This window comes from Chryseobacterium sp. KMC2 (assembly GCF_016756935.1).
Taxonomy (GTDB): Bacteria; Bacteroidota; Bacteroidia; order Flavobacteriales; family Weeksellaceae; genus Chryseobacterium; species Chryseobacterium rhizosphaerae.
Genome location: NZ_JAESIT010000022.1, coordinates 1 through 57,671, shown reverse-complemented (window position 1 = coordinate 57,671; position 57,671 = coordinate 1). Strand labels below are relative to the sequence as shown.

55 protein-coding genes and 1 tRNA gene (1 of these 56 running past the window's edge) are annotated in these 57,671 nt (G+C 36.0%); 11 read left to right on the top strand and 45 right to left on the bottom strand.

What is annotated here, in order from left to right:
- From JML65_RS20250 to JML65_RS20155, 20 genes are all read right to left on the bottom strand, one after another.
- Positions 1 to 990 carry the 5' portion of a glutaminyl-peptide cyclotransferase gene (locus JML65_RS20250; RefSeq protein ID WP_202271893.1) on the bottom strand. Its footprint begins 36 nt before the window's first position, so 990 of the gene's 1,026 nt are visible here — the first part of the coding sequence; the start codon lies at positions 988 to 990; its stop codon lies beyond the left edge, outside the window.
- An 84-nt stretch (positions 991 to 1,074) separates the two neighbouring features.
- A complete protein-coding gene (locus tag JML65_RS20245; protein WP_047486206.1) occupies positions 1,075 to 2,097 on the bottom strand; it encodes a glutaminyl-peptide cyclotransferase in 1,023 nt (340 codons plus the stop codon).
- Positions 2,098 to 2,132: 35 nt separating this feature from the next.
- Positions 2,133 to 2,516 carry a VOC family protein gene (locus JML65_RS20240; protein ID WP_047486208.1) on the bottom strand — a complete coding sequence of 128 codons (384 nt, stop codon included), beginning with the start codon at positions 2,514 to 2,516 and terminating at the stop codon, positions 2,133 to 2,135.
- On the bottom strand, positions 2,513 to 3,019 hold the full coding sequence (locus JML65_RS20235) for a GNAT family N-acetyltransferase (protein ID WP_047486210.1): 507 nt from the start codon (positions 3,017 to 3,019) through the stop codon (positions 2,513 to 2,515). The genes JML65_RS20240 and JML65_RS20235 overlap by 4 nt, the downstream gene beginning before the upstream one ends.
- 4 nt (positions 3,020 to 3,023) lie before the next feature.
- Entirely contained in the window at positions 3,024 to 3,449 is a 426-nt protein-coding gene (locus JML65_RS20230) for an SRPBCC family protein (RefSeq protein WP_202271879.1), read from the bottom strand.
- Positions 3,450 to 3,502: 53 nt separating this feature from the next.
- Complete coding sequence (locus JML65_RS20225; RefSeq protein WP_202271877.1) at positions 3,503 to 5,113, bottom strand: Na+/H+ antiporter; 1,611 nt, start codon at positions 5,111 to 5,113, stop codon at positions 3,503 to 3,505.
- A gap of 142 nt (positions 5,114 to 5,255) precedes the next feature.
- Positions 5,256 to 6,260 (bottom strand): bestrophin family protein, encoded by a 1,005-nt coding sequence (locus JML65_RS20220; protein WP_047486214.1) that lies wholly within the window; start codon positions 6,258 to 6,260, stop codon positions 5,256 to 5,258.
- Between the two features lie 81 nt (positions 6,261 to 6,341).
- Positions 6,342 to 7,019, bottom strand: a complete 678-nt coding sequence (locus JML65_RS20215; RefSeq protein ID WP_081988917.1) for a DUF2490 domain-containing protein — start codon at positions 7,017 to 7,019, stop codon at positions 6,342 to 6,344.
- Between the two features lie 127 nt (positions 7,020 to 7,146).
- Positions 7,147 to 7,539 carry a DUF1398 domain-containing protein gene (locus tag JML65_RS20210; protein WP_202271875.1) on the bottom strand — a complete coding sequence of 131 codons (393 nt, stop codon included), beginning with the start codon at positions 7,537 to 7,539 and terminating at the stop codon, positions 7,147 to 7,149.
- A 139-nt stretch (positions 7,540 to 7,678) separates the two neighbouring features.
- Positions 7,679 to 8,128 (bottom strand): VOC family protein, encoded by a 450-nt coding sequence (locus JML65_RS20205; protein WP_047486218.1) that lies wholly within the window; start codon positions 8,126 to 8,128, stop codon positions 7,679 to 7,681.
- A gap of 68 nt (positions 8,129 to 8,196) precedes the next feature.
- The gene (locus JML65_RS20200; protein WP_047486220.1) at positions 8,197 to 8,568 is read right to left on the bottom strand and encodes a VOC family protein; all 372 of its coding nucleotides are present in this window, start codon (positions 8,566 to 8,568) and stop codon (positions 8,197 to 8,199) included.
- Positions 8,565 to 8,975 carry a hypothetical protein gene (locus JML65_RS20195; protein WP_202271873.1) on the bottom strand — a complete coding sequence of 137 codons (411 nt, stop codon included), beginning with the start codon at positions 8,973 to 8,975 and terminating at the stop codon, positions 8,565 to 8,567. The genes JML65_RS20200 and JML65_RS20195 overlap by 4 nt, the downstream gene beginning before the upstream one ends.
- Entirely contained in the window at positions 8,972 to 9,442 is a 471-nt protein-coding gene (locus JML65_RS20190) for a hypothetical protein (protein WP_202271871.1), read from the bottom strand. The genes JML65_RS20195 and JML65_RS20190 overlap by 4 nt, the downstream gene beginning before the upstream one ends.
- 9 nt (positions 9,443 to 9,451) lie before the next feature.
- The gene (locus tag JML65_RS20185; RefSeq protein WP_047486225.1) at positions 9,452 to 9,907 is read right to left on the bottom strand and encodes a DUF1569 domain-containing protein; all 456 of its coding nucleotides are present in this window, start codon (positions 9,905 to 9,907) and stop codon (positions 9,452 to 9,454) included.
- A 401-nt stretch (positions 9,908 to 10,308) separates the two neighbouring features.
- A complete protein-coding gene (locus tag JML65_RS20180; RefSeq protein WP_202271869.1) occupies positions 10,309 to 11,517 on the bottom strand; it encodes an ABC transporter permease in 1,209 nt (402 codons plus the stop codon).
- A 71-nt stretch (positions 11,518 to 11,588) separates the two neighbouring features.
- Positions 11,589 to 12,542, bottom strand: a complete 954-nt coding sequence (locus JML65_RS20175; RefSeq protein WP_047486230.1) for an HlyD family secretion protein — start codon at positions 12,540 to 12,542, stop codon at positions 11,589 to 11,591.
- 11 nt (positions 12,543 to 12,553) lie between these two features.
- On the bottom strand, positions 12,554 to 13,972 hold the full coding sequence (locus JML65_RS20170) for a TolC family protein (protein ID WP_202271867.1): 1,419 nt from the start codon (positions 13,970 to 13,972) through the stop codon (positions 12,554 to 12,556).
- Positions 13,973 to 14,358: 386 nt separating this feature from the next.
- The gene (locus tag JML65_RS20165; RefSeq protein WP_202271865.1) at positions 14,359 to 14,850 is read right to left on the bottom strand and encodes a hypothetical protein; all 492 of its coding nucleotides are present in this window, start codon (positions 14,848 to 14,850) and stop codon (positions 14,359 to 14,361) included.
- Between the two features lie 27 nt (positions 14,851 to 14,877).
- Positions 14,878 to 15,069: a hypothetical protein gene (locus JML65_RS20160; protein WP_202271863.1), complete on the bottom strand. Its 192-nt coding sequence runs from the start codon at positions 15,067 to 15,069 to the stop codon at positions 14,878 to 14,880.
- 259 nt (positions 15,070 to 15,328) lie between these two features.
- A complete protein-coding gene (locus tag JML65_RS20155) occupies positions 15,329 to 16,150 on the bottom strand; it encodes a hypothetical protein (RefSeq protein WP_202271861.1) in 822 nt (273 codons plus the stop codon).
- Between the two features lie 721 nt (positions 16,151 to 16,871).
- Here JML65_RS20155 and JML65_RS20150 point away from each other — a divergent pair.
- Positions 16,872 to 17,873, top strand: coding sequence for a helix-turn-helix domain-containing protein (locus tag JML65_RS20150; protein WP_202271859.1), 1,002 nt, complete (start codon positions 16,872 to 16,874; stop codon positions 17,871 to 17,873).
- A 109-nt stretch (positions 17,874 to 17,982) separates the two neighbouring features.
- Here the strand turns inward: JML65_RS20150 and eco are convergent, their stop codons facing one another.
- On the bottom strand, positions 17,983 to 18,471 hold the full coding sequence (gene eco, locus JML65_RS20145) for a serine protease inhibitor ecotin (protein ID WP_202271857.1): 489 nt from the start codon (positions 18,469 to 18,471) through the stop codon (positions 17,983 to 17,985).
- Between the two features lie 44 nt (positions 18,472 to 18,515).
- Positions 18,516 to 24,428 (bottom strand): alpha-2-macroglobulin family protein, encoded by a 5,913-nt coding sequence (locus JML65_RS20140; protein WP_202271855.1) that lies wholly within the window; start codon positions 24,426 to 24,428, stop codon positions 18,516 to 18,518.
- An 18-nt stretch (positions 24,429 to 24,446) separates the two neighbouring features.
- Here JML65_RS20140 and JML65_RS20135 point away from each other — a divergent pair, with 18 nt between their 5' ends.
- The 3 genes from JML65_RS20135 to JML65_RS20125 all read left to right on the top strand — a co-directional run bounded on the left by JML65_RS20135 (position 24,447) and on the right by JML65_RS20125 (position 26,925).
- Entirely contained in the window at positions 24,447 to 25,202 is a 756-nt protein-coding gene (locus JML65_RS20135; protein ID WP_202271853.1) for a hypothetical protein, read from the top strand.
- Between the two features lie 3 nt (positions 25,203 to 25,205).
- Entirely contained in the window at positions 25,206 to 26,285 is a 1,080-nt protein-coding gene (gene recF, locus JML65_RS20130) for a DNA replication/repair protein RecF (protein ID WP_047486237.1), read from the top strand.
- A gap of 343 nt (positions 26,286 to 26,628) precedes the next feature.
- Entirely contained in the window at positions 26,629 to 26,925 is a 297-nt protein-coding gene (locus JML65_RS20125) for a hypothetical protein (protein ID WP_047486238.1), read from the top strand.
- Positions 26,926 to 27,010: 85 nt separating this feature from the next.
- Here the strand turns inward: JML65_RS20125 and JML65_RS20120 are convergent, their stop codons facing one another.
- The 3 genes from JML65_RS20120 to JML65_RS20110 are packed head-to-tail and all read right to left on the bottom strand — an operon-like array spanning position 27,011 to position 30,796.
- On the bottom strand, positions 27,011 to 29,041 hold the full coding sequence (locus JML65_RS20120) for a recombinase (RefSeq protein WP_047486239.1): 2,031 nt from the start codon (positions 29,039 to 29,041) through the stop codon (positions 27,011 to 27,013).
- A gap of 19 nt (positions 29,042 to 29,060) precedes the next feature.
- Positions 29,061 to 29,705 carry a monofunctional biosynthetic peptidoglycan transglycosylase gene (gene mtgA, locus JML65_RS20115; protein ID WP_047486241.1) on the bottom strand — a complete coding sequence of 215 codons (645 nt, stop codon included), beginning with the start codon at positions 29,703 to 29,705 and terminating at the stop codon, positions 29,061 to 29,063.
- Between the two features lie 44 nt (positions 29,706 to 29,749).
- Entirely contained in the window at positions 29,750 to 30,796 is a 1,047-nt protein-coding gene (locus JML65_RS20110; protein ID WP_084087462.1) for an ABC transporter substrate-binding protein, read from the bottom strand.
- A gap of 59 nt (positions 30,797 to 30,855) precedes the next feature.
- Between JML65_RS20110 and JML65_RS20105 the strand changes: the two genes are divergently transcribed.
- Positions 30,856 to 30,929 (top strand) — tRNA-Arg (locus JML65_RS20105).
- Between the two features lie 265 nt (positions 30,930 to 31,194).
- Here the strand turns inward: JML65_RS20105 and JML65_RS20100 are convergent.
- The 15 genes from JML65_RS20100 to JML65_RS20030 form a co-directional block, all read right to left on the bottom strand.
- Positions 31,195 to 31,347 carry a hypothetical protein gene (locus tag JML65_RS20100; RefSeq protein WP_237390948.1) on the bottom strand — a complete coding sequence of 51 codons (153 nt, stop codon included), beginning with the start codon at positions 31,345 to 31,347 and terminating at the stop codon, positions 31,195 to 31,197.
- Positions 31,348 to 31,538: 191 nt separating this feature from the next.
- The gene (locus JML65_RS20095) at positions 31,539 to 32,525 is read right to left on the bottom strand and encodes an alpha/beta hydrolase (RefSeq protein ID WP_045180179.1); all 987 of its coding nucleotides are present in this window, start codon (positions 32,523 to 32,525) and stop codon (positions 31,539 to 31,541) included.
- A 59-nt stretch (positions 32,526 to 32,584) separates the two neighbouring features.
- A complete protein-coding gene (locus JML65_RS20090; protein WP_089737326.1) occupies positions 32,585 to 33,268 on the bottom strand; it encodes a type 1 glutamine amidotransferase domain-containing protein in 684 nt (227 codons plus the stop codon).
- A 125-nt stretch (positions 33,269 to 33,393) separates the two neighbouring features.
- Positions 33,394 to 34,122: a nitroreductase family protein gene (locus JML65_RS20085; protein WP_202271849.1), complete on the bottom strand. Its 729-nt coding sequence runs from the start codon at positions 34,120 to 34,122 to the stop codon at positions 33,394 to 33,396.
- 46 nt (positions 34,123 to 34,168) lie between these two features.
- Positions 34,169 to 35,110 (bottom strand): NAD-dependent epimerase/dehydratase family protein, encoded by a 942-nt coding sequence (locus JML65_RS20080; protein ID WP_045180182.1) that lies wholly within the window; start codon positions 35,108 to 35,110, stop codon positions 34,169 to 34,171.
- 90 nt (positions 35,111 to 35,200) lie between these two features.
- Positions 35,201 to 36,589 (bottom strand): aldehyde dehydrogenase family protein, encoded by a 1,389-nt coding sequence (locus JML65_RS20075; protein WP_317194092.1) that lies wholly within the window; start codon positions 36,587 to 36,589, stop codon positions 35,201 to 35,203.
- A complete protein-coding gene (locus JML65_RS20070; RefSeq protein WP_202271847.1) occupies positions 36,589 to 37,635 on the bottom strand; it encodes an acetoacetate decarboxylase (ADC) in 1,047 nt (348 codons plus the stop codon). Before JML65_RS20070 ends, JML65_RS20075 begins: the two co-directional genes overlap by 1 nt.
- A 13-nt stretch (positions 37,636 to 37,648) precedes the next feature.
- Entirely contained in the window at positions 37,649 to 38,380 is a 732-nt protein-coding gene (locus tag JML65_RS20065) for a type 1 glutamine amidotransferase domain-containing protein (protein WP_202271846.1), read from the bottom strand.
- A 213-nt stretch (positions 38,381 to 38,593) separates the two neighbouring features.
- A complete protein-coding gene (locus tag JML65_RS20060) occupies positions 38,594 to 39,505 on the bottom strand; it encodes a helix-turn-helix domain-containing protein (protein ID WP_074231503.1) in 912 nt (303 codons plus the stop codon).
- Between the two features lie 31 nt (positions 39,506 to 39,536).
- Positions 39,537 to 40,481 (bottom strand): NAD-dependent epimerase/dehydratase family protein, encoded by a 945-nt coding sequence (locus tag JML65_RS20055; protein WP_202271845.1) that lies wholly within the window; start codon positions 40,479 to 40,481, stop codon positions 39,537 to 39,539.
- 29 nt (positions 40,482 to 40,510) lie between these two features.
- Positions 40,511 to 41,581: an acetoacetate decarboxylase (ADC) gene (locus JML65_RS20050; RefSeq protein ID WP_202271844.1), complete on the bottom strand. Its 1,071-nt coding sequence runs from the start codon at positions 41,579 to 41,581 to the stop codon at positions 40,511 to 40,513.
- Positions 41,582 to 42,041: 460 nt separating this feature from the next.
- A complete protein-coding gene (gene gwsS / locus JML65_RS20045) occupies positions 42,042 to 43,190 on the bottom strand; it encodes a grasp-with-spasm system SPASM domain peptide maturase (protein WP_202271843.1) in 1,149 nt (382 codons plus the stop codon).
- 69 nt (positions 43,191 to 43,259) lie between these two features.
- Positions 43,260 to 43,448 (bottom strand): hypothetical protein, encoded by a 189-nt coding sequence (locus JML65_RS20040; RefSeq protein WP_047486253.1) that lies wholly within the window; start codon positions 43,446 to 43,448, stop codon positions 43,260 to 43,262.
- Positions 43,417 to 44,409: a grasp-with-spasm system ATP-grasp peptide maturase gene (gene gwsG / locus JML65_RS20035; RefSeq protein ID WP_202271842.1), complete on the bottom strand. Its 993-nt coding sequence runs from the start codon at positions 44,407 to 44,409 to the stop codon at positions 43,417 to 43,419. Before gwsG ends, JML65_RS20040 begins: the two co-directional genes overlap by 32 nt.
- Before the next feature lie 69 nt (positions 44,410 to 44,478).
- Entirely contained in the window at positions 44,479 to 44,643 is a 165-nt protein-coding gene (locus JML65_RS20030) for a hypothetical protein (protein ID WP_156126017.1), read from the bottom strand.
- A gap of 245 nt (positions 44,644 to 44,888) precedes the next feature.
- On the opposite strand from JML65_RS20030, the gene JML65_RS20025 reads away from it, so the two are divergent.
- Positions 44,889 to 45,161, top strand: coding sequence for a helix-turn-helix transcriptional regulator (locus JML65_RS20025; RefSeq protein ID WP_047486255.1), 273 nt, complete (start codon positions 44,889 to 44,891; stop codon positions 45,159 to 45,161).
- A 371-nt stretch (positions 45,162 to 45,532) separates the two neighbouring features.
- Here the strand turns inward: JML65_RS20025 and JML65_RS23930 are convergent, their stop codons facing one another.
- Positions 45,533 to 45,730: a hypothetical protein gene (locus JML65_RS23930; RefSeq protein ID WP_237390947.1), complete on the bottom strand. Its 198-nt coding sequence runs from the start codon at positions 45,728 to 45,730 to the stop codon at positions 45,533 to 45,535.
- A gap of 220 nt (positions 45,731 to 45,950) precedes the next feature.
- Between JML65_RS23930 and JML65_RS23925 the strand changes: the two genes are divergently transcribed.
- Genes JML65_RS23925 through JML65_RS20010 form a run of 4 tightly spaced genes read left to right on the top strand, consistent with a single transcriptional unit; the run spans position 45,951 to position 49,714 of the window.
- Positions 45,951 to 46,679, top strand: coding sequence for a helix-turn-helix domain-containing protein (locus tag JML65_RS23925; RefSeq protein ID WP_237390946.1), 729 nt, complete (start codon positions 45,951 to 45,953; stop codon positions 46,677 to 46,679).
- Positions 46,591 to 47,697 carry a serine hydrolase domain-containing protein gene (locus JML65_RS23920; protein ID WP_237390945.1) on the top strand — a complete coding sequence of 369 codons (1,107 nt, stop codon included), beginning with the start codon at positions 46,591 to 46,593 and terminating at the stop codon, positions 47,695 to 47,697. The genes JML65_RS23925 and JML65_RS23920 overlap by 89 nt, the downstream gene beginning before the upstream one ends.
- A 23-nt stretch (positions 47,698 to 47,720) precedes the next feature.
- The gene (locus JML65_RS23915; RefSeq protein ID WP_237390944.1) at positions 47,721 to 48,275 is read left to right on the top strand and encodes a tetratricopeptide repeat protein; all 555 of its coding nucleotides are present in this window, start codon (positions 47,721 to 47,723) and stop codon (positions 48,273 to 48,275) included.
- A gap of 5 nt (positions 48,276 to 48,280) precedes the next feature.
- Positions 48,281 to 49,714, top strand: coding sequence for a serine hydrolase domain-containing protein (locus JML65_RS20010; protein ID WP_202271840.1), 1,434 nt, complete (start codon positions 48,281 to 48,283; stop codon positions 49,712 to 49,714).
- Between the two features lie 67 nt (positions 49,715 to 49,781).
- Here the strand turns inward: JML65_RS20010 and JML65_RS20005 are convergent, their stop codons facing one another.
- The 4 genes from JML65_RS20005 to JML65_RS19990 form a co-directional block, all read right to left on the bottom strand.
- Entirely contained in the window at positions 49,782 to 50,300 is a 519-nt protein-coding gene (locus JML65_RS20005; protein ID WP_202271839.1) for a DUF2911 domain-containing protein, read from the bottom strand.
- Positions 50,301 to 50,337: 37 nt separating this feature from the next.
- Positions 50,338 to 52,029 carry a sodium:solute symporter gene (locus JML65_RS20000; RefSeq protein ID WP_202271838.1) on the bottom strand — a complete coding sequence of 564 codons (1,692 nt, stop codon included), beginning with the start codon at positions 52,027 to 52,029 and terminating at the stop codon, positions 50,338 to 50,340.
- Positions 52,030 to 52,129: 100 nt separating this feature from the next.
- Positions 52,130 to 54,634: a PIG-L family deacetylase gene (locus JML65_RS19995; RefSeq protein ID WP_202271837.1), complete on the bottom strand. Its 2,505-nt coding sequence runs from the start codon at positions 54,632 to 54,634 to the stop codon at positions 52,130 to 52,132.
- Positions 54,635 to 55,902: 1,268 nt separating this feature from the next.
- Positions 55,903 to 56,574: a hypothetical protein gene (locus tag JML65_RS19990; protein WP_202271836.1), complete on the bottom strand. Its 672-nt coding sequence runs from the start codon at positions 56,572 to 56,574 to the stop codon at positions 55,903 to 55,905.
- Between the two features lie 149 nt (positions 56,575 to 56,723).
- Here JML65_RS19990 and JML65_RS19985 point away from each other — a divergent pair, with 149 nt between their 5' ends.
- Positions 56,724 to 57,236: an ATP-binding protein gene (locus tag JML65_RS19985; protein ID WP_202271835.1), complete on the top strand. Its 513-nt coding sequence runs from the start codon at positions 56,724 to 56,726 to the stop codon at positions 57,234 to 57,236.
- Positions 57,237 to 57,671 lie beyond the last annotated feature (435 nt).

Below are 57,671 nucleotides of genomic sequence, written 5' to 3'. Positions count from 1 at the left end.
TTTCCCTGTCACCAGCATATTTTCACCTTTAAAAGCAATCCCATTTAAAACATTTTCTTCATTACCCTGATTATTTTCTTTGGTGATTTGGGTGAAATCAAACTTCCCGACAACTTCTCCGGTTCCCGGATTTATTTTCAGAACAACAGGCTTAAACCAGACGTTGGCATAGATAAAACCATGATGATATTCCAGTTCATTTAATTTGTCATACGTCTCCGTATTTCCTGCTACGGAAACTGTTTTCACCACTTTGGAAGGATTATCGGTATCTAAAAAGTAAAGATTCTTTGAACCATCGGTAGCGATAAGGTTTTTCCCATCATAAGTTAATCCCCAGCCTTCTCCGATCACATTGGGTAAAGGAAATTCTGAGAGTTTCTCTAATGTATTTTTATGGTAAACAAAACCAATTTTATTCTGATAGGTCAACTGATAAATTTTATCACCCACAATTGCACAGCCTTCAGAGAAAATATCGGCAGGTTGCTTTTTCACCATCGTCGGTGTTGTGGAGCCCAGTGTATATTTTATCAGCTGGGAAGCTCCCTTTAATCCGTCACTTTCATAAATAGTGTTACCTTCTGCAAGAAATCCTTCCACAAAGAAAGTAGGATCATGCGGATAGTCTGCGAGTATTGTATATGAAAGATTTTGTTCGGGATTTTTGGCAAAAACATTAATGGTTGCATCCTGGTTCAGGGTTTCTCCATTTTTAGTCTTAATCACAAAAACCACTTCATTGTCTCCTAATCCGAAAAACTGAGGGTCTACTACAAGGTTGGCTGTTTCTTTATCTCCAAAGCTGATGCTGATGCTTTCTGCATGATCTGTCACTTCCTTTGGAAGATCCAGCTTATCGCCAAAATGATAGCCTTTTGCCTCCTTTGCATTATTATAATCAGCCAGGGAATCAAGCATTTTTTCATTATTATTACAAGATACCAGCAAAAGAACTGCTGCCAGGCCGGTTAATAAATTTCGTCTTATCATTTTTCAAAAATACTAAATTTTAGTCCTTACATAAAAATAGCGCTCCATGGGAACGCTATTTTTTATACTTTATCTGTGAAATTATTTCACCTGAACTTCATAAATTTTCGGCCAGTTTTTACCGGTTACCAGCATATTATCTCCTTTAAAAGCAATTCCGTTCAATACGTCATCACTTCCTTTGGTATTCTGTTTTGCAATATCTGTAAAATCAAATGTTCCTACCACTTCTCCGGTAGCCGGGTTGATCTTTAGAATGATTGGTTTTTGCCATACATTGGCATAGATAAATCCATTGTGATATTCCAGCTCATTAAGCTGATCATATGCCTGAGAGCTTCCCGCTACAGCAATATACTTAATCAATTTTGAAGGATTAGCCGGATCAAGGAAATATAAAAGCTTGCTTCCGTCTGATGCGATCAGGTTTTTCCCGTCATAGGTTAGTCCCCATCCTTCCCCGAACAAATTAGGGTACGCAAATTCTGAAAGCAGTTTTAAAGAACTCTTATCATAGATATATCCTTTTTTGCTCTGCCATGTCAGCTGATATACTTTATCTCCCACAATAGTACTTCCTTCAGAGAAATCTTCCGGAGCCTGTTTTGTAGAAGCAAGCGGTGTAGTGGTTCCCAGGGTATATTTTAGAATCTGTGAAGATCCGTTCTGCCCGTCACTTTCATAAATTGTATTTCCTTCGATCTGAAAGCCCTGAACAAAATTCTTGGGATCGTGAGGGTATTCTGCGATAATCTGGTAGGAAATATTTTTTTCAGGAGTTTTTGCAAATACATTGATCGTAGCATCCTGATTGAGTACTTCTCCTCCTTTTGTTTTAATATTGAAAGTAACCGCATTATCTCCCAATGTGAAAAATTTCGGGTCCACAACAAGATTTGTGGTTTCTTTATCTCCAAAGCTTATAGTAACACTTTCTGCATTCTCCGTCACCTCTTTTGGAAGTTCAAGTTTATCACCGAAATGATATCCCTTTGCTTCCATTGAATTATTATAGTTGCTTAATGTATTAAGGATCTCCTTATCCTTATTACAAGATGCCAATAATAAAATCGCTGCGAAACCTGCTATTATATTTTTTTTCATTGATATTCTAAATATTTCTCCAAAAATAGCAAATTTTATTCCGTATTGCCAACATTATCCACAGGTTCGCCAAATTGTAATATATAACCGTTATTGTCATAGATTGCAAATTCTCTCATTCCCCAACCAAAAGTTTCTATTTCGTAGCAGATTTCTGCATTTACATTAAGTTCTTCCCAAAGTTCATCCACATTATTTACATTAAAATAAAATGAGCCTGTAAAGCCTATTCCATGGTTTTTCTCATGCTTATTCGGTTGGGAAATCATAATATACACCTCATCTTTACGAAGAGAAGCCCATTGCCATTCATCATTTCTGCCCATTAATGTAAAACCCAGAATATTCATATAAAACCCGATGGTATCATCCATATTTTCTGTCCAAAGGATCGGACGCAGTGCTGTAAATTCTGTCATGATTCCTGTAATTCAAAATTTGTTTTATTGATTTTCATATTAATAGACAGCCATGTTTCACCATCTATATTCACTTCACTTTGGGTTTCCGGATCAATCCCGAAACCTACTTTCCTGTAACATTCAATAGCTCCGTTATTCCAGTCATATACATTAAGTTCAGCAGTTTCTTTATCAAAATGGCTGAACCCGTATTCCAGCAGTTTTTGTACTACTTTTTTGCCATAGCCTTTTCCTCTGTTATTTTCATCCCAAATTAAAATTCTTCCCAACAGAAAAGTATTTTCTTTTAGGCAGATCTGTGCATGACCGATGGCATGATGATCCCCATCCATTATTTTAAATAAGGTTCTGTTTTCATCCAAAAGATCAGCTTCCAACTGTTTTTCAGTTAAAGGAAAATGGTAGGCAGGACCGGCAAACTGAAGAAGCATTCTTTCATCTTTTACTTTTGAAATTAATTCTGAAGCATCTTCAATGGTAAATGGAAACAAGTCAATCATCGTTTTAATTTTCTAAAAATCCTTTTAAACTTTCTCCAATAATCACATTCCAGCCTTCCGTAAAACTTTCTCTTGAAAAACCTTCTCCCAAATCTTTGAAATTGTCAATACCATCATGAACCAATGTAACCACAGTTCCGTTCTGTTCAGAAAACAATTCCCATGTTACCACGGTTTTCAGTGGTGAAAAATCAGGATACGCCCAGGTATATTTCAATATTTGAGAAGGAATAATCTCTAAGATCTCACACTGATGGTGATATTTTTTAGCTTCACCGGGTTCATAAAAATTAAAAACCTTTCCTGCTTCCGGCTCAAAATCTGAGATATTGAAATACCAGGATTTCATTTCGTCTTGATCAGTCAATGCACGCCAGACCTTTTCTGCCGGAGCATTTATTTTGTATTGGACAACGATGGGTGTACTCATATTAGATAAGGTTAAAGTTAAGATTTATGTCTGCTTCAAAGGTTATACAATGATTAGTGTGAAAACCCGGTAATCTTTGCTTCATCAAAATCCAGCTGCATTTCAATAGCTCTCATCACATGGTCATCAAATATTTTTTCCTTCTTCATCCTGTGAAGTTCATTTCTCTGCGCCTGGATCACCTGGCGCAATACATCTTTATTTTCGTTGACTGCCGTCACATAATCACCAGTAGAAGCCATACACTGAGCTTTATCAGCCATCAGCATCATTTCATTTTCAAGCTTATGTTTTTGGTGTCTTACCAAACTGTTTCTCTCCGCAAGATCAGAAAAATCATTATCCAGGGTATGCAGTGCGGTTTCCTTTAGTTTTCGCATCAAAATCACTTCCTGCTTTTCTTCAGGCAATTCACTTCCTGCATCTTTTATATTCAGCAGTTTCAGAATAGGCGATAATAATAATCCCTGTCCCACCAACGTAATTAATATAATAACGAAAGTTACGAATAAAATAATATTCCGGTGCGGGAATGCCTCTCCGTTGGGAAGAAAGGCCGGAATAGAAAGTGCTGCAGCCAATGAAACCACCCCTCTCATGGCGGCAAAACTGATGATAAAAGGTTCCCGCCAATCCGGCTTAGGAGCTTTTAATCTCAATTCTTTTGAACAAAGCCTTGGGAAATACATCAGGGCATAGCTGTAAAGTATTCTTGTTCCGATAATTGCTCCACCAATGACAACGCTATAGAAAATTCCTTCTGAGAATGTATAATCTGTCAACCCTTCTACAACAATCGGCAGCTCAAGGCCAATCAGGATGAAGATGATCGTATTCATTAAAAATATCAGGACACTCCAGACATTTCCGGACTGGATTCGGGAGGTATGGCTCAGGTAGCAATGCGAATTATAGGACATTAACAGACCTCCGGCAACCACCGAAAGGACTCCTGAAAAATGGAAATGCTCCGCTCCTACATACATAATGTAAGGAACAATCAGAGTAATAACGGTGTCTATATTGGAATTGGTAGGTATGATCCTCAGTAAAGCTCCAAACAGAAAACCTATAGCAACTCCCATAGCAATCCCGCCGATGGCCATGGTAAAGAAATCCTGCACGGCATCTCTCCAGATAAACTGCCCTGAAATAACTGCTGCTAAGGCAAATTTAAATACAATTAAACTGGAGGCATCATTGATAAGGCTCTCCCCTTCCAGGATACTGGTTATCTTTTTGGGGATTTTCATGTGCTTCAATACGGAAGTAGCCGCCACTGCATCGGGTGGTGAATTTACTCCTCCCAACAGGAATCCCATAGCGACTGTAAGCCCCGGGATAATAGAGGATGAAAGATAAGCAACCACTATGGATGTTAAAAATACAAGCCCGAAAGCCATAGAAAAGATCTGTTTCCTCCATTTATGAAAATCCTGCCATGAGGTAAACCATGCAGCTTCAAATAAAATAGGAGGCAGAAATATAAGAAAAACAAGATCGGGCTCTATTTCGATACGCGGCATTCCTGGGACAAGGCTTATTAGAAGCCCCGCAATCACAAGAAAAATCGGATAAGCCACTTTCAGCTTTTGCCCAATCATTACTAATATCATTACAGATAACAGTACTGCAATAGATATAATAACATAACTGTGAATCATTTTGATTTAGTTTTTTTAAGTGTTATTTTTTTATTCAGTGGAAAGTTTTCTACCCATCTCTCGGAGTTCTTTACTCCATAAAAAATGGAAAACCTTTTACTCTTTTAAACATCTACCGGGATATATTTAATCCGGAGATTCGCTAGAGTACAATATTATTCTTCGGAAGAATTGCGGGTGGAAGGTCAGATTCATCCAGCATATCTCTCATATCAATTTCAATGGTACGGCTGATCTGAGTAATGGGTACATCATTCGGACTTCCTTCAAAAGGGTTTACAGAGGCTTCCCCTACACTGTCCAAAGTATGGAAACACCAAGTCACCAATAATGAAAATGGAATATTAAACCAGACTGTCCATCCTTCCAGTGTTGTTCCTTCTCCCAATTTATCAAACTCTTTCAGCAATCCGAAAGGAACAAAAACAATGAACAACAGCAAAAGATAGGTGGTAATGGATGAAAAATTCCGTGGATAAGGAAAGTTTTTAATTCTTTCTGCTTTTCCCTGGCTATCTGTAAATTTCACCAGCTGTTGGTTGATCTGCGTCCATTGAAAGTCATTGAGTTCTCCTTTTTCATAAGCTTCAGAAAGTTCTCTGCTTTGGCTGGCCATCAATTGTGTTGCCCTATTCTTTTTGCTTAGAATGTATTGAAGTTCCGTTTCCGAAAGATAGTTTTTCAATTCATCCTCCAGTTTGGAAAGTTTTTCAGGGACATCATATTTCCTTGAATATTCATCAAACTGTACGGTATTCATATTTTCCCAGGCTCTCGGTTCACGAAGCTGAAACCTTAAAGCGGTAAGCCAGGCATAATGACGAAGAAACATCTCTTTTACTTTATGAGGATTTTTTGAAGAGAGTGCATCTCTTAGAATATATCCAAAACTGCGGCTGTCATTAATGATAGCTCCATAAATCTGTCTGGCTTCCCAAAGCCTGCTATAACTTGCATTATTTTTGAATCCTACAATAAAAGCAACTGCCGTTCCCATGATTGCAATAGGTTGCCATGGAACATACAGAAATTTCCATCCCAAAAAATACAATAAGGTGGGAATGGCTGATAATAGGGTTAAAACGTAAATACTGCGCCTTGTCCAAATAATGAACTCAAGTGTTCCAAATCTTTTTCCTGAATGCATATATGCTTTTTTTTTGTGTTAATTAATCTACTTACAATAATGACTTTTTTTCATCGGGCATTCAGCATCATTAGGTCATTGCTAATTTTTCGTAAACGGGATATTATTATAAAAACCGATCTGAATCTGTCCACGGTTTCTGTTTTCCTGAAGCTGGTTCATATACCCTGCTTCTATCCTCATATTCTTATTGATGACATATCCTAAGGCTCCGTAGACTCTGTTTCTATCGAAGACAGGACTGTTGAAGTGGAGGAATATTTCATTATATACTGAGGCATAAAGGGTTTTCGGCAGCATTTCTTTTTGAGTAATCGGTATCGTTACTCCCAGCATATAACGAAATCTCATTCTAAAGTCTTCTTCCAGAAAACGTTCTTCCAAACGGTAACGGTGCTGAAGATTAAAACGTCCAAACTTCTGTTTCGTAATGAACTGCTGAAAAATCCTGTGCTCTATATTTTCTTTTTTCTCTCCGTTTACGTAAGGCTGGCTTAGGATAAAACCATATCCCAATAAAACATTATTGTTATTCTCAGTAAGGTCATATCCAATTCCCGTACGGATTAAAAGCTGCTCCAGATCTCCTATTCCATCAAAGTTTCTGTATTGGATCTCATTATGGAAGTTCAGTTTTTTGCTGATCTTATTATTTCCGAAATACATATACCAGGCTCCAAGGTCACTTTTCTGTGCAAATGTAAATACCGATCCTAATCCTAATATAGTGAATGCCAACTTCGTAAAAACCTTTCTCATATTTATTAATTACTATTATCTATCGTTTTAACAAAATTAATAATTTAAATCAATAATAACAAACAATATTTACATCCGATTTATATTAACCCCCTTTAAATCTGACACTTTCAAATAAGCGGTAAGTTTAGCCCGGAATTCGTTCTACCAGGACTTCATCATTATTTTCACTGAAGTAAACACAGGTCATGGCGTTCAGGTCCATTTTCCAGCCTTCCACTCCATACTTTGCACAGTCATTACAAAACGTCATATAATCAGTTCCTCCCTGCTGATGAAGTTGTAATCTCCTTTTAAAATTTTCAAGGTTTATATTTTCTGAAACGGTGATGTTCTGATATTGGCTTCCGGTTTGTATCGACTGGTGGTCTGTATCGAAATATTCGGTATTTCCATCGGATAAGTAAGTGATATAGTGGGAAACGCCTAACCTTTTTATGGCCTGGATATAGGAAGGGAAATCTGCACCGCTCTTTACCTTTTGATGCTCTATTTTAATGTCTTCAAGTCTGAATTTCATCTATTTAATTTTTAACGAACAGATCGTAAGTCTCTGTCTGTTCAAATTTAAAAATTTTTGGAATGCCAATTATTATCCAATAAAAAACCGGCAGTGTGACTGCCGGTATATTGTTGTATTCAAATACAGAATATAATGTCTATGGATGCTGCTGCATTTTAGCAGGATCGTCATAGTTGACCATCCAGTTGATCCCAAACTGATCACTAAACATTCCAAAATAAGCGCCCCAGAAAGTATCGGCCATTGCCATTGTTACCTGCCCGCCTGTAGAAAGACCGGCGAATAGCTTATCAGCTTCTTCTTTAGATTCTGCATTGATAGAGATGGAAAAATTGTTTCCTGCTTTAAAATTTGAAGCCCAGTCTCCACCGGTATCACTTCCCATCAATACAGTTTCTTTAGAAATAGGAAGTGCCACATGCATGATTTTATCTTTATCTTCCTCAGAGGTTTCTTTTCCCTCCATCGGAGGCATTTCTCCAAAAGTTCCGATATAAGGATATTCCCCTCCGAAAACTGATTTATAGAAATCAAATGCTTCTCTGCAGTTCCCATTGAATGTTAAATAAACGTTTACTGTTGCCATGATTGTTTTTTATAAGTTAAGTTTTAATGAGTTTTTGATTCAGGCTTTTATATTTTCAGTCACAAAAATTACCTGTGCTGATCTATCAGGATCATATTTCCATCCGGATCTTTAAGGTAGATATGTTCCGGACCTGAAGTGGTTTCATCCGCTGGTCTTTCAATCTCTATTCCGTTTTCTTTTAAATGTTTCTGTATGGTACGTACATCATCAAAAGAGTCAAGATTCTGGGCATTTTGGTCCCATCCCGGATTGAAGGTAAGCATATTACCGTCAAACATAGCCTGAAAAAGGCCTATCAGTGTAGATCCGTTTTTCAGAATCAGGTAATTCTGTTCTGTACCTCCCGCCATTGTTGTAAAACCCAGTTTTTCATAGAAATCTTTAGACTTTTGAAGGTCTTTTACACTTAAGCTGATTGAGAACGCTCCTAATTTCATATTTTTTTTGTTTTTAAAGCTAATTGGCTCCCTGCCATTACCAGTATCCAGACCAGTATTCCTAAAACCCAGAACCAGATTGGAGTAGGTAAAGATGTCATCATATAAATGGTGATCAGTAAAAAAATAATCCCGCAGATTATTGCTGCAGTATGTTTTCCGTTGTTAGAAATTTTTGTGGCTGTAAATCCTGAAACAAAGGCAGCTAAAGCATATGCCATAATAATAAAGAACAGAGCCATGAAGGGTGCTTCCCCTACATATTCCTTTAAAGCTTCCATATCATTGGGATCTGTACCTACAGGAGGTGGATATAGCTGATGTCCTATATTCTCAACAATGGCAATGCCGATAGAGCCCACGATAAGTCCTACGACAACAGCCAGTATTTGTCTCAGGATACTCATTGATTTTTCAGATTGGTTTTAAAATCAAGACTACCGTCATAGCTTTTCCAATCCCCCACAAATTCAATATACTGCCCTTCTACCTTTTCTGTTTTCTTATTCCATTTGAAAGTATAAATAAATTTACCTTTAAACAGCCCCGAATGTTTTCCTTTATTTTCTTCTACCCATTCATATTCCCCGAATACCGTTCCTTTTCTCTTGGCATCTTTGTATTTTGTTATGGTAATTTTCCCTTCAAATTTCGCATAGTTGGTATCTACAAGAGAATACCCGGATACAAAATATTCCTGATCATTCTTTTTATTCTGTTCAGAAATATTAATTTTCAGTTTCAGCTCTTTTGCTTTACTTCCTATAACTCCAATGTAAGGTTTACTGTTGTTTAACCAGACATTCGAAATATCAGGCATCTGCCCCAACACAAAATTGGCAGCGAGAATGAAGATTAATAAAAGTTTTTTCATAGCGTATTTTTAAACACCAAACTGTGCTAAGTGGTGATTCAAATGTTTTGCAAACATATTATTCCACTCCTGTGCATTGAGTTTTCCAAAAGAAAAAGATTCTTTACCGTCAAAAGCAGCAGCTCCCAACTGTTGTGTTTTTTGAATAAAACCGATTAATCTGGTTTTTTCTTCTTCAAAGTTTTTTCTTCCTGTAATCAAAAATTGAGGAGCGGTTGGGGAGTCTCTTGGGTAAGCTTTCTCTCCAACAATCTTAGGTTTTAAAAAAGTTTTCAGAATAAATTTTGCAATAGCGCCCGGTTTTTTATGTTTTTCGGGCTCATACACCATCTCATAAGTTACGCTACAGTGAGCCAGCATCTGGTCAACTGTCATTTTCCCCCATAATCCGTGGGTATCTTCAACAAGCTTATGAATTCTATCAATATAGTTCTGAGCATCTTTTGCGTCAAACACGTTTTCCATATTTTCTCTAATTAACTAAAGACAAATATATCAGTTTTTTTGTTTGATTTTTATGATGGGAGAATTTTTTGTTGTGAGATACAGGGTACAGGTTTCAAGCTGCGAGGAGTGGATACAACATGCGAGTTGATGAGTATGAAAATTGGAGGGTCGGGAAATTTTACGGTATACATGTGGATACAGACTAAACCTTATCTCTAATTCCATTATACTGTGTACATCTCCTCTATTGATGAAGTTTTGGCTAAAGCCAATGGAATTTTTTATATACACCAAAACGGGCTAAAGCCCGTTCCTTTTGAATTTTTATATCCGTTGTACCAACGACACAAAAGGTTGATTATCATTAATACATTGTACATCACCCTTTCCCTCACAGATCCCTTTTACTTTTTACCCCATTATTCATTTTCTTCCTCATCAATACTTTCTGCTGCTATTTCCTGAGGTGCTGCTTTTTTAAAAATAAACCAAAGTTTAATCTTTAAAGCAATCCATCCTATAACGGCATATACTACTACAAGAATGCTCAAATGTTTCAGATAAGGGAAAGTAAGCTCTACTGATCCTTTTTGAATCAATAAGATTTTAAATGCCTGTAAAAAGGGGGTTAGCGGAATGATATTAGCAATCATCTGTACAAAGGCAGGCATAGCACTTAAAGGCCAGGTAAATCCACTGATGATAAAGGCAGGTGAAGCAATGACCATCAGGATCTGTGTCGCTTTTAAAGCATCCGGAATCAAGATACTGATAAATACACCCAAAAATGATGCAGAACCCACAAATACCGCAGTAAGGAGGATAAAATTGAGTATTCCTTCTGGCATAGGAACTCTAAAAATCATATGCATAAAGTAATAGATTCCCACAATAAGAATGGATGACACCCATATTGGAATCACTTTGATAAGCATTGTTGGGAATGCCCATTTTTTCATTCTGAGATATTCTTTTACAAAAGACCCTCTTTCAAATTCCGCAGCAAAGCTTACCGCCATTGCCAGCAGTATAACCTGTTGCAGTACGACCGCCAGCATAGCCGGCCACATGAAGATAAGATAGTTCCCGGTAGTATTGAAGAGTGTAATATAATTTGCTTTGAAAGGCTCATATTGCGTGGCGGCCTTTGCCGCCGGCATTCCCGCTTTCTGTAATGCCTTGATGGATGCTCCTGCAGAGAAAGTTCCTATGGTCAGCTGAAGAGCCTTGGAGGCAAAATTAGCGGTAAGCACATTTCCTGTATTGATATAAACATTCAGTTCCGGGTATTTTTTCTGAAGCATATCGCCTTCAAATCTTGAAGGAATAATGACTACCGCTGCCGCTTCATGTCTGATCACCTCATCTTTTATACTCAGCGGTTCCTGAAGGTATTTGATAATTTTAATACTCTTATTATCATCCAGCATTTCCGTCAATTGGTTAGACAAAGGAGTATTATCCCTATCCACCACCAGGACGGGAGTATTTTCAACTTTTCCGCTTTTGTAAACAAACCCCAGCAAGGTTGCATAAAAGACAGGTGCCAAAAAGAACACTGTCCTTAAGGTAGAATTGCCGATAAAAAGCTTGAACTCACGTTTTAAAAGACGGAAAAATTCTTTCATCTATTTATATTTTAAATGACCAGATGGTAATGCTCCAGGAGATTTATCCATCATGCTCCGTTTCATATTATTTATTTCAGGATAACATTTGCATTGACCAAGATACTTTTAGCCTTATTCATATCTTTAGGTTTTACTTTGATCTCATAAATGGCGTCCTGCAGCTGATAGTCAGGATAAGCAGTGGTGATATCTGCATACTTTGTCAGCTGTTTGATGTATACAATACTTCCCTGCAGGTTTTCTTTATTATAAACCACCTGCATATTGACATCCTGCCCTTTTTTATATTTTGAAATGGCACTTTCCGGAATCGTAAACCTGAAAAAAGTACTTTCCGGAATATATCCGTTGAATAGTGCAAAACCAGCTGTCGCCAATTCTCCTGTGTTCAGGCTTATGGTTTCAATCTCCATATTATTGGTAGCGATGATATATCTTTCCGAATAGGCTACATTAGCTTCCTGTAATGCTCCTTTAGCCTGGGAAGCCTGCCCTGCGGCCATTTCTACTTTTTCAAAACGGGTTCCTCTTGTCACATCGTCCAGTTCCGCTACCACGGCATCATACTGGGCTTTTGCTCCCTGAAGTTTTGCATATACTTCATCATGAGCCTGTGGAGACATCAGACTGTCACGGAACATATTATTGGCTCTGCGGTAAGACTTTTGTGCAAAATCATATTGCTCTTTGAGACCTTTGTATTTTGCCTGAAGCTGTCTCAGCTGGTCTGCTGTAGCTCCATTTTTGGCCATTTGCTCCTGGGCTGTTGCAGCACTTACCGCTCCCTGAGCCTGGGCTATTTTTGCGGAAACTTCCGGAACATCAAGCTGCGCAAGGGTATCTCCCTTTTTCACAGTCTGTCCTTCGGAAACATATATTTTTACAATTCTTCCGGTCACTTTCGGAGCAAAAGAGATGACGTCCTTTTTAGTTTTCCCTTCCGGGTCTTTTATTTCATTTTTTTTACCGCAGCTTCCTAACAGAAACAGAGCAGCAAAGAGTACAGCTATATTTTTATGCATCATTTTAATTTTTACGGGATTAAATAAAATTTGGTGATATCCAGCTCCTGGGTAGACCTCATCAGTTCTATCCCCGCTCTTCTCTGGTTGAAAATTGCATTCTGATATTCAAGTTCCACAGATTCCAGATCATTTTCAGCTTCAATAAGTTGTGAAGATTTACTCATCCCATATCGGAATTCTTTTTCAGCCTGTACCAAAGCATTTTTTGCCAACTCTTTTTCTTTCGCCTTCAAAGTAATCTGTGCGGTAGCAATATCATAGTTGGTTTGGTTATTGGCAAGGTTGAGCGTTAATTTTTTTAGCGCATCTTCTTTTTGATTCTGCAGTACTTCTTTTCCCACTTTAGCTGTTTCTTCAGCATGCTTTCCTTCTTTCCCATCAAAAATTTCCCATTTAAAGCCCACTCCAGCCGTAATTAAAGGAAATACATTGATATTATTCGGGCTCCAGTCCAGTTTTCGTCCTTCATATCCTAATAATGGGACAGCAGGCACTACATTTTCAGAAGATTTAATCCGGTTTCCATACAGTCCGATATAATAAGCAGAAGCCATTAGCTGTACTTTGGGAATCATCCAGGTTCTTTCAGATTTTATCTTATAGTCTGCCGCCGTAATTCCATGTTCCAAAGCACGAATTTCCGCCCTTTGGTCTATCCCCTTTTCCGGAGAAAGCAAATCTACGGGAGTCAGGACGGGTTCAATCATTCTTAGTCTTTCTCTATTGATTCCTGTGAAAATATAAAGCTGAGTCAGAAGTAATTCTTTTTTCCCTTCATACTCTACCATTTTCGCATTCAGAGTAGCCTGGGCAAGTTCTATTTTCTTATGATCATAAGGAGTGATCAGACCGTATCCTAAAGCTTTATCTGCTGTTTTTTTATTGATATCAAGCCTTTTTTTACTTTCATCCAGTACTTTTTTAGACTGGTGGATCAATGCCAGCTGGTCATAGGCTCTCGAAATACTGGCTGCCACTTCATCTTTTGTTTTCTCCAGGAGAATATCTTCAGATTTTTTCTTTTCCTCTACCGCTTTCTTCAGGTATTTCACTTTCCCTCCGGAATACAGCAGCATTTTAGCTTCCGCTTTAGCTACTCCCGAAAACCCGGATACGTTAAAATTATTGTTGAAGCTTCCCTCAGGAATATTGATAAAGGGGGCCAGATTAATCTCAGGGGACGTCAGTCTTGCTGTTCCATTCAGATAGCCCACTTTTCCGCTTAGTTCCAAAGTAGGAAGAAAGATATCTTTCAGCTTATGCTCATCAAGGTCGGTAAGTTTATTTTGGGTAATCTGCATTTTCAGGTTCGAGTCCCGAACCATTGCACTGTCTAAAAGTTCTTTAAAATCCGGTGCAGACTGTGCCCAGCCAAAAGCAGGAAAAGCAAAAAAACCAAACGTAAAAATCAATAAATTGTTTTTCATGGTTTATGTTTATAACAAATATAATGCAAAAAATGTTAAGAGTCTCACAAATAAGTTAAAGAAAATAACGAATTTAAGCTAAGTTTAAAATAAGTTTAACCTCAATCATTTATTTATCAAAGACCTGTCAAAATCGTTTAATTTTAATTTGAATTGTGTTTTATTGTAAAAAAAATTTAATCCTATCGTGTATCGGAATAGAGAAACATCCTAAATTTAATACAAAATCAGGTTTGAAAAATTTCTAATTTATTGATCATTTAAATAACCGATTGATAAAAGCAAGTTTCTTTTTATAGCAGAAGTGCCCTGATATTTTTATCAGGGCACCTCATTGTCCTATTCTGTAAAGCTTACTTTACTATTATTCTATTTTGTATCTGACATTAGAATATTTCAGCTGCCAATGAATACATTTCATCGCCTCCATCATTACCAGGACCCACTGCAATTGGATTCCCATATCCACAGATCCCATATAAGTTCATCGCAAAATCTTTAGGGCTTTTCACGGCTCTTATTTCATTGGAATAAAGCAGATAATAATACCCCCACTGATTATTCCAGGATGCAATATCTGTATTCTGCCATTGATCAAAATCAGCCGCAGTAAATAATAAATTCACTCCCCTACTATTATGGGTAACAGGCCCATGCCAGTGTGAGTAACTGGTGATCGTTACCTCTGTCACCGGCTGATTAATTAATCTTATCTGAAGTCTGTTATTTCCAGTCAGCGCATTATTTCCTGATGCTGTAGACCCTCCTACAATGGCAAATCGCACCATTAAATTTAATTCAGGAATAACGAGATCCGGTTTAGAATAGACACCGGCACTACTCATAGAATTCCGGCCCCGGTATTTCGATTTGTACACGGTACTTCCTTGATTATTGTTATTATCCTAACCGCTCGTTGCTTTTGACCATTGAGGTGCTGCAGGTGTTCCAATATTAACATAGATTCCTGCACTCATAGGTGCAGTCCCTGTATGATATACCACCAAACCTGTAGCAGGACTCGGAATAGTTACTCCATCTGTTGCAGAAGTAAGAGAAAGTCTGGTAGGTAAAAGCCCCTTATTGGAGGATTCCAAATGCAAAATTGCCGAAGGATCCGGACAAGTTATATTAAAAGATTAAATTATGATCTGTCACGATGGTAAAATGTATCTAACTTATTCAAAATTGTCTCTTTTATAAAGCCACGAAGTATTCTGATAGCAGACAATCAGTCAACACAGCAATTCCCCATATACCAGAAATGCTCTGATATAATATCAGAGCATTTCCTTCCTTGATTATAAAAAAAAGTAAACAAAACTACTCGTTTACTACCCCATTTTCTGTTTAATGTTAGAATACCTCAGCAGCCAGGGAATACATTTCATCACTTCCATCATTTTGGGGACCAGCTGCGATAGAGTTTCCATATCCGCAAATCCCATATAAGTTCATGGCAAAATCTTTAGGGCTTTTCACCGCTCTTACCTCGCTTGAATAAAGCAGGTAATAGTATCCCCATTGGTTGTTCCAAGCTTCAGCATCTGTATTCTGCCACTGATCAAAATTAGCAGAAGTAAATGATAAATTCACTCCCCTGCTATTATGGGTAACCGGCCCATGCCAATGTGAATAGCTGGTAATCGTTACATCTGTCGCCGGCTGATTAATTAACCTTACCTGAAGTCTATTACTTCCAGTCAATGCATTACTTCCTGATGTGGTAGATCCTCCTACAATTGCAAATCGAACCATTAAATTCAGTTCAGGAATAATAAGATCCGGTTTTGAATAAACGCCTGCTGAATTGGCAGCATTCCTACCACGATACTTCGCCTTGTACACATTACTTCCATGCGTATCTGAATTATCCTGTCCTCCTCCAGCTGATTTTGTCCATTGTGGTGCAGCAGGTGTACCAATGTTAACATAAATTCCTGCTCCCATAGAACCCGTTCCTTTGTGGTATACCACTAACCCCGTTGCCGGTTTAGGAATGGTTACTCCATCTGTAGGTGACGTAAGTGTAAGTCTGGTAGGTAAAAAACCTTTATTGGGTGATTCCAGATGTAATATTGCAGAAAGATCCGGTGTACTGGTGTTTATTCCTACCTGAGCATTAAGAAAGCTTAGGCCGAAAATGGCACTCATTGCTAGTATTTTTTTCCTTTTCATTTGATAATTGTGTTTTAAAAAGTCATTTTTTTCGTTATGTGTTTATTCTAATAATTGTAATAAAAATAAGAGGGGCTCATCGTTGTGTTTTTAGAATCAATTTTTTTTCATTTTTATTTATCACCCCTCTTTTTCTGTAAATATTCAGTACGTCTTTTACTCTGTGTACCTCTTATTGATATAAAATTTCTTTTAGAAGATTGTGATTTAAAAAGAGTGAGAAAATTGTTACAAAATAATTTTGAATAATTACTCACCCTACAAGCATCAAATCAAATAAAAAAAATAATGTTTCATATATAACTCTATGATCCAAATAATAGTTGCAACCTCTTTTTCGGCTCTCTGATCTTTAGTTTTAAGAATATTTCATTCTATAAAAAAGAAATCATTTACATCAAAAAATCACTTTATGTGTAATTTATTTGTTAGATAAGCTCTGTTGAAAAAAAACATATGAAATCATGTAAAAAATTCATTTTTCATACCAATAAGTCATTCAACTATCGTGTTTTTTTATAATTTTACATTGCAAACTTAACGGTACAGCAAGTAAAATGATAAGCAAAACAAAAAAAGATGAACACATAACAAAAAAAATAACAAAACACTGAAAATGAATGAATTAAATTTAAATTTTATATTTTCATACATGAAAATAATCTCCATAATCGCATATGAGTTTATAAAAAACAACTTCTAACTATAATGATATTGTATTATGGAAAACATTAAAGAGAAATTACAGGGGTTAGAATATTCATTTGCCAAAAAGCTCATATTTTTGCTCTTACTGAAACAGATTATCATTGTATTTTCTGATCTTTATTTTGTGGGTACCCGCTACTTATTTTATGATGTGGTTTTAATATTAACCGTTACGCCTTGCTATGTATTCACATTGGTTTCGGAAAATTATAATTTTCAAAAAGTGGGTAAGTTCGCAGTGGGCTATTTAATGCTTTTAAATATCATTTTCAGTATATTATACTACAAGGACTTTCCAAGTGTCATTTCGTATATTTTTATGTTCCCTATAGCCCTGACATTTTATTATAGCATCCGGAAGTCTATTTACATCTCAACACTTTTCTTTCTAACGATCCCTTTCAGCCTGTTATACAACTATTATTTTGTTGATAACGTGGACAAAAGTGATTCTTTGTACTATACCTTCTCAAATACGTACACAGTCGTCTGTGCATTTATCTTATTCTGTGTTTGCTTCTACTATCTTATACAGATTCAAAAACTAAAAGCCGTTTTAGTTTTTTTGGAAGAAAATTCTGTCACGATCGATCCGTTCCCCGGGCTGGAAAGGAAAGAAAAAATCAGGTTTGTTCAGGAAAGTTTTTTGGAAGATACAGACCTTCCTATTCCATTTTATGAAGATTTATTTTCAAAAATTGAAGAGCATATGAAATCTCAAAAACCGTGGAGAAACCCGGACTACAACCTGAAACAACTCGCTAAGGATGTAAATTCCAATACCCAATATGTTTCTTCAGCAATCAACAGCTGCTCCAGAAATAACTTCAAATCTTATTTGAATGACTTCAGACTGAATGCCTTTATCACCCTTATTAATAATAAAAATGAAGAATTTTCATTAGAAGATGCATACCTGACTATTGGTTTCTACAACAGATCAACTTTTAACAGGGTTTTTAAGTCTAAATTTCAAATGACCCCTCAAGAGTACCTCAGCAGTCAATCCAACTAATTGTATGGGGGTATTGCCTTTATAAAATCGGCAGCATTCCAGACATCTTACAACAAAAAAACTCCCCACATTACTGTGAGGAGTTTTTATTTATAATAAGCTAGCTGATTTAGTTCTGAACTGCTTTTTTCATCGCAGCATCCGGACGTAAAACTCTGTAACGTACTTCAAAATCTTTAGGAACATAGAATACAATTGGTAATTTACTGTTGTATCTCATTGTTTCCGGCTTAAGCGTTACAAACTTCTTGGTAAGCTTCTGCCCCGGACAAGCCATTAATGTCCCTCCGGTTTCTCCTTTGGATTCTACTTCATAATAGTTGTATCCCCATCCCTGAAGGTCGTGGTCTTTCATTTCTCCCATCATGAAGTACTTATTACAGTCCAACATTTTTTCAGCCCCTACAAAAACCTCAACTTTTAAGTCGCTTTCATTTTTTGCTACCGGCAACTGAATATATACTTGTTTATATCCTTCTTTAGCTTTTGGGAACATTTCAATCTGTAGTTTTTCAAACTTTTCAGCTTTCTTTTGTGCGAAAGCATTTACCCCAGCCATCAATATCAATCCTGTAATTAAAGTTTTTGAAAATTTCATTTTATTTGGTTTTAAAATTCTAATTACTTCCATATAGCCAAAAATTATTCCAAAATCTGAACAGCCGTTCCTTTTGTATGGGCATTCATCTGTGGAGCATAATAATTCTGCATGGTAGTAATCCCGTTAGAGAACTTTCCGGATGCATTAGCCACTACGTCATATTCAAAAACATACTTCCCTTTCGGCATGTACTGGATATAAAAATTGGTAGAGGCATCTTTTGCTGACTGGTAATAGCCCAGATTATTTTTCCACTGATATCCTGACAGAGCATCGATAGGCTCAAAGCCTGCAGCACGCATATCTTTAATATGAATAAATTCCATAGCTCTGTCCGTATTCAGAATCATTCTTACCGTCACCTTATCTCCTACTTTTAAAGGAGTTTCAGGTGAAATTTTCTGAAGCTCTTCTCCGTTTACTGTTTTTACTTTTTTATACAGCTCTTTGGTTACGGAAATATAGTTTTCTGAAGATTTAATTTTATCAAGATCTTCATAATACTGCCAGAATAATCCTCCCTGAACAATTCCAGGACCAGGTTTGGTAACCGTCACACTAGCCAGGTTTTTATCTATTGCATCTGTTTTTACCGTTGATTTCACGTAGCCTGTTGCCTGAGTTTGTGGAACCAGTTCTTTTCCACCCCAAACAATGGTTGCTTTATCGCTTTCTGCACCGGTCCATGATTTTCCTGAATTTAACAGGGTGAAGATCACTTCTGAAGTTCCCCTTGAACTTCCCCATGAATTCACTTCTTTTTGAGTCACCAGCCAGATCTTCATTTCTTCAATCAATTTCTGATCATTAGGTTTTAGCTTATTGAAAGCCTCCAATGCTCCTGCATGGTTCACTACTTTTGAACTGAACCAGCCCCAGTCGTTTAGGTTCTGTTTCCAGTATACCCCTTGTGTTTTTGTATCTGTAGAGGTTTCTTTAAGATAAGTCATTAATTTATCCGATACATCTTTCAAACCATAGTCATTCATCAATAATGCTGCACGGTGAAGTCCGAAGAATGTAAAGTCTGTAATTTTTGCTGTCTTTGCTTTCTGTTTTACCAGTGATTTCAATGCAGCTCCTTTACCTTTCAAAGGATATTGTTTTTCCCAGTAGTTTCGGGTATCAAGATAATCCAGAGCCCAGTTATTCCAGATATCTCCATTCTTCAGATCATAATACTTGCTGATCTCATTATCAACATACTGAATCAGGTTGGCCACCAGATCCTTCTGTTCTGAAGTTTGATAATCTTTCACATTATCTTTTACCCATGCATTGATTTTTCCTAAGTTTTTAAGAATGTATAATGAAGTTCCGTACGAACTTGGATATCCTGCGTACCATGAGAATCCACCATCAGGATTCTGTAGCTTTTTGAAGTCATCCCAGTCCTGGTTAATAGAGTTTTTCATGGTATTGGCATCAAACAATAATGCCAGCTTCTGCATCTGCTCCCCTTCATTTTTACTTTCCAATACCCAAGGTGTTTCTTCCAATAACAATTGTTTCAGCTCCTGATTTTTTTCAAGATTGGAGTTTAATAATCCTTTGTTCTGATATTCTTCAAAAATAGTTTTCATTTTCGGATTGGCCTTGAAGATTTCAGAAGCCACTACATCCGCAAACCACTTATTGAAGATTACATCTGCAGAGCTGTTTGAGTCATTTTTCAAACTAGGAAGAGCAAACATAATTTCCCAGATCGGATTGGTAGTCAGTTCCAATGTATTGGAAACATTAGACGCCGTTGCGGACGTATTATTTTTAAGGTTATCCAGTACAAATGTTTTTGTTTCGCCTTCTTTTACAAAAACCGGAACAGCATCTGTCACCAGCATTCTGTTTGGCAATATTGCGATGGCCTGCTGTTCTCCGTCAGAATACGCTCCTGCTTTTGCCACGACCTTCAAAATAACAGAAGATATATTATCCGGAACTTTTAATTTCCATGTCAATGCCCCGTTTCCGTTTTCAGCCAGATCAAAATTCTGTGTTCCTGATACCACTCCAAATTTTGAAGAGATATTTTCATTGGTAAACGCATCTAAAATCTGCAGCTCCGCGGAACCATTCAGTTTTTTATCCGTTAGGTTAGATAATTTTGACTGTAAATTCAACTCATCCCCTTCTCTTAAAAATCTAGGATAATTTGGAGTAACAGAAAATTCTTTCTGTGTGACTACTTCTTTTTCCAGGGTAGCAGTTCTGGCATCTTTGGTATGTGCTAGGAACATCAGTTTCCATTTCGTAAGGGCTTCCGGAGAGGTAAACTCAAAGTTTACATTTCCTTCGGCATCAGTTTTAAGATCAGGATAGAAAAATGCGGTTTCGTTCAGGTTCTGACGAACAGGAACTTTATCCAAGCTTTCTTCTTTAGTCAAGTCGGGTGGAGAAGCATCTACTTTCGGAGCTTTTACCGGTTCCGGAACCACATTTTGAATAACTTCTAATCGTTGTTCCGCACTTGCCTTTCTCATCACGGCACTATTTTTGGCACCGGCAGCTCTTGGTGGTGGCGGTGGTGAATAAGCGCCTCCCACAGCATCTGAAGCTTCCATTTCAACCATACTGTTATAATATGCTTCCTGATCAAACCAATTAAACTGTGGAACTTCCACATATTTTCCATTGAAATATCTCAGCCTATTCTGATAACTTTTCTGTTGCAGGTAGTTTCTGACATCATAAGACGTAAGAACGCTAAAAGGTACATACAGTTTATTCCAGCTAAAAGCATTAGCCGCAAACTGATCCAGAGACATATCATACATATTGGCTAAGACCTCAGCATTTACTTTCTCTTTATCATTTCCGGTTACTTTTACCGTCCATTTTTCTTTTGCATTAGGTTCCAGCTTATCTCTGAAAGTTACGGTTTCAATTTTTAAAGGCTGTTCGGAATCTTTTATTTTCAAAGCTACAGTCTGGGTATTTACATCATTGAATGCAACCACCTGGAACTGGATATTCAACTGTGAAACTCCTTTATCTTTTGGGATATCAGCAGTATACTCTAATACTCCTTTTCTAAGCTGGTGAGTTTCTGAAACTGTTTTTCCTGATCCATCCTGAACAAAGACATTGACCCATGCATCAGGAACTGCAGAATATACATATATCTTTACTTTCTCACCTCTTGATACTTCATCTTTCGGAGCTATAACGGTCAGAAATGTTTTTTGTACCGGCTTCAAGGAGGTTTTGTCCCAAACACTGAAATATTGAGAAGATTTTATAGTGTCTTTTCCTTCAATATTGAAGAGTTCCAACTGATAATCTCCTGCCTCAAGCTTTCCTAAATCTAACTGAGTTGAAAGCTGAGCATTATCAGTTGATGCAGACTGTTGTTTTTCAATCAGTACTTTTTCGGTTTTCCAGTTTTTAATTTCATCGTTTTTATTAAACAGATCATGGGGAAATTTGCTGATAAATTCTTCTTTTGAATATTTCGGAAGGTTCTGTATTTCAGCTTTAAAATTATCCCTGAAAATCCTGTCTGGTGTGCTAAGTTTAGCTAACTTAACCTGGTATGATTTTTTAAGATTCTGTTCGTTATAATTTTTTGTTTCTGCTTTCAGGCTTACATTTTCACCAGTGAATGTATTTTGAATATTATCCGCTTTAATGTAATGAGAAACTGAAGCTACTTTCAGCTGGGTATTGGCAGACTGCGTTTCCCCATTGATGTCTGTCACTGAAGCATTGATCTCGTAATTATCAATCTGTATGCCCTCCAGTTTTTCATCTTTTTTAAGATCCAAACGAATGACAAATTCTCCTTTTTCATTCGTTTTAGCCTCTCCAAGGATAGAATTTTCATTGGTATCATTCTGTGGGTACCATGAGAAATACCTCCATCTGATATTATGTTTTTTGATTTCGTAATGCACCGTGGTATTGCTTAAAGCAACTCCCGAAAACATCAGTGCTTTTCCTTTCAGGTCTATGATCTGTCCGTATTTGTACTCATCTTTTACAGGATCGAAGGTAACTTCAAACTTAGGTCTTTTATACTCTTCAACCCTGATATCTTTATATCCCTGGGTTTCGCCGTCTGTTCTCAGGTAAAAAGTACCGTTCAGTTTACCTTTTGGAAGAATAAAGCTTCCATGATAAGATCCAAATTCGTTGGTGGTAAAGTCTTGTGAGGAAACATCCTGGCTATTGGTATCCACCAGCGTTATTTTCTGTTTCAATCCTGAAAGTACGGATTCCACTTCTTTTTCCAGCTTCGTATTGACTACTTTGAAATATACCGTCTGACCGGGTCTGTATATCGCTCTGTCTGTAAAGATCTGCGCCGTAGTACGGGATTGTTTGTTTGGATTATAGTCTTCCACATTTCCTCTGTTTCCATATACCTGCATGATCTGGAAATCATTAGTCTTAGGCTGTTGGATCAGGAAGGTTCTGTAATATTCATTGCTTGCAGTAGAAGGAAATTTAAAAACCCCTTTTTCATTGGTTTTCCCCTCTACTTTATTTAATGTTTTATTCGCTATAAATTCATAAAACACAAGATTTTCATTAGCAGCAGGCTGTCCATTTCCACTATTCACCAATTTCAATTCGTTGGAAAGCGGATTTCGGTCTGTTTTATTCTGATAGATAATTTTGTTCCCGGACACCAGGAAGTAAAGATTCTGTTTAGCATCTATATTTTTTAAGTCTGCTCCAGCTACGGAATACTCCACGACATACACCCCTGATGGAAGAGGCTTAATCTCCAGTGAAGTTTTGTGAAGCTGATAATCTTTAGGATCCGGAAGCTGATATGTTTCTTTTCTTACCAGATTCTTTTTAACCTTCTCAAATGCATTGCCGTATGAGCTCTGAATATACTGAAGCAGTGAAGTGAAGTTATCTTTTACTTCATAAATGTTCAAAGAAAACTCATCTACATTTTTATACTCTGCCATAAAGTGAATAGGCAGGTTGTTTTGGGTCTGCTGCTCATATTTAATGTTCAGCAATGGGTTGACAATTTGATTTTCCTTATTCTTAATATTCTCCAGAAACGGAGATTTTGGATATTCGCTTTTAGCCTGTGCAGCAACGGCTATGGCTTCTTTCGATTTTTTCTTGGCGATCAGTTCACTCATGATATCTTCCATGATAATCACTTTATAATCTCCTTCTACATTGGATTTCATAAGTCCCTGAAGCTGTTCCAGTTTATCTTTGCATTGATTGAAATTACAGTTTTCAACCAATTTTTCTTTCATAAAGTATAACTTTGAGTTCCCTTCATTCTGTGCAATCAGTTCATCAAAGACTGCATTGATTGATATACGGTTTTCTGCAAGTTCATTCTTTGTGAATATATTGTTTTCAGACAGAAAAGAGATCTTCTTCAACGCATACCAATCAAATAACGTAGGAAAATAAGCTATATTTTTAACCCCTGAAAAAACCTCTTTGTACTTTATTAAAGAAATCTTTTTCATTTCTGCCTTCTGCTGATCAAGTTCCTGATAAGCTTTGGTTAAATAATTTTTAAAATCCAGCTTGCTCCAGGTCTCAATTTGTAAAAGATCCTGGGAATTGATATTGGTTCTTCCGTCTATTTTCCAGGAGTTTTGATTATAATAATCCAGAAAAAAACTATTCAGCAGAACTTTGTACACCAACTTCTCTTCACCCTTCAGTTTTTCCTCTGTTTTCTGAAGTTTTCCAAAGAATTTTGAAGCGGCATCATTCTGATCGTCATCTACCGTTTGGTTTACAATACTGAATTCTGCCTTTAAAGAACGGATCAGCTGGAGTGCATTATTTTCTTTCATTGCCTGGTTTTGTATGTCTAAAATAATGGGAAGATTAGATTTGTAAGCTCCCTTCTTGCTGTTTTCAACAATTTTTTTCCACTGGGCATCATAATATTTTTGCGCAAAAGCCGGTGAAAAGCACAGCATTAGAAGCAAAAGCATAAATATCTTGGAAAATCTTTTCATAAATATTAATTTTGATAAATGAACATTTTAAAAATACTGAAAAAAACCGTCATAGACAGTCAAATTTATGTCTCTTTAATGGGAACTCTTTTTGCAGTATTTTTCATGAAAGAGCAAAACACATTCCGTTTACCTACAATTCTGTTAATTTTCATCACGTATTTCAGTGGATATCTGTACACTAAGTATCAATATACTAAGCATTTTCTCAAAATACTGGTTTTAAATGCTGTAGCCGGGATAGTCTGTGCTTTTTTAATCATTCATAATCACAATGAAGTAAGACTTCTGAAATGGTTTATTATCGTCGTACTTGGATTGCTCTACAACAGCTTTTTTCTGGATGTATATATCCGGAAAATCCCGTTACTGAAAGTTTTTTATGTAGGATTAGTCTGGGCATTGGTCAACTGCTGGCTTACCCTTCCTGAATTTGATATTCCTATTTTTCTGATCAGTTTTTTCTTTATCACAGCATTGGTTCTTCCTTTCGATATCCGGGATATGAACAGTGACACGGTAAAAACATTTCCAATGCTGATAGGGGTCCAGAATACAAAATATATCGCTTACGCTCTGGTATTTATCAGCACCCTTCTCGGAATTTTTCATCTTAAGCCTCTATACGCCGCTGCATTTTTCTTATCCGGCATCTTTACTTATATCTTCATCTATTTCGCTGATAATAAAAGAGATGACGCTTATTTTTCATTTGGAGTGGAAACCTGTTCTGCACTTCCTTTTTTATTTTTACTAATAATGGAGTATTTTTGACGAATGATTATCAAGAAACTCTCTCTTTACAATTTCAAAAACCATTCAGAAAAGAAGTTTGAATTTTCTCCACAGATTAACTGTTTCGTTGGAAATAACGGTGCGGGAAAGACTAATATTCTGGATGCCCTGCACTATTTATCGGTAGGTAAAAGTTTTTTGGGAAACACCGACCTCAATAATATTAAAAGAGAAGAAGATTTTTTCACCATTGACGCTGAAGTACTGAATGAAGACAGCGAAGATATCATTAGAATCACCCAGCCTAAAGAATCTAAAAAGGTGATCAAAAAAAATGATAAAAGCTACGACAGAATGGCCGATCATATCGGGTATCTTCCGAGTGTAATGATCTCTCCTTATGACTCCAACCTTATCTCGGATTCAGGGGAAAGCAGACGGAAGTTTCTGGATTCTATGATCTCTCAAACGGATTCTGAATACCTTTTTGATCTGATCCAATATCAGAAAACCATCCAGCAAAGAAATGCATTGCTAAAATATTTTGCTAAAAACAGAGTATGGGACAAGGATTCACTCGAAATTTATGATGCCCCTATTACCCAGTTCGGAACCAAGATTTTTAAGAAAAGAAAAGAGTTTGTAGAACAGTTGAATCCTATTGTACAGAATTTCTATCAGATTATTTCAGGAGGAAAAGAAACTGTATCGGTGATCTATGAATCTCATTTATTAGAAAAGTCTTTTGAAGAACTGCTAAAAGAGAGTATCGAAAGAGACCGGATGCTTACCTACACTTCAAAAGGTATTCATAAAGATGATCTTCTTTTTGAAATGGACCATGTTTTAATCAAAAAAATTGGTTCCCAGGGTCAGCAGAAGTCTTTTCTGATTTCTTTAAAACTAGCGCAGATGAGTCTGGTAAAAGAGCTCACCCATAAAACACCGATCCTTCTTTTGGATGATATTTTTGATAAGCTTGATGACACCAGGGTTTCCCAGTTGATTGAACTTGTTAATAAGGAAAGCTTCGGACAGATCTTTATTACCGATACCCACAGGGAACGTACGGAAAGTGTAGTAAAGAAAATTAACGAGGAAAGTATAATTTTTGAAATATAGTGGGATGCGAGATGCGAGATATGGGGTGCGAGGGTGAATTGCAGGGTTAAAAAATGAGATATGAAACATTCGGTATATTTTTTTGTCTTAACTTATTAAGCAAATGACACAAATGATATGAGCTACAGGAATCTGGACATTTACAAAATTGCAATGGATTTATTTTTATTTCCTCAGAGTTTGAAAAATTAAGAAATGAATATAATATACTAGGTGGAAAAATTAATGTATATAAAAAATGGGGTCAAAGACAACTGGAATGAAAATAAATGAGGGAAACAACTTTAAACACGGCTATTAATCTAAACCAAAAAGCTCGAAACACGAAACCCGCATCCCGACTATGAAAAATAAGAAAAAACGTGAATATCAATCGTCTGAACTTGTAAAATCTTTTGCCAGAATCTATGGTTTTGAGGACAAACTGGTGGCCTTTGAAATCAAAGATTTTCTGGAAGATTATCTTGATGCCAGCCTCTTTAATGAAATCAGAAGTGTGAATATTGAAAAAGGATGCATCATTATTAAAATTGACTCTCCCTTATTGAAAAACGATTTTAAAATGCGTAAAAGCTTTTATCTGAAAAAATTTCAGGACAAATTCGGAACAGATAAATTGAATGACCTTCAGATCCTATAATTCTTTTTAAGAAGAGAAGATAAACTCATAAAAAAATGCTACCTGAGGTAGCATTTTTTTTATTATTTCTATATCCTGAAACAGTTTAGTGTTCTTCAGATTTATTAGAGATTGTATTACTCATGAGGTCATCTGCCTTTTTATCTAACCCTGAGCTTAATGGCAGGAAGAATTTCAGCGGATGTTTAGCGAAATACCTGAATATTTCTTTATAGATCTCACTGACCTGCCCGAAGTTCATTTTTCTTGACCTGAAAGCCAGGAACATCGATAAACTAAAACTCACCAGGAAGTTGAAGAATCCGATCAGGAATACGGTAAAGAAAGACATCCAGAAAGTATAAGAATCTACTGAAAAATCTTTCCCGTAAAGTCCTAACGCAAAGTTTCCGGCAGCAAAGGTAATGTGTCTGATATCAAGGTCCAGTCCGAAGAACATTCCTACCGGAGCGGTTGCCCCAAGGAATACACCAAACCAGAAATTGGAGACAATTCCGGGCCAGTTTTTAGCATAATATTTTGATAGTCCTTTCGCAAATTTCTTTCCAAAAAAACTTCTGATAGACAAATTCTTGGCAATTCTTTCGGGGATCTGATAAAATACAGAGTTGTTTCCTATATTCCCTGAGATGATTCCTGAAATAAAAAGATAGAAACCGGCAATACTTGCATGCAGAATTGCTTTCGATTTGAAAGGATCGAGGTCTTTTAACAGCTTATCAGATCTGTCAACAGCAAGATTTTGGGAGAAAAAGACATCCAACCCATAAATAATGGCAAGGGCAATTGGAAAAGCCAGCAGTACATTTCCTACGAAGGCAATGAACTGGCTTCTGAATAATTTTGATACCAGATGGGCAAATTCCGCATTGTGTCTTTTACTGTTTCCTTCTTCAGACAGTACTTTTGTCATGGTAGCCGCCGTCATTGCAGGCTGTTTGGTAGCCAACGTAAATCCCATCAGGTAAATCATTACAAACCCCATCGCGTAGTTCATAGAGTACAGGAAAGCATGCGAAAAGTCACTTCCCGGGATATACCCGTACAGCATTTTCAATACGCAAAGTGCTCCTACAATGATTCCACCACCACTCGCTTTATAGAACATAGTCATATATTCTTTACGGGTAGAGGTAATATAATGGGTTCCAGCTTCCGCTGTGTGGTTGGTAATAAGATGGGAAATCAGCCTGGTACTGTCGTTGATCAGGTCTGCTATATTATTTTTATGGGATTTATAGTTCAGGATATTAAAGATCAGCTGCTTGGATTTGATCATCACATCTTCGTCTGTGTCGATAACAAGCAATTGTACAATTTCATAAATCCTTTCCGTCTGCTGACGGATCTTCAGCAATGATTGATTGATCTTTCCTGAAATACCATATTTAGCCGAATTTTTAAAGGCTATGTTTACAAATTCCAGGCATTGTTCTGTATAGATCTTGATCTGTTTATAGCGGCTGTCCTTGGAATGCAGCTGTAAATCAGGATCTGTTGTAAGGTCTTCCGCTAACGCCTCAAGCTCATTCTGAAGGGCAAGAAACGGATTATCCAGATTCCTGTACTGTGGGGCCATTCTTACCACTTCCACTTCCATAGCCATCCCTGTAACCCTCCAGGAAAGGATATTCATAGAGAAAATAAGTTCCTTTTTAATGTTGGGTTTGATTATAAAATCAGAGGCACCTAACATTACCAAAAACTCATCCATCTCATTTTCAGGAAGGTTGTGCATGTATCTCAGATCAGTTTTAGGCCTCAGACTGACATTATCAATCATATACCACACCGTTTTTTCATTTTCTACGGGAGGTAAAACCTTATTCAGGATCCTTTTTTTAAGCTCCGGAAAGAAAGCGTTTTCAGAAAGAATATTGGCTTCCGTCAGGGACAAATTGAAAGGCCTGCCTTTAAAAATATTGTGTATATAATTTTTAAAATTTTCAGCAAAATGCGGATTGCTTCTGAGAAAGTTGAGCACATCAGTAAAGTCCGCCTTTTTAATACTCTCTAAAAACTCTGCAAACGGTTCTAAAGAAAGGGTTTCATTCTTAAAAGAAAAGTATTTTTTAAGAACTGACTCAAAATTTGTGCTGGAATTAAAGAATTTCATTAGTACAAAGATACTGATACTATTTCAAACTCACATTCCTCATCTGTCTCATGATCCAATTATGTTTCTTTCTTAAATAAGGGGACGGGTTTTTAGGATCATATTTTTTGGGATTTGGCAATACCGCAGCAATCCAGGCTGCATCTGAAGCGCTTAAATCTTTGGATGGTTTTCCAAAATAATACTGAGCGGCAGCTTCTACCCCAAATACTCCCTGTCCCATTTCAATAGAGTTCAGGTATCTTTCAAGGATAATATCTTTGCTCCATACTTTTTCAATGATAAAAGTATACACGGCTTCCAATCCTTTTCTCACCCAGCTTCTGCCCTGCCAAAGAAAAACATTTTTTGCCGTCTGCTGGGAAATGGTGCTCCCTCCTCTTATTTTTTTGCCCTGTTCATTATGCTTCATTGCTTTTTCAATCGCTGTATAATCGAATCCGTTATGATCAAAAAATTTCTGATCTTCGGAAGCTATTACGGCTTTTTTCACATTATTTCCCATTTCATCATAGGAAATATAATCTCTGTGTAACTTTCCGTACTCAAAAATCCCTCCTATCTGGGTAATGGTAATAGGCGGATTGAAAAATCTGCCCCAAATGATAAAAACTACATTCAGAACAAGAACGATGAAAATCAGCTGTTTAATTTTTTTCCACATAAGTTATCGTAAAAGGAAGTGCAAAAATAAGCAAATAGTCTGAGTTAGTGCAACTCTTTCATATAGGTTAGCTGATAATCCGGCAGAAGTTCAGGATGGAAGATTTTAATGCAATCTTTAAGGATAAGATCTGCTCTTACTACTCCACTTTCAAAGAAATCATTGGCTTTCTGTTTTTCCTTTCCGGCAATGGTATATACTTTTCCTTTATTGAATACATCCAGTTTTCCATAGAAAGCATTCATTTTCAGCATTTCTTTTTTGGAAGCATGGCTTCCGGCATTCACCCAGTACTGTACGCCGTCTGTTTTTGCATATACTTCCTCAAAGCTCATCGTTAAAGCCTTTTCATCCTTATTATCTTTTAAGATATAGGAAGCATTGGCATCAGCAATATAATGGGCAACAGAAGTATTCCCCCCGGGAAGGTACCAAACATTGCCATACATTTCATTGGCTAGGACCACAGGTTTTTCTTTTGCCTTTAATGCCAGCTGTTTCAGCTCATTATAGTTTTTTTCAACTTCCTGGTATTTGGCTTCCGCTTCTTTTTCTTTTCCTAGAAATTCTCCGAAAAGTTTTATATAGGCTGTTTTTTCCAGGGGCTGCTGTTCCATATATTCATCCAGAAATATCACCTGAATTCCATTACTTTTCAGCAGTTCATAGGTATTATCGAAACTTGCAATATGATTGGTAAAAATAGCATCCGGTTTCATGGAAATAATCTTCTCCACATCATATTTCTGCTCGCTTCCCACATTTTGGATCTTTCCTTCTTTAAGCAGGTTCAGAATCTTTTCCGAATAAATATACTCCGGGCTCGACACTCCAATGATTAAATTTTCTGCTCCAAGTGCTGAAATATAGCCCGCCATACTTGCATTCAGCAGGATTATTTTCTTAAAAGGAGTTTGATTTTTATTAAAATTATAGGTGAAATTTCCCGATTTCAGCTCCAGAGCCCCATCATGTTCCTTAAATTGGGTACGACTGGAGATAGAAGTCCAATCTGAGGACGAAATTTTTGGTTCTCTTTTACAGGCAATTAGCGAAAAAACCGTGAATAGGAGTAAAATTCTTTGTTTCATCTTTCAAAGAAAAGAAAAAAGTGCTATATTTGCAAACCCTTAAACAACAAGGTAACAACGGCCTCGTGGCGCAACTGAATAGCGCATCTGATTACGGCTCAGAAGGTTACAGGTTTGAATCCTGTCGAGGTCACAAACGACAATATGCGCAAATTTAAGACAATTTGCGCATATTTATTTATACATACCTCATATTCAATTAGTTAACTTTGATCAAATTAAGACTTTCATTACAAAAACACTATTTCAAAAATATCTTAATTGATTCCACACAAAAACGAAATGTGATTGAAAATCAACAAATTATATTTAAATTAATAAAAGTTTAAAAATTTTATCTGCGATGACCTAACAGGATTCGAACACCAAAAATTCACAAAAAAACCACATATTTTTCGCTAAATAGTTTTCAATTGTTGTTCAAATGCAAACAAGGAAATTTCCTTTAGAAAATGATTTATCTTCTCATCATTACCTAAAGCTTCTCCCAATCTTGCCCCAGATTTTTCTAATTTTATTCCAAATATTATTTTTATAAATTCCGGTAACATAAACATATTCAAAGTATTTTCATCAATAATTACTTTCTCAAAAAAAATAATCTTGCCAATCTTTGTTTAGTTAAACTATTCTTGATTTTTGAGATGTATTGTGTCTATTTAAAGATAAAGAAGGCGAATGTAATTATTCATCCGCCTTCGAAATATAAGTCTAGAAAATAATATTTAAAAAATCTGACTAATTAAGCTTTTCCAAATAAAGCTTTTTTAAGTGCTAATGCACCCTGTTCGGAAGAAAACTTTATTGCTTCTATATGATCCAGCGGGTTTAATAATCCATAATCATGGATAAATCCGTTATAAGTCTGAATAGTTGTTGGTACACCTGCTTCATCGAGCTTTCTGGCATATGCTAATCCTTCGTCAAAAAGTATATCATTCTCCGCCAATTGTACTAATGCTGGTGGCAATCCTTTTAACTGCTCTAAAGAAGCGTTGAAAGGTGTTGCATAATACTCTTTTCTTGTTTCGAGATCGGGTAAATAGTTATCCCACATCCATTTCATCAATGGGGCAGTCAGGAATCTTCCTTCGCCATATTTTTGCCAAGATTCACGTGTAAAATCAGCGTCCGCTACAGGCCACAATAATAATTGAAATTTTATCTCCGGGCCACCTTTATCCTTAGCCATATGACAAAGTACCGCCGTCATATTCCCACCTACGCTATTTCCGGCAGCAGCCATATTTTTACCGTCTACTCCGATTTCAGCGCCATTTTCTGACACCCATTTTGTGGCAGCATAGATCTGATTGATCGCTACAGGGTATTGAGCTTCCGGAGATGGTGTATAGTCAGTAAAAACAGCAGCAGCTCCGCTATTCACAACCAAATCTCTAACCAGTCTTCTATGAGTAGGATAATCACCCAATATCCAACCTCCACCATGCGTAAACATAAATACCGGAAGGTTTTCCGAAGTTGAGTTTGCAGGTTTAACAATATGAATATTTACCGTAATACCATCCTGTGTAATTTCTCTTTCTGTCTCAATGATCCCTGAGTAATCCACCTCTACAGATTTTTGGGCATCCACTAACACCTGTCTTGCCTGCTGGGGTGTCAAGGTTTCCAAGGGACTCCCCCCACTGTTATTCAATGCATTTAGAAATTCTCTGATCCCCGAAAGGATTTGCGGATCGTTTTCCGCTTTAATGTTTGATGCCATAATTAAAATTTTAATGATTAATTATAAATTTATTTGGCTTATACAAGCCTGAAAGTATATTATTTATCAAGTTCTTTAGCAACAACTTGTGCCATTTCTTTTGAACTGAAGGGGTTTTGTCCTGTAATCAGGTTCCCATCCACTATAACATTGGACGTCATGGGAATACATGCTTTTTTCAGATCTGCACCACGTTCAACAATTGAAGCTTCAAGATTAAAAGGAACCTCCCTTTTTCTTCTGGCGATGGTCTCCTCGAACCAATCAAACCCAGTCATTGATTTTCCCGTAATCAGATAAGTTCCGTCTGAAAGCTTTACATTAATCAATCCTCCCACTCCGTGGCAAATAGCAGCAACCATTTTTCCACTTTCGTACTGCTTTCTGATTATATTTTGTATAATAATATCATCGGGGAAATCATACATGGTCGCATGACCACCTGCGAGATATACACAATCAAAATCTTCATTTTGAACTTCCAGCAAATTCCTTGATTGATTGAGGTCGTTCATAAAAGCAGTGTTTTCGTAATATGATCTTGAAATCTTGTCCAATACAAGAGGTTTTAAGCTCTCGGGGTCAATGGGAACGTGTCCTCCTTTAGGACTTGCTATAGTGACCACCCATCCTTTTTCTTTTGCTGTGTGGTAGATATGGGTAAGCTCACTCAACCATAGACCGGTTTCTAAACCACTTTTATAATGTCCGGTATTGGTTACAACCAGAAGGATTTTTTTCATTTTATATTTTTTTTCTGTCATTTAAAGTTACTGATAAATGAATGGACATCAGTAACCAAATCATGGAAGATTGTAACCGAATCTCTGCTAGAAAAAAATGATGGATGTAGAACCGCATTCCTTAGTTATCTCTTTATATATATTTCGTTAAACGGAACCCTACAGCGTTCACCCCAAATTCCTTCATTCCCTTTTCTTATTCCACAGGAGACGACCATATTAACTTCTGCTCCGCTAGGTAGGCCCAATACTTTTTTTAATACCTTGCTATCAAAACCTTCCAATGGACAGGTATCATATCCTTCATTTGCCATGGCAATCATAAAAGTCTGAGCTGCCAACGCACAGGATTTATGAACCACCACTCGCATATCATTCTCAGACACCTCTCTTGTAATGGTTCTGAACACCCCTATAGTTCCTGTCAATAATTTTCTAAAACTTCCCAATAAGCCAAAGAAACGTCCATATAATAAGGGCATGATCTTCCCATAATATAATTCTCTGTCCTTGATCCGTTTTTCCTGCCGCTCAACAGGACTATTGCGTCTGATGTTTCCTTTTTCAAAATTCAGTACAAATTTTGCCCTTTTGCGAAACAGATCACGCCTTGTGACAAAAACCACGATCTGCGCTGCTGTTGAAGTGGCAGTCTGATCCAGACAAGCTCTGGAAACCTTAGATAACAGATCAGTATCTGTGATGTGATGAAACTCCCAAAGCTGCATATTGGAACTACTTGGAGCTAAAGCTGCCAATTGAAGGCATGCTCTGATTTTTTCATCCTCTAGAGCTTTTCCCCGATCATAGACACGTACAGATCGTCTAAAGTCCATTACTTCTGATAAATTCATATCAATTATAGTTTTTACAATATGATCAAAATATCCTGACAAGAAATTAAAGTTTCTTGTCTCTAAACTGCTCCTTCTTAATTTGTGCTATTCCTTCTCTATAGGTAGTGACCTGAAATTCAGGAAAACGTTTTTTGAATTTTGTATCATCAAAAAGATTATCATACGAATATCTCGGAAGCAATTCCAATAGTTCTTTAACCTTAGGATTGAACCACGAACCTATCTTGAAAAGAAACTTTGGAACTACGTTATGTTTAAGCTTCTTGCCATAGATCCCGGATGCTATTTCTATAAACTCTTTATATGTCGGATGACTTTTGTCAACCGGCAGGTGCCATGTCTGACCGTAAGCATCAGGGGTATTTCCAATTAGCGCTGTGGCACGGCTTGCATCCGGTGTCCAGATCAGGCTTCGTTTTTTACTGTCACTTAGAGGAACTTTTAAGGTTTTCCCTTCTTTTATGTTATTAAATACTAAGGTGTTGGTAATACTCTGAGTTTTACCTGGACCATAAAACTCAGGTGCCCTACAGATTACCGCTTCTAGTGCTCCTGACTCAATTTCTTTCAACACCATATCTGCCATCTTTCTTCTTACCTTTGCTTTTCTTCCAAGCGGACTAAAAGGAGTATTTTCAGTAAGGTTCCTATCATCCTGTGGATACATATAAGTATTATCAAAGAATACCAGTTTAGTTCCATTGATTTTACAGGCATCAATCACATTTCTGAGAATCAATGGAAACTGTTGCTCCCATAAATCTGAACTGATCGGCAATCCAAGTGTAAAATACGCAATTTCACTCCCTTTTACAGCTTCAATGGCCTTCTCTTTTATGGATAGATCAGCTGAAAAAACCTCATCGGTATCATTCACTTTGGTAGCTTCACGACTCACGATCCTGATTTCAGAGGTAAAATTTCTTTTTAACTCTTTTGCCAGTTCCTCACCAATCTGTCCGTTGGCACCTAATATTGTTTGCATTTTTTTCTCTTTTAAATTTATAGTACAAAATTCGGCCATATCAGCCACAAAAAAGTATCCCAATCCATGGAGGTTGTAACATAATCTCTGTTACATCACCTTTTTTATCCAGTGCATTTTTTTATCGGTATAGGGCGGATATTTCAGATCGGGCTCGCCCCAGGTAGCTTTGTCTATAACTGATTTTTGGTGAGAAAATGCAAGGAAACCGTATTCGCCGTGATAACTTCCGATTCCCGAATTCCCAATGCCGCCAAAAGGGAGATAATGGTTGGTAATATGCATCAAAGTATCGTTGATGACACCACCGCCGAAAGAAACCAGATGGAGAAGTCTTGTTTTTTCTTCTTCATTTTTTGTAAACAGATAGGCTGCTAAAGGTTTTTCTCCTTCAATGATCTTCTGCAAAATCTCATCATAATCGGTATAGCCAATGACCGGAAAAACAGGCCCAAAAATCTCCTCCTGCATTACGGCATCGTCCCAAGTGATATTATCCAAAACCGTAGGTTCGATATATAGAGTTTCTTCATTGGTTTTGCCACCATAGAAAATTTTGTCTTTATCGATAAGCGAAGAAACACGTTCGAAATTCCTTTTATTGATGATGCTGGTGAAATGCTCCGCACCATCTGAATAATTGAATTCCTCCAGCTTTTCTTTTATCAGCTGCAATAATTTCGGCTTCACCGATTCTTCTACCAGAAGATAATCGGGAGCAATGCAGGTCTGTCCACCATTTATAAACTTGCCCCAAACCAAACGCTTTGCAGCGACTTCCAAATCTGCCGTTTTAGTAACGATAGCTGGAGATTTACCGCCTAATTCAAGGACAACCGGAATAAGATTTTTTGCAGCGGCCTCATATACTATTTTTCCCACTTTCGGGCTTCCGGTAAAGAAAATTTTATCCCAGCGGAGTTTCAGAAGTTCGGTTGTTTCAGGAATCCCACCTGCCACCACATACAGATAATTGGATGGAAAATTATGATTAATTAACTCCTCTAGCAGATTCATTGTATTTTCCGGTAGCTCGCTGGGTTTCAGTACGCAGGTATTTCCCGCCGCGATAGCGGTAACCATGGGCAACAACGTGAGCTGTAAAGGATAATTCCATGCACCGATGACCAACGTTACGCCCAATGCATCGTAATAAATATGACTGTTCCCGGGCTGCAAATTCAATGGTGTTTTTACTTTTTTAGGTTTACTGAGCTTATCCAGATTTTTAAGAAAAAAATCGATTTCATTATAAATAAGATTCAGTTCCGTTAAAAATGTATCGAATCTTCCTTTTCGAAAATCTTTATAAATCGCATCGTACATACGATTTTCATTTTTTTTCAGAATGGTTTTCAGCTTTTTCAATGTTTCCTTACGAAAGGTTATATCTTTTGTATGATGTGTATTGAAAAATGCTTTTTGTAATTGAAATATTTTATCAAAATCCATTGCTTTAAATTTTAAGGTTGATTGAATTATTTTTTATCTTCCTGTACCAGTTCAGGCGTATATAATGCTGCCTGAAACTCCGGCTGGTAATCGTACTTAACCAGTTTATTTAAACCTAATGATCTGATAAAAGTTGACAAAGGACCATCAGAAAGATTTAATTGAATATCTTCAGCACTTTTGCTGCTCGCTTTCTTTATGGCACGAACATCAGTATAACCATGTGTTAGCTGACCTTGTTTATTCAGATTGATGAAATTAGAACGCGTAATTTCCGGTGTTGATGCAGAAACATCCAGTTTTTTCCCTGCCATCGAAAAGTCAAAATTCCCTTTTTCATCGTAATAATTAAACGTCAAACTATTACCCTCGTTCGTGTAATTGATAGGAATCAGCCATTTGGGCAAATTGTAACCGTAAACACCTCTCACTCTTGCCAACTCCGTATCTACCGGAAGTTTCAACACGTATCCCCACAGGTTCTTATCATTCAGCTCACCCATCAGCGAAATCAGTCCCCAATTGCTTCTACCCGGTTGTGTGGTTACAATAGAGATGGACAATTCGTTATAAAAATCGTTATCGCAGTAATGGTAAGCGTAAGATGTAATAGCTATCAATCCCTTGCCGGGCGTATAGGAAATTGGTTTTACCAGACCTTTAACCTTTTCCGGAATCAATTCCTTTATTTTTGACATATCCGCCGTGTAAATAGCTGTAATGCTGCTGTTACTGTAATAGAAGTTAGGCGAATAGGTTGTAAAGCCTACTTCTTTTTTTTGTTTTTGAATGGTTTTGAACCAGCTCAGATCAATATCAGGTCTTTCCTCTGCAACGATATCCATAGGCGAATTTGAATGAAATCTGTCAAACAAACCGCCTTTCAGTACAGGCATCTTCTGCCCCGCCAGTTCAATGAGTGTATCCTTATCAGTAGGATTATTGGTTTTTGGTTGTACACTTTCCTTATTTGAAGCTGTATTAACGACAGCTTTACTTAGGAAAAAGCCAGGGGCAAAGAGTAGGATTATAGCGATAATTACTGCGATTGCCAGAATTTTTAATTTTTTCATTTTAAATCGTTTTTTAATGTTGATTATTATCTATGATTTTAGATTGTGCTATTTGTTTATCCAGTTCACGTACCACGACTTTTGCCATTTTTTTAGAACTGAAAGGGTTCTGTCCAGTAATTAAATTTCCATCGACAACAACCTTTGAGGTCATCGGGATAAGTGCTTTTCTGTAATCCGAACCCTGGTTCTTCAAAGTCTCTTCAAGATTGAAAGGCACTTCTTTTTTTCGGCCGGCAAGACCTTCTTCAAACCAGTTATAACCAGTTAGTTTTTTATCTTTGATCAGATAATTTCCATTGGACAATTTTACGTTAAGCAAACCACCGACTCCATGACAAATGGCGGCCACCATTTTTCCACTTTCATATTGATCACCAATAATTTTTTGGAGCATTTTATCATCGGGGAAATCATACATTGTTCCATGTCCGCCTGCCAGATAAACCACATCAAAATTGTCATTTTCCACCTCCTTAAGGCTTCTGCTATTTTTCAACAATTCACGGAAGGAATTGTCATCCCAATATTTTTTAGATATCTTATCCAGGGTAAAAAATTTCAGGCTCTCTGGATCTACAGGAACATCACCACCATTGGGACTTGCAATGGTAACATCATAGCCTTTTTCTTTTGCTGCCTGATAGATATGGGTCACTTCACTTAACCATAGGCCAGTAGGATAATTCCCACTTGCATACATATTGATATTGGTAACAATAATTAATATTTTAATAAGATTCATTGTATAAGTATTTTTATACAACAAAGGTCCAAAACATCCGATGAGTTATTGTAACCTAAATAAGGTAAGTTGTAACAGAATCTCTGTTTTATTGATTTATTTCAAACACCAAACCCAATAAAAAATAAAAAAAGATGGGTTGTAATAATTACCACCCATCTTTTCAATATTTATTAATATTAATGCATTCGTTAAATTAGAGTACTTTTTTCATTAATTAAATGAGGCTCTGAATTCCAGAGGTGAAAAAGTAGTACGGTTTTTAAACAGACGGTGAAATGATTGTGGATGCTCAAACCCTAAATGATAAGCGATTTCTGATACAGACAATTCCGTTGTTGACAATAATTCTTTGGCTTTCTCTATCAATCGGTTCTGAATATGCTGCTGGGTTGTCTTTCCTGTCTGAACTCTGAGCATATCGCTTAAATAGTTGGCACTTAGATTCAATTCACTTGCTATTAAGTGAACAGAAGGTATTCCATTGACTACTAAATTATCATTCTTGAAATAACCATCCAGTAAGTTTTCCAACTTTGTAAGTAAATCATTATTCGCCTTTTTTCTCGTTAAAAACTGACGGTTATAGAAACGGTCACAGTATTTAAGCAAAAGCTCAATATTGGAAACCAGCAGATCCTGTGTAAAATTATCCATATTGCCTTCAATTTCATTTCCAACGTTATGAATGATATCCATAACAGAGGTTTCTTCTTTTTCTGAAAGGTGCAACGCCTCATTGGTCGCATAGGAAAAATAACCATAATCTTTAACCTGCGATGCTAAAGGATATCCCTGAAAGAAATCAGGATGCACTACCAAAACAAAGCCCTTTACACCATTCAGAAGCACATCTTCAAATTGGAGTACCTGATGAGGGGCAATAAAATACATGATCCCTTCATCAAAGTCATAATACTGTTGTCCATATCTGCACTTACCTCCCGCACATTCCTTTTTCAATGCAATAACATAAAAATCTGTAGTAATTGCACTTAGAATCGTTTCCGGTTCCAGATTGACATCATCAAAATTGAACACACTAATCAGTGGATTCGACGGTTTTTTCAATCCTAGAAACTGATGCAGGGCATTAATTGACGAAACCTTTTCTGGAGTTTTCATATTTTGATTTTCTGATTTATACATAACTAATTTACTGCTTTTTTTTAATTGAAGTTTGTTCATTTCTGATTTGTTCAATCCCTTCTCTGTAACTTGTTGTGTGAAATTCCGAAAAACGACTTCTGAATTTGGCATCCTCAAACAGATTATCAAAAGCATACCTTGGTAGTAATTCCAATAATTCAGCAAATACTGTACTGGATTGTGCTCCCTTTTGGAATATATATTCCGGTACTATTGTAAACTCAAATTCCTTTCCATAAATTTCAGATACCAGACTGATAAACTCGGCATAAGTGGGGTGACTATTATCCACGGGTAAATGCCATGTCTGCCCATATGCATCAGACGTATTTCCGATCAATGCCGTGGCACGGCTTGCATCCGGTGTCCAGATCAGACTCCTTCTCTTATCTGTACTCAGTGGAATTTCAATGGTCTGCCCTTCTTTGACTTTATTAAAGATCATTGTATTGGTAATACTCTGTGTCTTACCCGGACCATAAAACTCAGGAGCACGGCAAATTACCGCATCTATCTGTCCTGAGTTCATTTCCTCCAACAACATTGCTGTCATTTCTTCTCTTACCTTTCCCTTTCTGCCCACAGGGGCAAATTCAGTATCCTCGGTAAGAACTCTGCCATCCTGTGGATACATATACGTGTTATCAAAGAACACGAGCTTAGTTCCATTAATCTTGCATGCATCTATTACATTTCTGGTAATGAGAGAGAACTGCTCCTCCCAAAGAGATGTACTAATAGGCAATCCTAATGTGAAATAAGCAATTTCACTGTCTTTTACAGCTTCAACCGCATTTTCTCTAATAGATAAGTCTGCAAGAAAAACCTCATCGGTATCATTTACTTTTTGTGCATTTCTACCAACAATCCGGATATCTGAGGTAAAGTTTCTCTTCAACTCTCTTGCCAGTTCTTCGCCTATTTGACCGTTAGCTCCCAATATTGTTTGCATATTACTTTACGTTTAATTCTTTACTATCTTTATTTAGATCTTTCTGTTAATTCAGGAGTATACAGTGCCGCCTGGAATTCCGGCTGATAATCATAACGCATTAGTTTACCAAGATCCAATGATTTGATAAACATGGATAAAGGCCCATTGGTAAGATTGAGCTGTACGTCTTCCTTCTTTTTGCTGCTTGCTTTCTTAATCGCTCTGACATCAGTATAACCGTGAGTCAGTTGGCCATTTCTATCCTTGTTAATAAAGTTTGAACGGACAATATCCGGCTGAACATCTCCAATAGCCAGTTTTTTTCCTCCCATCGAAAAATCCATTTTCCCGGACTCATCATAAAAGTCGAACTTCATCATCTCTCCTTGATCACTATATTTCATTGGAATCAACCATTTCGGCAGATTATATCCCACTACCCCACGAACTCTCGCCAGTTCTGTGTCTACAGGAAGCTTCAGAATGTACCCCCAAAGATTTTTATTCTTAAGCTCCTTCATAAGGGAAAATACGCCCCAATTGGTGGAGTTTGGCTTCGTAGTTACAATAGAGATAGATAACTCATTATAGGAATCATTATCACAATAATGGTAAGCATATGCTGTGATTGCAACCAGACCACGTCCAGGTGTAATTGAAATAGGTTTCACAATATCACGAACTTCTGCTGGGATTAGCTTTTTTAGCATTGTCATATCAGCAGTATATATTGCCGTTATACTACTGTTACTATAATAGAAATTAGGAGAGTATGTTGTAAACCCGACCTCTTTTTTCTGTTTTTGAATAGTTTTAAACCAGCTCAGATCAATTTCAGGCGCTTCTTTTTCAACTACTGACAAAGGTGGGTTTGAACGGAATCTGTCATAAAGTCCTCCCTTTAAAACAGGAACTTGGTGCCCCCCTAAATTGATGATTGTCTGGTTGGATTTGAGCGTGTCCATTTTACTATAATTTTTATTCCGTTCAGAAATTGAAACATTTTTGTCCGCAATCTGCGAGTTAAAAGAAATTGTGCCTTTTACATCGATAGCTGCCATACCATTGGAATACATACCCATACTGGCAGTTATAACTAACATTTTAAATGTGTTCATACTATATTGTTTTAAGTATGACAAAGTTCTAAAGACTGGAAACAAACAGTGTATCCGAATTAAGATAAGTTGTAACAGAATCTCCGATAAATAAAAATGGGTAAGCTCTAAAAAATTCAATACAAAATATTAAAAATTGTCAACAGGATTCAAATCAAAATAAAATAAACATAAACAATTAAATATCAATCACATAAACACGAAAAACATTCAATATCTTTTAAAAATTGGTTCGATGTTCCAACCAGCAAGTTCACCATCAGCCAAAAGGCGCCAACTGAAAACAGTTGGCGCCTTTTATTTTACTTACTATAAGTATTTCCTATATTACGAATTTCAATAAGCCCAACATACAAAGAAGCTATTACTATCGAAAGTAAATTCTTAAGCAAGTAGAAACGCAGTCTTTGACTCTGGGTTGTTGTAAAATGGGAAATTTTTTTTCAATGGTTGTGTATTATTATATCTTTACCAAATCTTGCATTTCGTAATAATTGATTGCTTTTTCTTTAAGTGGATTGGTACTCCATTCTTCCCATTCACCTGTGTATGGATTATATCCACATTTTAAAGGTTTTGAAGTATCTAAACCTTCAGAATGAGTATGAGTTCTTTCTGTATAAGCTCTACAGTCTGTACAGATATACCGAAATTCACAATCTTTGCAAACTTCGATGCTGTCTTTAGTTAGGTTCCAGTATTTTTTGAAATCAGGATGGGATAATGCTTCTTCTAAGGTAATATCTTTAATATTCCCGAAACTTTGAGGCATGGAAGGGCAGTTTCTAATGTTACCTTCAGAATCTATGGAAATTTTTTTGTAGAGACAGGAGTTGTGGCTGTTGGATAAAGTATATGTTTCGAGATTAGAATTAAAATATTTTGAAGAAATCAATCCGCAACTTTTTTGATTTATAATTTTATCTTCAACATAAATTATAATTCTATTCAAATACTTTTCTTGTTTATATTTATCACATCCAAAATAAATCAATCTATTAATTTTATCATTTGACTTAATAATGTTTTTATTTAGCAATCTATTTTCTAATTTCATTTTATAAGGTAAGATGATTTCAATACCTTTTAGAGTTGTTCTGGATAGATTATTCAAAAATTTAAAAAACATATTTACATCAATTACATCATAACATCTGATTTGTAAATGTTTTATTCTCTTGGTATCAATAAATTGTGCAATGTGAACTGAATCTTCAAGAAAAAAAGATTCTTTACTTAAATCAATTATTATACTAGAAATTGGTTCAGCAACCTTATAATTTAAATTTAAAGGAATGAGTTCTTTTATGATTTGGGTATCTATGAACCCTATTTCATTGACTAATAAAAAATTTAAATAATCTTTTAAGTATTTTTCATTTTCTTTTCCATAGCTGTCATAAATTTCTTCAATGGAAAAATTTGGAAATTCTTCAGTGAGTAAAGTATAGAGAGAATTTGGAATCAGGTAATAATTATTTCTTTGTACATCGCAAATTATACTTCTTGTATGCCCATAAGTTACCAGGCAACAAGCAAATCTATTAAAATAAGTCATCTTAGTATTATCATCTAAAGGATAGGAGTCTGGTTTTGAAACATATTCCAATATTTCTTTTCTAAAATTAATTTCTATACAAGAGGTTAGAAATAAAACAAATCATATTATCTTTCACAATTAGCTGATAATTTTAGATATAACTATTCTAGAACCTTCAACAATATACCCTCTCGTTTGATACAAATCTGAATTAGAATACATCATTGCCGGAATATCACCCAATTTTTTATCTGATAATTCCTTTTGTATATTCCAATAAGGAAGAGGAAGTTTTTTATTTTTTAATTTTGTTGTTATTTTCTTCATAATTTTTCAATATATATAATGCCATTTGTTCTTCTAAATGATAATTACATGGTTTGGAAACCATTCCAAACTGCCCTACAGGATTTATTTCAAGAAAATAGTACTCATCATCTTTTGAGACTATCATGTCTATCGAGCAAGTTTTCAGATTTAATTCTTTAACTAATTCTTTTAACCTTGATTCTATCTTTACCGGTAGTTTATAGGGTACATTTCTGTTGCTTTTCTTATAATTATAATTTCTAAAATCCACCTTGGTTTTATTATCATTTTGAGAAAATATAGCCATAGAATAAAAAACATCGTCTATATAGAATATCCTAAGTTCAAATTTTTTATCTATTTTACTTTGAAGTTTGGTAGGAAAAATATGGCCTTCATTTTTAATTTCACTTACTTCACTTGTATACATCATATAATGAGAATCATTATCAAAAAGGGTTACAGCATCGCTTATAGGCTTTGTAATCAGACTTTTATCTGCTGCTAATTTGTTAATAATTTCTATTTTGTTGGTTATATAGGTGTCTGGAATATTCAGACCATGTTTTTCAGCAAGTTTAAGAGTTTTCAGTTTATTTAAACTTTCACTGTATGTATTGATCCAGACTGAATTGTCTAAAAACGATTCTAAAAACCTGTATATTGTTCTTAATTCGGAGAATAAATGATTTTCCAGGGTTTTGTTATTATGAAATTCATTAAAAATTTTAGGCTCAATATTTAGAAAGTCTTCATCAAAAGTGCGTCTAAACCAAATAGTATTTACAATTTGATTATCTATTTTTTGATTATTAAAATTAAATTCGGAATTGGAAATATCAATATAAAAGTCTTTACTTAGTAAATCATCACCATTTATTCTAACTATTACCTCATCGTCTTTTTTATGATGATACAACCAGTTTAAAACATTATCTGTTGTATTCTCACCGTAATTTTTACTAAAAATAATTATCATAATGTCAATCTTAAAATTAGGCTATTCGTAATAAATACAAATAGCCTATTTTAGTTTTTACCTTAGATACTAATCATATTTAACGGTGTCATTAACATAATAGGTTCCGTTATAGGTATGGTCAGCTTTATAACTATCTTCTCCAATACCTGTTTCTGGGTCTAATGCCTTTCCTCCTTTTACTGTTTGCATTTTAAATTTTTTCAGCTTTAAGCTTTCTAACTTCTTTTTCATAAAATAATTTTAAAAATTTAATAATAATTTTTGCCATACAAACCCTGACATGGGTTGATGCTGATCAGCGTTTTATATTTCTGTACTGTACACATACAAAAAGACACTTTCTGGTGTCATATTTTTCAAATGTATCAAACATAATTCACACAAAAAAGTAAAAATTATAGCTTTTTATAGCCTTTAATTTTGTGTTAAAAAAAATATTCTATACTTTCGTTTCACTAATTTTTTTTCACAAAACCATGAACAACAAGTTAATTGCTGCACGAAAAGCAAGAAAAATTACGCAGGCAGATATTGCAACTTACCTTAAAATAAGCCAGACCCAGTATCAAAAAAGAGAAACAGGAAAAATTAAAATTTCGGATCAGGAATGGAAAGATATTGCCAGGCTGCTGGATGTTTCTGTAGAAGAAATTTTTGAAGAATATACCAGTCAATATCTTGTATTACAAAAAAAAATAGAAATCCTAAAACTACAACTCAAAGCACTAAGTTTGGGGAAGAATATTTAGAATTTAATTGGGCTCAAATGAATCAAATCATCAATAAAAGTGTTTGAAGATAGGCTCGTCTTGATCACAAAAAGCCAGAAGGAACCAAGTAAAGACAGTTGGCAATTTTTTTATTACTTATTACAAGTTTGAGATCCTGAATCAAACACAAAATTTGAGAAGATTTTTTAGTATTTCTTTTTGTATATCCTGTCTCTCTTGTCTACTTTACTCATTCAATAATCGCTTTAACTATTTCAAAATAAGCCGAAAGTATGGCTGTATTGGTAGGTACAACAATACAACTTTTAGCATTTGGTACGAATATTTTTAGGATAAAATCATCGATACTTTTTTAAGCTTTCCTATTTAAATATTAAATTGCACCTACGTTAAAAAACCATGGACAAATACAGCTTTTTGGAAATAGCAGCATTTATAGGAATATTTTTGGTGCTGTTTCTCGCCTTATTTTTATTGACTGTAAAAACTAAGCACAAACTTGCAAATTGGCTTCTTGCTTTTTTTCTTTTTACAAATGCCATAGATGCTTGTAAATTTTTGATGCGTGATTTTCCTGTTAATTTCATCAACCTCGAGGCTTTTCGCTGGAGCATTAACTATTTGGTTCCGGCATCATTCTACCTTTATGTATTGTCCGTTTGCTTTTCCAACTTTCGATTAAAACCGAAACATTTATGGCACACCATTCCGTTTATTGCGTTCAATTTGTATATGGCGTATGGGATTTATTTTGAAGATAGAGCTTCGAAAATAAGCTTCATAAATACAATGAATCAAACGCCTATCATGCAATTTTTCTATTTTCTTTTTGAATTTCTATTTCAGGTTTATTTTATTGCTTCATTGCTGGTTATCAGAAAGTCTAAAACCGTCTATCTCGAGAATTATACGAATCCAAATATTTCTATCCTAAATGCACTTTACAAAATAACAATTCTCTATTATGTCTTACATTTCTTAGTACTTATCAGATGGTTGGTTACTTTTATCTTTGGTTTGGGAGAAATCAGACAATGGATCGTAACCCTTGATGGATTTGCATTTTTGTTTTGTACTTGTTGGTATCTATTTGTTGCGTTAGACAAACCTGAATTTTTCAGAGGTGTTAATTCTCTATTAAAGCCGATCTCAGATGTTGCCCCGAAACAAAAATCATCTCCCATCATTGATGACGAAAAAAATAAGCAAATCGAATTCTTAAAAGATTTTATGGTGGAAAAAGAGCCCTACCTGGATTCTTCGTTAACGATTCAGGATTTAGCAGAACAATTAAAAATACCCGTAAAAGACTTATCGACTTTGATTAACCTGTATATGGACAAACACTTTTTTGATTTTGTAAATGAATATCGAATTGAAAAAGCCAAAGAAATACTAAAAGATCCTTTGCAAAAAGAACTCACAATTCTGGAAATTTTATATCAAGTTGGGTTCAATTCCAAATCGTCGTTCAGTACTTCTTTTAAAAAATATACAGGAACAACACCAACAGATTTTAGAAAAAATCCAAATTAATCCATTTTTTTCTAAGAAATGGGTTCGACTTTTTTTAATCGGTCGCGTACTGAGGCCTTTTAAAGCATCTTTGCAGCAAATTATAAAATCAGAATCGATTATGAAAAATTTCCTGCTTGCATTTCTCGTGCTTTTATCTTCAAATACTTTTGCACAAAAATTCACATCCAGCTCAAATAAAGAAAAAGCAAAAAAAATCGATTTGATTATTGGTAAATATCACGACTACAATCTTTTTAACGGAAGTGCTTTGGTTGTTCAAAACGGCGAAATTATCTTGCAAAAAAATTATGGAAAAGCCGATATGAACTGGAGTATCGAGGCAACTTCTGACACCAAATTCAGAATTGGTTCCGTAACAAAACAATTTACTGCAATGCTGATTATGCAATTAAAACAAGAAGGAAAAATCAAGCTGGATGACAGAATAAGTGATTATCTTCCTTGGTTTAACAAAACGGCAGGAAGCAAAATTACCATTCATCAATTGTTAACACATACTTCTGGCTTGCCAAATTACACGGATTTCCCTGATTTTAAAACTAAAATGGTTTTCGAAAATTTGTCTGGGAAAGATTTTGCCATCAAATATTTCAAAGATAATTTAGGATTTGAACCAGGAACAAAGCATAATTACTGCAATACGGGCTATTATCTATTAGGATTAATTATTGAGGAAATTACCAAGAAACCTTATGAGAAAGTTCTTCAGGAAAAGATATTTGATGTCATTGGAATGAAAAATACAGGAATTGAAGATCCAAAAGAAATCATTTCAAAGTATGCTCAAGGCTATGATTTTGATTACGATGGTTATCAAAAAACAGATTACATTAATATCAAAACTGCGGTGTTTTCTGCTGGCGGAATGTACAGCACAGCAAATGATATGCGAAAATGGGATGATGCTTTATACACGAATACTTTGCTGAATGACGAGAACAAAAAAATATATTTCACGCCAAATTTAAGTGATTACGCTTACGGTTTGGTTGTTCAGAAACATCAGAATTTTTAGGTTCTGGAAAAGACATTACAACAATGGCACATAGCGGCGGGATCAATGGTTTTTCCTGCAATATTGCCAGAATTCCAGAGGAAAAAATATACGTAATCTTGCTTGATAACACTAGAGCAGGTAAAAGAGGCGGACAATTGGAAGCTGTTATCGATGATGTCTTCGGAGTTCTATACAATACCAAAGTTAATTTGCCTAAACCATTAATTATCTTCGAAGTTTATAAAAAAATGAAAGCAGAATCAGTAGAAAAAGGAATTGTTTATTTGAAAGAACTGAAGAAAAACAAATTCGATTCTTATAATTTTAATGGTTTTGAAAATGAATTGAATAGATTAACATACAAGTTTTTGGGTGAAGGAAAACCTGATGATGCATTAAAAATTATTGATTATGCCGTTTCAGAATTTCCAAACTCGTCCAATATTTATGATACACGTGGCGAGATTTATTTTAATAAAAAAGATTATAACGCTTCGAAAAAGGATTATTTGAAAACATTGGAACTGAACCCTAATAACGATAATGCCAAAGAAATGCTTTCAAAAATCAATCAAATTCTATCTCCAAAAAACTAATTAAAATGAAGAACCGATTTTTCTTATTATTAGCAGCTGTTTTATTTACAAATAATCTTTCTGCCCAGACGTTAAATCATTCCAAAGAAACAAAGAAGACATCTCAAAATTCGACTGAACAAAAATCAGAAATCAATCAAATTGATTCCTTGATGACAACATCCTATGAAAGGGGTTTATTCAATGGAAACGTCCTTGTCGTTAAAAACAATACGATTGTGTATCAGAAATCATTTGGATTTACCGATGAAACGAGGCAAGCTCCTTTAAACAATAAGTCAATATTCAATATTGGCTCTATTGCCAAGGAATTTAATGCTGTTGCCATCATGATTTTAGTTGAACGTGGTCTTCTTAATCTTGATGACAAGGTATCCAAATTTAATTTAGGATTACCAAAATGGGCAGAGATAGTTTCTATACGCCATCTGATTAATTATGCCAGTGGTATTCCCCCAATTGAACAATTAAAACCCGAAAATGATGCGGAGGCGTGGAATATTTTGAGAAGTAATGATAGTCTCCTCTTTGAACCTGGCACTAGCTACAGATATGATAATGGCAATGTATTTTTGCAAAGAAGAATAATTGAAAAGGTAAGCGGAATGTCCTTCCAGCAATTTGTCATTAAAAATATAGTTAAACCATTGAAAATGACCAATTCAGTATTTGAACCAACATTTGGTTATAAAAACAGAACCTCTTGTTATGATATGGACCATGTAAAATGCCCGGAATTGAAGTTTATTAGTGGCTGGCTCTGGGTAGACATCCATGATCTGTATAAATGGATTGAAGCGCTGAATTCTAATCGGTTAATATCCAAAGAATCCTATCATACTCTGTTGAATAATCCATATGCAAAAGATGAAGGTGGATCACTTGGCAGATACTTTGAAAAAGAAGACCTACAAAGACATAATGGGGTTTCTTATAAATTTGAATCCATCTTTTTAAACGATTTAAAAAATAATATAACGATAATTCTATTGTCCAATAATCTCAATAAAGTTTGGGATTTAGGGCATATTATTCACAATGTGATGCTAGGAAAAGAATATGAAATTCCTAAAAAATCTGTTTATCAAGCGATAAGAAAGGAGTCTCTCGACAACGTAAATAAGGCGATAGAGACCTACTATTTACTCAAGAAAAATGCTAAAAATGAATATAGTTTTGAGAACCCGGGAGAACTTAATAAGTTAGGATATGAATTATTAAGACTCGGAAAAAACAGTGAATCCATAACAATATTTAAATTGGCTACCACTGAGTTTCCTAAAGATGCTAATCTTTTCGATAGTTTAGGAGAAGCTTATTTTACAGATAAGCAATACAACTTAGCATTAGAGAGTTATAAAAAAGCAATCAGTCTTGGTGGAACTAACGGTAATGCTGAAAAAATGATCGATAAAATCGAAAAAGAAATAGGAAAGTAAATTTTCAAATCAAATTTTAAACAAAAAAATCCCGTTAATACGGGATTTTAATTTCTGATATTTAAATTTATTTGATCTCTACAGGAACTGAGATTTTATCCCAATCCATTGTGAATCCATTATTGTTTATCTTATACACTAAAGCTTCCTGTGTTGCTGGTAAAGCTTTTGTTTTAACATCAACACGTAAAGCATCTTTAGATTCTTCGTATTTATAAGCGCCCCACTGTTTTGGTTCTTTGTTAAAAATCGCAGTCCAGGTTCCGCTTTCTTTAGGGATTAAGAAAAAGCTGTATTTACCTGCAGGCAGCGGTTTACCCTGAACGGTAATATTTTTATCCGTTTCGAAAGTAGTTGCTTCATTGGCACCCGCACGCCAAACTTTATTATAAGCTTCCAAACCACCCCAGATTGTACGTCCTTTTACAGAAGGACTGCTATAAGCAATGGTAATGTTTGCATCTTTAATTTTTCCCGTAGCAGTAGCCGGAGGGCTGGCCGGTTTTTTAGTGTCCTGTGCAAATGCATTCATGGAGATTGTCATTGTCGCAACAAGGACCGCAGCAGATTTAATGATGGTTTTCATAATATTTTTGTTTATTTGTATGTTTACTCTATTTTGTTTACGAATTTACTGCTTTCGGCTTATAAAACAATAAACCAATTGCCGAAAATATAATTACCGCCGCAGCACCGATTACATTAAGCCAAAGGAAAGAAACTATATCGAATTTATAAACGGCAATAACCGCAATTTCTGATAATATTGCAGCAATAAATACATTGGAACCGCCGATTTTTTTATAGTAAAAGGCGACCAGAAAAATCCCCAATATCGGACCGTAGAAAAGAGAACCCAATACATTAACCGCTTCAATAAGAGACCCCATTTGAGTGGCAAACATGGCAACGCCGATTGAGAAGATCCCCCAGGCTAAAGTATGCAGGCGACTGTACTTTAATTCGGTGGCATCATCAGGAATTTCTTTTTTAAATATCAAATGAACATCTTTTAATGAGCAGGCGGCAAGGGAATTCAGCGCTGCAGAAATTGAACCCCAGCTGGCCAGAAAAATGACTGCAAACAGTAAACCGATCATTCCTACAGGCAAAGTGTTTTTTACGAAATACAGGAAAATATAATTGGTATCCGTTTTCTCGGCATTATAGTTTGAATGATTGATAGCTTCCTCTACCCTGCCGTGAAGGGCTTTTACCTGGGTTTGTGTGTTTTTAAAATCCTGAATTGTTTTTTTGAGTTCGGGAGAATGAGTTTCTTTCAGTTTTAAAATCTCTTTCGATTCTGCATTAAATTTTAACTGTAGATCCTGATGTTCTTTTTCAAAAACCGCGGCCTGTTCAGGTTGTGTTTCCTTTAAATGTTGATAAGAGCGTTCGTTAAAATAAATAGGAGCCGGTTTTAGAGAAAAGAAAGCAAAAAGTAAGGCACCGATCAGGAGAATCGCAAATTGCATCGGAATTTTCACCAATCCGTTCAACAGCAAGCCCATTTTTGCATTGGTATTGTCTTTCGCAGTAATATACCTCCCGACCTGACTCTGATCCGTACCGAAATAAGAAAGTGCCAGAAAAAAACCACCAATTAAGCCGCTCCAAATATTGTATTTATCTTTCCAATCGAATTCTGTGGTGATTACATTGAACTTTCCGGATTTTCCCGCCAGATACAGCGCATCGTTAAAACCAATTCCATTCGGCATATTCTGAATAAGCAGGTAACCTGCAAAAGCCATGGTTCCCAGAATAATGAGAAACTGTAGTTTTTGGGTATGAGCGATCGCTTTTGCACCGCCAACATAGGTATAAATCAACAGAATACCCCCTGTTAAAACATTCGTTAAGTAAATATTCCAGTTTAAAACGCTTGATAAGATGATACTCGGAGCGTAAATGCTGATTCCTGTTGATAAACCTCTGGAAAAAAGAAAAAGCAGTGAAGTGAGCACCCTTGTTTTTTTATCAAAACGGTTTTCCAAATATTCATAGGCCGTATAAACATTTAAACGCTGAAAAATCGGAATGAAAGTGATACAGATCACAATCATCGCCAAAGGCAAACCAAAATAATACTGCACGAAACGCATGCCGTCTGTATAAGCTTGTCCCGGTGCCGACAAAAATGTAATGGCACTTGCCTGTGTAGCCATAATCCCTATCAGCACAATGTACCAAGGCATTTTATTATCTGCTTTCAGGTATGATTCGTTGCTTTTTTGGCCACGGCCGATGAATACGCCGTAGACCACCACTGCAACAAGTGTAAAAATGAGAACTGTCCAATCTATATTACTCATGCCCAGGATTTAGTAAACCAATAATAAAATGCGATCTGCAATACTAATGCAACAGCTAATAGTATATACCAGATATTCCAATTTTTAAGTTGCTTGTTCATCAGTTTTTCTGTGCAGATAAAAAGTTAAAAAATAAACGTGTCGCTCCCACATTTCCTGCAGGCAGCTGTCTGAAAAATGCCAGCGGTGTATAAATAAAATTACCCTTCCCGTATTGGGCATATAAAGTTGATCCCTGCTGTGGCTCTTCATCCGTATCGTGCATTTCAAAAAGCGGTTCATACGCGGCATCCCATTGGGTAGGGAAATAGGCGCCACGTTCCTGTACCCAGCCTTTAAAATCATCAGCCGTAATTTTGTTCGGAAAGCTCAGTAATTTATGTGTTGGATTTAAAAACCTAACCGCAGCATTTTCTTCGGTAACCCGTTTATTGGCAATACTGAATTTGTACATTCCCAATTGGTCAACGGTGGTATCCTGGTTCGTGTTATACTGCATCACCAAATTACCTCCGGATTTTACATAAGACCATAAAAAAGGCATCCAGCGGCCCAGTTTCTTCTCTGTATTATTGGCACGAACACCCAATACGATAGCATCGTATTGTGACAGCTTGTTTTGACTAGCATTTCCAGCAGTTTCATCTAATTTGCCATAAAAATCTTCGTCTTTCAAAACATCTACCTGAATCCCTGCAATGCGCAGAAACTCAGGAATAAAATCGCCCGCACCTTCTATATACCCCACTTTTTTAACCTTCGCCTGAATATCACCTTTCATTACAGCTGCCGTTGCAGGCGAAAAATATTGTAAGGAGGGTAAATGCGGGTATTGAATTAATACTTGTTTTTTATTATAAGTGACTCCATCTGCCACAAAATTGGCATCCAATTGCAAGCGGGATGAATGTATTGCGGCAAGCTTAGTTTTTGGAATAACGTAATCGATGGTCGTATCTTTTCCATTGAGCGAACTTACATCAGCGCCGCCTAATCGCTCTCCGTTATACATCAGGTTGAGAATACCTTTAGTATACGGTCTGTTAGAATTGACCTTAACATTTACACTCAAATGTACATCTTCATTTTCTTTGACCCAATACAATGGTTGTGTAAATTTCAGTTCCAATGCAGGAACAATGCGCAAGGCTTCTACCACATCACCACGCACAGGATCTAATTTCTTGAAAGATAAAGGAAGTTTAACCTGAAAATTTTCCGAACCTATTTTTAAACCAAGCAACACATTCAGTGGGGATTCTGCCTCAGGCAAACCGATTAAAGTATTATTCGGAACAGAGAAAGTTGCGGCATTCGTGGGAGGTTTTGCCAACCAGTAAGGTTCTGTGAGTGCGGCATCTGCAGGAATCTGAATATCATGCTGAATGGTAATTAAAGAATCTTTTGATAGTTTTCTATTGAAGCTTTCTGATTGACTTAGCCATTGTACATTTTCTAAAACCACAGGATTTGCAGCTCTTGAAATCAGATTTAACCTGAAATTGTAATGATCCCCGGCAACAGCTTCAGCCTGATTGGTTACCACCTCACCCATAAACCCGGCACAGCTTAAAATAATATTGTCAAGAGATTTAATTTTATCCTTTTTCAGGTCTGCATCTTTTAGCGCCATGACCTTTTTTCGCAAAGCAAGCAAAGCAGGCAAGCTGCGGTCTGGATTATTGAAATTGAAAGCGGAAATAATTTCATCTAACGATTGGTCAATATCAGCGTTTCCTTTTGAAGTCCAGGTTTTAACTACTCCGTCAAAAAGTGTTGCTTTTGCAGGTTCGCCAACAACATGGGCAAAATATTCAGTTCTGATACCGGCTACAGACTGTGTTCCTGCACCCTGGCTTTTATGTAAACTTCTGCTTAATCCTGCCAATTCACCATAGCCCATTCCCAATTGCGCATCATATTGTCCAACGGTAACTTTCAGTTGATTTTCAGCGGTCGTATTCACTCCACCAAAGCGGAAAGTATTCCACAGTACACGTTTTGGCTGCCATGTATTAACATATTTTAGTTGATCTGGGAAAGCCGTTTTATCGCCTGCCAGCTTAAAAGCTTTTTCCGCCACCACAGCCGAAGCCGCATGCTGTCCATGACCTGCCGCAGCAGTAGGAGGAAAACGACAAATGATAACATCCGGACGGAATTGACGGATGACCCAAACTACATCCGCTATAATACTCTTTTCATCCCATTGTTTAAAGGTATCGGTCGTATTTTTAGAGAACCCGAAATCAATCGCCCTGGTAAAAAACTGTTGGGCACCGTCTAACTTTCTTGCCTCTAAAAGCTCATGGGTTCTGATTAAACCCAATGCAGCACCCTGCTCTGTACCTAATAAATTCTGCCCACCATCACCTCTGGTTAAAGACAGATAGCCTGTTTCTACATTTTGATCGTTGATTAACCAGGAGAGTAATCCTGTATTTTCATCATCGGGATGAGCCGCAAGGTATAAAACTTTAGGCAGCTGTTTAAGTGTTTTGAGTTCACGGTAAATTTCAGATGATTTTGAAGGTCGAACCTGTTGGGCCGAACAAAAAACCGTATAAAATCCTAGGATAAATACAGTGCTTACTTTTTTGAACATTTAATTTTACTTTGCAGAGCAAATATAAGTAAATCATCTTTCTTTCAACCTTAAAAGAATTAAACCGTGAATTTCACAAAAAAAGCTGTTTATTTTTTTTCATTAAACCACAAAAGGCACAAAAGTTCTTATTTTTTAGACACTTTAGTACACTTTAGAAAGTTTAAAAAAATACCGCATAACTAAGTTCACATAAGATGAAAATCTTTGATTTTCAAAAAAACTTTAGTGTACTTCTTACACACAAAGTATATAACTTAAAATAGCTTAAGTGTTTAAAAAAATTTTGTGACTTTTGTGGTTATGCTTATTTACCCGTAAGAATTCTGAGATCTTTTGGAATTATCGGATCAAACCTTATAGGTTTAGTCCATAAACTTTTTTATTAAACCACAAAAGACACAAAAGTTCTTATTTTTTTAGACACTTTAGTACACTTTAGAAAGTTTAAAGGAATACCGCATAATTAAGTTCACATAAGATGAAAATCTTTGATTTTCAAAAAAACTTAAGTGTACTTCTTACACACAAAGTATATAACTTAAAATAGCTTAAGTGTTTAAAAATCTTTTGTGACTTTTGTAGTTCAGTTTATTTACCCATAAAAATTCTGAGATATTTTGGAATTATCGGATCAAACCTTATAGGTTTTTAATATGCGTGAGCTCTAAAACCTATAAGGTTTAGTCCATAAACTTTTTTATTAAACCACAAAAGTTCTTATTTTTTTAGACACTTTAGTACACTTTAGAAAGTTTAAAGGAATACTGCATAATTAAGTTCACATAAGATGAAAATCTTTGATTTTCAAAAAAACTTACGTGTACTTCTTATACACAAAGTATATAACTTAAAATGGCTTACGTGTTTAAAAATCTTTTGTGACTTTTGTAGTTCAGTTTATTTACCCATAAAAATTCTGAGATATTTTGGAATTATCGGATCAAACCTTATAGGTTTTTAATATGCATGAGCTCTAAAACCTATAAGGTTTAGTCCATAAACTTTTTTATTAAACCACAAAAGACACAAAAGTTCTTATTTTTTTAGACACTTTAGTACACTTTAGAAAGTTTAAAGGAATACCGCATAATTAAGTTCACATAAGATGAAAATCTTTGATTTTCAAAAAAACTTAAGTGTACTTCTTACACACAAAGTATATAACTTAAAATAGCTTAAGTGTTTAAAAATATTTTGTGACTTTTGTGGTTACGTTTAAACAGATTTTACGTATGAATCAGAGTTTCAGGGAAAATAAAAACTCCTTATGTTTTTCTAATTGTATTCCGCGTAAGATAGATATAATTAAACATACAAAATGTTGCTATCGCCCCGAAAGTATGCCATAAAAAGTGGGTTCCGAAACTCAACCATTCCCATTTATCAACGATACGGAAAGTGAGTGCGAGAGCAAATGATAATAAAGCAAAACCTACCCATTTGCCAGCTTTCCATTGGGTATAAATCAAATAACTTAGTACTGAAAAAAGGACAAATGAAGCCATGATTGCATAATTTACGTTGATAAAAAGAGAAGTCTTATCTACCAAAATCCAATTTCTCAAGGCAAACATGAGTATTATATATACGAGAACCATTACCACAGCATAGTACCATCTGATGCTCTGCGCTAAAAAATAAAATCCGGCAGACAAACAGAGCAACATAATGGGCATCCAATCCATCATGATAAATACCGGCCATTGTCTGAATGAATGATAAACAGTTCCCCCTATGGCACCAATATATAATAACACCAGGCAGTAGGTTAAAAAAGGATATTCCTTAAAATTACCCTTTATTTTAAGGGTCCAAAAAATGGCTATGGCTAAAAATAATATAGCAGTTACTGCATTTAATGGCTCAGGGAAAAACTGGGCCATATCTGTTTCTTTATATAACATGCCTCCGTCCGGAGGTAGTGGATTTATTGGCATTGTCTTTTTTTATATTATATTTATATACTTGTTCTAAATATAGAAAAATTATGTGTTAAATAGATTGACAAAACGTTATATAATGGACGCTCAAAAAACAGGCACGAAAATTTCGTATTAGACTTTTGGATTACAATATAAACTGAAATATGAGAATTGCAATAATCGGTGCTCACAAAGTCGGTAAAACCACATTGGCAGAAGAACTTCTGGAGAACCTTCCCGGGTACACACTTGAAATAGAACCCTACTACCAGATGGAGTCTTCAGGGTATGAATTTTCAGAAGAACCTCATCCTGACGATTTTCTTGAACAATTTAATTATGCAGCCCAACTGGTCTTCAAAAGCGGAGATGATGTCATATTTGATAGATGTGTCATTGATATCTTAGCTTATCTTCATGTTCTTGACTCTGGTCGAAATATCCAGTCTCTCTTTGAAAAAGTTCAAACCATCATCGATGAAATTGATGTTTTTGTTTTTGTCCCTATTGAAGAACCCGATCTGATATCCAACCATCAGATAGAGCTGCCAAAACTCAGGCATAAGGTTAATGAGTTACTTTATGACTGGATTGAGGATCTTGGAATAAAGGTCATTAAAGTAAGCGGAACTTTATCGAACCGAAAAGATCAGGTGCTGACCGGAATTTTATCCTAGGATCTAAGGTGAGTAACTTCTGTAAGGCTTAAAAAAGGTTACAGGTTTGAATCCTGTCGAGGTTAGTTTAAGAGACCATCATTGACAGCTGTTACCCCTTAAAAAAATCAGAGCAGAAATAATCTACTCTGATTGCTCTTTGAATAACAAGTATTGAATGCTCTTCATCGTCTCCGCTCTCCGAAATCTCCTGACTTTGGAGCAAGTGTAAAGGAAATAATCTTATTTACTAGCTCAAACTCGGGGGACCTTGCGCAACAGAGACAATAAAACACAATATTTGAAAAATGATTATTGACAATCATTTCTCGTTGATTCGTCGAAGCGCATGGAAAAGCATAATGCTTCATCAGCGACAAAGTCGCATCACTTTGCCCAACTTACAATAAAGCGGAATTATTCATCAACTTTGCGTTAATCTTTGTAATCAAAAAT

Bases quoted from the DNA above. Each gene is read 5' to 3' on its own strand.
- JML65_RS20245 (WP_047486206.1), bottom strand. From the start codon at position 2,097: ATGAAAAAAAATATAATAGCAGGTTTCGCAGCGATTTTATTATTGGCA.
- JML65_RS20240 (WP_047486208.1), bottom strand. From the start codon at position 2,516: ATGACAGAATTTACAGCACTGCGTCCGATCCTTTGGACAGAAAATATG.
- JML65_RS20235 (WP_047486210.1), bottom strand. From the start codon at position 3,019: ATGATTGACTTGTTTCCATTTACCATTGAAGATGCTTCAGAATTAATT.
- JML65_RS20230 (WP_202271879.1), bottom strand. From the start codon at position 3,449: ATGAGTACACCCATCGTTGTCCAATACAAAATAAATGCTCCGGCAGAA.
- JML65_RS20225 (WP_202271877.1), bottom strand. From the start codon at position 5,113: ATGATTCACAGTTATGTTATTATATCTATTGCAGTACTGTTATCTGTA.
- JML65_RS20220 (WP_047486214.1), bottom strand. From the start codon at position 6,260: ATGCATTCAGGAAAAAGATTTGGAACACTTGAGTTCATTATTTGGACA.
- JML65_RS20215 (WP_081988917.1), bottom strand. From the start codon at position 7,019: ATGAGAAAGGTTTTTACGAAGTTGGCATTCACTATATTAGGATTAGGA.
- JML65_RS20210 (WP_202271875.1), bottom strand. From the start codon at position 7,539: ATGAAATTCAGACTTGAAGACATTAAAATAGAGCATCAAAAGGTAAAG.
- JML65_RS20205 (WP_047486218.1), bottom strand. From the start codon at position 8,128: ATGGCAACAGTAAACGTTTATTTAACATTCAATGGGAACTGCAGAGAA.
- JML65_RS20200 (WP_047486220.1), bottom strand. From the start codon at position 8,568: ATGAAATTAGGAGCGTTCTCAATCAGCTTAAGTGTAAAAGACCTTCAA.
- JML65_RS20195 (WP_202271873.1), bottom strand. From the start codon at position 8,975: ATGAGTATCCTGAGACAAATACTGGCTGTTGTCGTAGGACTTATCGTG.
- JML65_RS20190 (WP_202271871.1), bottom strand. From the start codon at position 9,442: ATGAAAAAACTTTTATTAATCTTCATTCTCGCTGCCAATTTTGTGTTG.
- JML65_RS20185 (WP_047486225.1), bottom strand. From the start codon at position 9,907: ATGGAAAACGTGTTTGACGCAAAAGATGCTCAGAACTATATTGATAGA.
- JML65_RS20180 (WP_202271869.1), bottom strand. From the start codon at position 11,517: ATGAAAGAATTTTTCCGTCTTTTAAAACGTGAGTTCAAGCTTTTTATC.
- JML65_RS20175 (WP_047486230.1), bottom strand. From the start codon at position 12,542: ATGCATAAAAATATAGCTGTACTCTTTGCTGCTCTGTTTCTGTTAGGA.
- JML65_RS20170 (WP_202271867.1), bottom strand. From the start codon at position 13,972: ATGAAAAACAATTTATTGATTTTTACGTTTGGTTTTTTTGCTTTTCCT.
- JML65_RS20155 (WP_202271861.1), bottom strand. From the start codon at position 16,150: ATGAAAAGGAAAAAAATACTAGCAATGAGTGCCATTTTCGGCCTAAGC.
- JML65_RS20150 (WP_202271859.1), top strand. From the start codon at position 16,872: ATGGAAAACATTAAAGAGAAATTACAGGGGTTAGAATATTCATTTGCC.
- eco (WP_202271857.1), bottom strand. From the start codon at position 18,471: ATGAAATTTTCAAAAACTTTAATTACAGGATTGATATTGATGGCTGGG.
- JML65_RS20140 (WP_202271855.1), bottom strand. From the start codon at position 24,428: ATGAAAAGATTTTCCAAGATATTTATGCTTTTGCTTCTAATGCTGTGC.
- JML65_RS20135 (WP_202271853.1), top strand. From the start codon at position 24,447: ATGAACATTTTAAAAATACTGAAAAAAACCGTCATAGACAGTCAAATT.
- recF (WP_047486237.1), top strand. From the start codon at position 25,206: ATGATTATCAAGAAACTCTCTCTTTACAATTTCAAAAACCATTCAGAA.
- JML65_RS20125 (WP_047486238.1), top strand. From the start codon at position 26,629: ATGAAAAATAAGAAAAAACGTGAATATCAATCGTCTGAACTTGTAAAA.
- JML65_RS20120 (WP_047486239.1), bottom strand. From the start codon at position 29,041: ATGAAATTCTTTAATTCCAGCACAAATTTTGAGTCAGTTCTTAAAAAA.
- mtgA (WP_047486241.1), bottom strand. From the start codon at position 29,705: ATGTGGAAAAAAATTAAACAGCTGATTTTCATCGTTCTTGTTCTGAAT.
- JML65_RS20110 (WP_084087462.1), bottom strand. From the start codon at position 30,796: ATGAAACAAAGAATTTTACTCCTATTCACGGTTTTTTCGCTAATTGCC.
- JML65_RS20100 (WP_237390948.1), bottom strand. From the start codon at position 31,347: ATGTTACCGGAATTTATAAAAATAATATTTGGAATAAAATTAGAAAAA.
- JML65_RS20095 (WP_045180179.1), bottom strand. From the start codon at position 32,525: ATGGCATCAAACATTAAAGCGGAAAACGATCCGCAAATCCTTTCGGGG.
- JML65_RS20090 (WP_089737326.1), bottom strand. From the start codon at position 33,268: ATGAAAAAAATCCTTCTGGTTGTAACCAATACCGGACATTATAAAAGT.
- JML65_RS20085 (WP_202271849.1), bottom strand. From the start codon at position 34,122: ATGAATTTATCAGAAGTAATGGACTTTAGACGATCTGTACGTGTCTAT.
- JML65_RS20080 (WP_045180182.1), bottom strand. From the start codon at position 35,110: ATGCAAACAATATTAGGTGCCAACGGACAGATTGGTGAGGAACTGGCA.
- JML65_RS20070 (WP_202271847.1), bottom strand. From the start codon at position 37,635: ATGAAAAAATTAAAAATTCTGGCAATCGCAGTAATTATCGCTATAATC.
- JML65_RS20065 (WP_202271846.1), bottom strand. From the start codon at position 38,380: ATGAATCTTATTAAAATATTAATTATTGTTACCAATATCAATATGTAT.
- JML65_RS20060 (WP_074231503.1), bottom strand. From the start codon at position 39,505: ATGAAAACTCCAGAAAAGGTTTCGTCAATTAATGCCCTGCATCAGTTT.
- JML65_RS20055 (WP_202271845.1), bottom strand. From the start codon at position 40,481: ATGCAAACAATATTGGGAGCTAACGGTCAAATAGGCGAAGAACTGGCA.
- JML65_RS20050 (WP_202271844.1), bottom strand. From the start codon at position 41,581: ATGAACACATTTAAAATGTTAGTTATAACTGCCAGTATGGGTATGTAT.
- JML65_RS20040 (WP_047486253.1), bottom strand. From the start codon at position 43,448: ATGAAGAAAATAACAACAAAATTAAAAAATAAAAAACTTCCTCTTCCT.
- gwsG (WP_202271842.1), bottom strand. From the start codon at position 44,409: ATGATAATTATTTTTAGTAAAAATTACGGTGAGAATACAACAGATAAT.
- JML65_RS20030 (WP_156126017.1), bottom strand. From the start codon at position 44,643: ATGAAAAAGAAGTTAGAAAGCTTAAAGCTGAAAAAATTTAAAATGCAA.
- JML65_RS20025 (WP_047486255.1), top strand. From the start codon at position 44,889: ATGAACAACAAGTTAATTGCTGCACGAAAAGCAAGAAAAATTACGCAG.
- JML65_RS23930 (WP_237390947.1), bottom strand. From the start codon at position 45,730: ATGAAATTAACAGGAAAATCACGCATCAAAAATTTACAAGCATCTATG.
- JML65_RS23925 (WP_237390946.1), top strand. From the start codon at position 45,951: ATGCAATTTTTCTATTTTCTTTTTGAATTTCTATTTCAGGTTTATTTT.
- JML65_RS23915 (WP_237390944.1), top strand. From the start codon at position 47,721: ATGGCACATAGCGGCGGGATCAATGGTTTTTCCTGCAATATTGCCAGA.
- JML65_RS20010 (WP_202271840.1), top strand. From the start codon at position 48,281: ATGAAGAACCGATTTTTCTTATTATTAGCAGCTGTTTTATTTACAAAT.
- JML65_RS20005 (WP_202271839.1), bottom strand. From the start codon at position 50,300: ATGAAAACCATCATTAAATCTGCTGCGGTCCTTGTTGCGACAATGACA.
- JML65_RS20000 (WP_202271838.1), bottom strand. From the start codon at position 52,029: ATGAGTAATATAGATTGGACAGTTCTCATTTTTACACTTGTTGCAGTG.
- JML65_RS19995 (WP_202271837.1), bottom strand. From the start codon at position 54,634: ATGTTCAAAAAAGTAAGCACTGTATTTATCCTAGGATTTTATACGGTT.
- JML65_RS19990 (WP_202271836.1), bottom strand. From the start codon at position 56,574: ATGCCAATAAATCCACTACCTCCGGACGGAGGCATGTTATATAAAGAA.
- JML65_RS19985 (WP_202271835.1), top strand. From the start codon at position 56,724: ATGAGAATTGCAATAATCGGTGCTCACAAAGTCGGTAAAACCACATTG.